The following is a 56998-nucleotide window of genomic DNA, read 5'->3' as shown; positions in this document are numbered from 1 at the left end:
TATTGGCCAACGCCACCGCGAAATGGCCGGAAGGCGGGGAAGCTTCAACCGCCGGGGCATCGATTCGGGTGGGCGGCTCGACATCATCCCAGAAATCCCACAGCTCCAACTCAGAACCCTGGGAAAGAAGCATGGCCCGCTCGATCAGGTTCTCCATCTCCCGCACGTTTCCCGGCCAGTCATAGTCGGCGAGCCTGGCCCACACCGCGGCGGAAGGCTTCTTCTCCGGCTTGCCGTATTGCACCGCATATTTCCGGATGAAAAAATCGACCAGCAAACCGACATCCTCCCTCCGCTCGCGCAGGGGAGGCAGTTTGAGAGGGATCACGTTCAGGCGGTAGTAGAGATCCTGCCGGAAGGAGCCTTCCTTGACCGCCTGCTCCAGGTCTCGATTGGTGGTGGCCAGCACATGCACATCAATCTTGCAGGGAGCCCTGCCCCCCAGCCGGTCCACCTCTTCCTCCTGGAGAACCCGCAGGAGTTTGGCCTGGAGGTGCAAGGGGATCTCGCCGATCTCGTCCAGCAGCAAGGTGCCTGTGTCGGCCAGCTCGAATTTGCCTTTTTTGGTAACGATGGCCCCGGTGAAGGCCCCTTTCTCATGGCCGAACAGCTCGCTCTCCAAGAGTCCTTCCGGCAGGGCGGCACAGTTCAAGGCCACGAACGGCCCGTTTCGCCGGTCGCTTTCATTATGGATAAACCGGGCGAAGACCTCCTTGCCCGTGCCGGATTCACCGAGGATGAGCACGGTGGCCTTGCTGGAGGCCACGCTTTTAGCCCGGGCCATGAGCTGCAACAGCTTTGGGCTTTTCCCGATAATAGGTTTTTCAAGGGACGCCACCTCCCCTGTCTTGTGCCCCACCGGCTTGGCGCTTGGTTGCGGCAACTTGCTCCCAAGGGCGAAGACCCTGGCCACCGTCTCCTCGATGACCTCCACGGGAAAGGGCTTGAGCAGATAATCGAATGCCCCCTGCTTCATGGCCTCCACCGCCGTATCCACCGTGGCGAAACCCGTCATGATCACCACCGGCAGTTCGGGACGCAGCGCCTTTACCTGCCGCAAGAGCTCAAGCCCGTCCATGCCCGGCATCTTTATATCCGTAACCACCAAATCCGGCGGATGCTTGGCGATCATCTCCAGGGCCATCTGGCCATTTTCCGCGACCGCGACATCGTGCCCATTACGGCTCAGCGCCTCAAAAAGGGCAACCCGCATGTTCTGCTCATCATCCACAATCAGTATGGTATGCGTCTGTTCAGACATCGGCTCTGGTATCTTTATTTACGGCTGATTTCTTGTACCGTCCCGGGTTCCGCCGGCAACAGCACCCTGAAGGTTGCCCCCCGCCCCGGTTCGCTTTCCACCTCGATCAAGCCGTGATGCGCCTCGGCAATGGCATGGCTGATGGCCAGCCCCAAGCCGCGATTCCTGCCCTTGGTCGAGAAAAACGGATCAAAAATTTTCCGCAGGTTTTCCGGGGCAATCCCCTCCCCGCTATCCTGCACCCGGATCTCCACCAGACCGCCGTGCTCGCTGTCCGGCGGCAGCGTCCGCAGATTCAAGGAGATTGTCCCGCCCACCGGCATGCTCTCAATGGCATTCAGGCCGAGATTGAGCAGAAGCTGCGCCAGCAGGGCTTGATCCCCAAGGAGAAAGGCCTGTTTCGCCTCAATCCGGGCCTCCATGAGTATACCATGCTCTCCGGCCATTTCACGGAGAGTTTCCATGCTTTTTCCGAGCACCGCAACCATATCCAGCTCGGTCATCCGCGGGAGCGGAAATCTGGAGAAGGTCATGAAATTATCCAGCAGATGATGCATGGTTCGCACCGCCCCAAGCATCCTGCCGGCAACCCTTTCGTTGTCGGGGTCTCCGGCCAGCTCCCGCTTGAGAATCGAGGCATACAGCTCAAGGCTGCCCAAGGGGTTCTTCAATTCCTGCCCCATGGCTTCGGCCATCTCCTGCATGGCGGCAAACCGTTTGCTCCGGTCGTGATGCACCTCTATCAGCGCCGGAAAGGTCACATCCTCCAGGGAAAGAAAGAATCCGGCCACATGCAGAAACGGGCTTTGCAAATCGTTGCGACTGATGAGAAGGCAGCGCTTTTCCTCCCCGCCTGGAGAAGCCGACACCTCGCAGAGCAGCCGCCCCCCGGACAGAGTTAACGCCGCAAGCTCATGGGTCAGGCCGAATCTTTGGGCAAGGAGTCCCCAGCAGGTTCTGTTCTGGAGGGAGGCCCCGGCAAGGCCGAGAAGCTGGGACCCCTTCCGGTTTACCGCCAGCAGATTTCCCTGCCGGTCAGCAAGCAAAATCCCGCCCGGCAGGCTTTCGATCATGGCAAAAAAGAATTCCCGCAAATGCTCCGGGGTGTCAAAGGTCGCCTGCGCCATCATGTGCTCCGGCCTAAACGGTATCGCACCGTCTTCGCGTTCACCGGGCAACCCTTCTCGGTTTTTTCCCCAGATCGATTTCGATCTGGTTCAGGGTACTTTTCGCCTTTTTTCTCAGCAGCTCGTCCGGACCGGCCTGCGCCTTCTGGAGATGCCCACGCCCCTTTTCCATTTCCCTGGCCTTGCGAAACAGATCCCCCAGTTGCAGATGAATCTGCTGGGCCGCCTTGGTTTCCTTGGGCATGTCTCCGTTAACGCCGGAGAGGTAGGCGGCAATGGCTGCCTTGACCTTTTCTTGCCCGAGCAACCCGTCGCCGAACTCCCTGTACCAGCCTTGCAGAGACTCCGCCCCCAGCCATTGCCTCTTCCGGGCGCGCGCAAGAAAATCAATCCCCTCGGCATACTGGCCGAGGCTGGCCAGCATCCGCAGACGCGCCTCCGCATACACCTTTATTTTTGCCGGAACAGGCGCAGCCTCGGTTGCCTTGGTATAGTGCGCAAGGGCCTCCTTTTTCTTCCCCTGGAGCTCACTGAGCTTGCCGGCCAGGTAATCGAACTCCCCGAGATATTCCGTATCCTTATAGATGTTCTGCACATAGCAGAGCACCCTGTTGGCGGCGGCCAGGTTCTTCTGGAGAAGATAGACCTCGGTTCTGCGGCTATAGAGATCGGCCTTGTCCTCGTCGGACAGGGCCAAACCCTGGGCCCGGAAATAGACCACGGAGGCCTGATCAAGCAGGGACAACGACTCAAGGGCCTGCCCGACCAGATAGAGAAAGCGCCCGTTGTCCAAGGCGCGGACATGATGGTGTTCGGCAAGATACAACTGATAAAGCTTGTCGTATTCCTTCCGCGCCAGATACCCCTCCCCCAGATAGAGCAAAATTTTGCCGGAAAAATTTTCCTTTTTCCCGGCAGCTTGCCCCGGCTTGTCATGGTGCAGATAGCTTCGGCCGAGATCCGCCGCCGATCCCGTGTCTTCACGGGCCTGATAGCGGAGAAACAGGGCGCGGCGGGCATCCTGGGTAATGGGCTCGTCCGGATACGCCTTGATCACGGCCAGAAACGGCTTGTCCCCCTCGGGGTCCTTGAGGTCGGAGGCCTGTTGCCCCTTGATCGTTCTCCGCTCGGGGCTGTCCATATATTCAGCCCGCCTAAATCGTGCCAGCACGGCGATTCGATCTTCCCGGGTTTCATCGTCGAGAATACGCTCATAGAGTTTCAGGGCTGTAAGCCCATCCCCTCCCCGCAGATAACTCTCGCCCAACTCGAAAAAAATCTCCCCGCGGTCGGCAGGATTCTCGGCCAGATTCAGATAATGGAACAGCGATTTCCGGGCGTCCTCCTCATTGCCCACCCGCAGATAGACAAAACCAAGCTTGCGCAACAGTTCCGGATTCCGGTGATGATAGTCTGGATATTTTTCAAAAAGCGTGGCAAAGGTCTGCAAGGCCCCGACAGGATCCTTGTTGGCGGACATGAGCTCCCCCAACCCCATCAGGGCTTTGGCCTTGATCTCCTCCTGCCCGGATTCGGCGACCTGTTTATAGATATCCAAGGCTTCGGCCGCCCTGCCCACGGCAAAAAGGGTATCCGCCTGCGCCAAACGCACCTGGTCCAGCAGGGGAGATTCTGGATAACGCTTGAGGAAGAGCTTGAAGTAGATGAGCGCCTCGCGGTAAAACCGCATGCGGTAATGGGCGTAGCCGACCTCGAAATACGCTTCGGCCGCTCGTGCGGACTTTGGAAAATCGGCGCCGTACCTCCGGAAAACATCACGAACCCTGCTCCACTGGGGGGTGGCGCTTTTTTCCGTCATCTGTTTGAGGTTTTGCGCCGCCAGCCAGAGCGCCTCCTCGGCCCGCTCCGCTTCACGGAATTTTTCATAGTACCGCAGATACGCCGAAGCCGCCTTTTCCTGATCCCCACCCTTTACCGCATCCTCAGCCTCCTGCCAGACCTGAGCCGGAGTCTCGACGGGCACTGCCTGCGCTGGCGGCGCCGGAGGCGGGGCAACCTCCTTGGCCCACGCCTGTTGAGGCTGAATTCCGCCGCAGACAAGGGTGGCGCAAAAAAGCATGGAGAGCGGCAGGACATGAAGAGCATGGGAGAACTGGATGTTTTTCATGATTTCTTTCACGGGAGTCGAGGGCAAGCGCTGTTGTCGCTCACCAGTCCAGGCGCCGGACAAAAAGGGACGCACCCTTTTCCTACGCCTCGGCAGAAGAGGAAACCAACTTGAATCGTTTCATCTTCTCAATAAGGGTAGTCCGGTTCACATTCAACAGCTTGGCGGCCCTGTTCTTGACCCAGTCGGTCTGCTCAAGGGCTTGCAGGATCAAGCGTTTCTCAAAATCAGACAACACCTCATTTAAGAAAAAGCCCTGCTCGGGAAGCGCTTCGAGCCGCTCAACCGGAGCGGCCCCGGCCTCAAGCAACCGTTCCGGCAGATCAGCCACGGAAAGCACATCACCGCCGGCGAGGATCACCATGCGCTCCAGCATGTTTTCAAGCTCCCGGACATTGCCCGGCCATGCGTAGCGCGCAAGCCTGGCCATGACCTCGTCGGACACCCCTTTGATTTTTTTCTTCCGAAGCCGGTTGAACCTGGCCACGAAATGTTCGACCAGCAGGGGAATATCCTGGCGCCGCTCCCGCAGGGGGGGCGCTTCGATGGGAATTACATTGAGGCGGTAATAGAGATCTTCCCGGAAACGTCCGGCCTCGACCTCCTGCTCAAGATCCCTGTTGGTCGCGGCAACCACCCGGAAATCCGAGCTGATGGTCTTGGTGCCGCCGATCCGCTCAAATTCTTTTTCCTGGAGAACACGCAGCAGTTTCACCTGGAGCATGGGACTCATCTCCGAGATCTCATCGAGAAAAACCGTGCCCCCGTTGGCCAGTTCAAAGCGCCCAAGCCGGGTCCGGATCGCGTGGGTAAACGCCCCTTTTTCATGGCCGAACAACTCGCTTTCCAGCAACTCTCCAGGGATGGCCCCGCAATTTACCGGGACAAAAGGACCGGTGCCGCGCACCCCCTCATAATGGAGGGCCTGGGCGATGAGTTCTTTGCCGGTGCCGGATTCGCCCCGCACCAAAACGGTGGTTTCCGCATCGCAGACTTTATTGATCAGGGAAAAGACATGCCGCATGGCGCTGCTGGTACCGATAATGGCGGCGCAGCCTTTCTGGATTTTTGCCTGGGACTGAGCGGCCGGAGGAAGCAGGCGGCTTACCCCGGCCTTATCAAGGGCTTCGTCAAGGCGACTTTCGCTCACCGGCGCTTCAAGATAATCGACAGCTCCTGCCTGCAAGGCGGCAACCGCGTCATTGACCGACGGCGTGCTTGCCGCCACGAGAATCGCCGCCTGGGAGGCCAGCTCCTGGAGTTCGGCAAGGAAAACACCATGGGGCTGAAGCGAAGAGACCGCCAAAAGAATCGCCTGGCACTGATTTGCCTCAAGCCAGCGCCGGGCTTCCGCCTCGGAGCGGAGAATGATCAGGGGCAGCGCTTTTCCCTGAAGAGCCTTGGCCAGCTCGGAAGAACGGCCGGAAGAGTCAAGAAGCAGGAGGAGCAGGGGATTGTGCGTCATACCACCTTCATGAATTTATCGTTTTCTTTTAATAAATTTCAGAGCTTATGTTCTTTTGTATACATTATTCAGAAAAAAAGTGTCAATTTTTTTTCACATGCTATATTTTATCAATAATTATTGAATTGTTATGTATTATTATGGCCTAGCCGTCATCCGGAGGGTCTCCCCCGTCGGATCAAAAAAGGTTTTTCACATGCCGAGAGACGCAAGCACTGACAAACCCCTGGTCGAACTGGTGAACGTCGCCAAGATCTACCCTCCCGACATTGTCGCCCTGGAAGACGTTTCCCTGCGGATTTACAAGGGAGAAATCTTTTTTCTCACCGGCATGAGCGGCGCGGGAAAAACAACCCTGATCAAGCTGATCTGCCGCCTTGAAACTCCCACCCGGGGCCTCATTGAGGTGGCCGGCCGCGACCTTTCCCGGATCAGCCCCGCAGGCATCCAGCGCATGCGTCAAAAAATCGGCATCGCCTATCAGGATTTCCGGCTGCTGGAGAAACAAACCGTTCTCCAGAACATTGCCATGGCCATGGAGGTGACGTACGCAAGCACCAAGGCGATCCACGCCAGGGTCGATGAGCTGCTGGCCCTGCTCAACCTCTCCGACAAACGGGACAAACTCACGGGCGAACTCTCCCGCGGAGAACAGCAACGAGTGGCCCTGGCCCGGGCCGCTGCCAACGGACCGAGCCTGCTGCTGGCCGACGAACCGACCGGCAACCTTGACCCAGCCGCGACGGAGCTGGTCATCAATCTCTTTCGCCACCTGAACGAAAAAAATGGCTCGACCATCGTTGTCGCCACCCATGACAAGTCGATCTACGCGGAAACCGAGCACCGGGTTATGGATCTCCGCAAGGGGCATCTGTCAGCCCACCCCAACCGTGCGCCGCGGCAAATCGAACTTTTTGAAGCGTAACCGCCGCGAGAATCCAGCCTTACGGACGAAACCGCTTTCCCTTCCAAGGAGCACCAGACGATGCATTTTCTGGCCTACATTGTGCGCCAAACAGGAAAAAACCTCCGGCAAACCTGGGGAACGCAGGTCATGACCCTGCTGACCGTGACCCTCTCCGTGCTGCTCTTTGCCTTTTTCTTTCTTATTTACACCAACATGCTCCGGGCCAGCGCCCGATTGGGCGACGATCTCCGCCTCATTGTCTATCTGGACCAGGAGATTCCCGAACAGAAACGGCCGGAAATCGAAAAAAAGATCCGCGATTTCGGCCCGGTGGAAAAAATTATTTTTGTCTCCCGCACCGAGGCATTTTCCCGGCTCAGCGCCCAACTCGATAAAGAAAAGGATGTTCTCAACGACCTTGGCCCCGATTTTCTGCCGCCTTCCATCGAGGTGTACCCCCTCAAGAACCTCCAAGACCTCACCAAAATCAGCCAGTTTTCCGACTTCCTCCTGACCTTGCCCCACGCGGCCAAAGTCCAGTCCGGCAGCGACTGGCTCCGTCGTTTCGGCGATTTCACCAACCTTCTTCAGGTCGTCGTCCTGTTAAGCGGGGTCCTGCTCATTATCAGCATGACCTTTATCATTTCATACACCCTTCGCCTCACCGTGGTATCCAGGCAGGGCGAGCTTGAGATCCTCAGGCTGCTTGGCGCCACCAGCGCCTATATCCGCCTGCCGCTCCTGCTCGAAGGCATGCTGCAGGGGTTTTTAGGCTCAAGCCTGGGGCTTGGAGCGCTGTACCTCCTCTATCAATGGATTGCCAGCCGTTTCAGCGGCCCGGGATTTCTCAACCTTTTCGACTTCGCTTTCTTCCCCCCGGAGCTCACCGCCGCGATCCTGCTGGCCAGCGTCGTTCTTTGCACGGGCGGCAGTCTTTTTTCAATCCGCAGATTTATCCGCATCTGACGCATGACTTCCATTTTTCGCCGCCCATACTTCTCCCTCTGCGTGCTGCTCCTTGCCATTTGCCTGGGCGGCCAGCGCCCATGTTTCGCCGCGGAACCGGCTCCGGTAAACGCCAAGATCCTTGAGGAACAAAAAAGGATCCAGCGCCTGAAGAAAGGCATCGAAGACCAAAAATCCCGGGTGCAGACCACCAATAAAAAAGAAAACTCCCTTCTCACCGAGCTTGAGCGCTTAAATGGCCACATCCAAAGCGAAGGCGACAAGTTGAGCCATCTCAAGAAAGATCTGAACAAACACGAGGAGCAGATCGCACAAAAACAGAGCGAAGCCGCCCAGGCCATAACCGCCAAGGAGCAGGCAAAGGTTCATATCAAAAAACGCCTCAATTCCTTTTACCGGATGGGTGAGATCGGCATGATGAATGTCCTCTTTTCCACCAGCAAACTGCCGGATCTTCTTGCCTTTCGCGAGTATTTCGATGCGTTGCTCAAGCGCGACCAGGAAGTCATCCGCCAATACCGGGAAAAAGTCGAGACCCTGGAAAAAACGCGGCTCGGCCTGCAGCAGGAAAAACAGGCTCTGCTTGAAACCATCACCAAGGTCAAGGGACAGGAAGAACAACTGGCCACCACCCGCAATGAGCGCATGCGGTTGCTGCAAAAGGTAAAAACCGAGAAAAAACTGTACCAACTGGCGCTGCAAGAACTCGAAGGCGCCGCGGACAGGCTGACCAACACCCTTGAGCTGCTCAAGGCCGAAGCAGCCAAAGAGGCCCGCCAGAAGGAAGTTCGCGCCAAGGAATCCGGCCAGAAAACCGTCCGGAAGCCAACCCCTTCGAACACCAAAGGCTTTGCCACCCAGAAAGGCCGTCTCCCCCCGCCGGTACCGGGCACGGTGACAACGCTGTTCGGCAAGAGCGTCCAGAAAAAATTCGGCATCACCACCTTTGCCAACGGCATCGACATCAAGACAGCGCCTGGCACCGAAATCACCGCCATCTACGACGGCAAGGTAATCTACGCCAAATTCCTGCGCGGCTACGGCAACCTGCTCATCATTGACCACGGCCAGCAATATCTCAGCCTTGTTTCCCGGGCGGCGAAATTCTTCAAGGAAGAGGGCGACACGGTTACCAAGGGTGAAGTGGTTGGGGTCATGAGCGACCAGGAAGGATTGCTTGGCGAGGGGCTGCATTTCGAGATCCGCCACGGGACCAAGCCGGAAAATCCCCTGCAGTGGATAAACAACGGCAAACTGACCATCAAGGCAACCTCCAAAACACCACGGTGATATTCGCCTAACAATCAAGATAAATCATTGTTTTCCGGCATAAAACCTGCTAACATACAAGTTCGTGTCACCATCGCACATAACAATCAAACACCACTTTGGAATTTTCCGGTTAAGGACCACCCATGAAAAGCTCGACAAAACGGTCAGTTATCAAAAACATTGCGGTCTCCCTCTGTGTCCTGGCCGGTTCTCTGCTGGCCTGGAATTACTCAACAGTCACCGCCACAACCCAGGACACTTACGAAAGCCTTGAGGCCTTTTCCAAGATACTCAGCCTGGTTCAAGAAAATTATGTCGAGGAAGTGGACAGCCAGAAAGCCATTGAAGGGGCGATCAAGGGCATGCTCACCACCCTGGATCCCCATTCTTCGTATATGAAGCCCGAAGACTTTAAAGAATTGCAGGTCGAAACCCAAGGCAGCTTCACCGGCATCGGCATTGAAATAACGATGAAGGACAACATCCTCACGGTTGTCTCTCCCATCGAAGGAACCCCGGCCTTTGCCAAAGGGCTCAAGGCGGGAGACAAGATCGTCAAGATCGGCGAGGAACCGACCCAGGACATGAGTCTCATGGAGGCGGTAAAGCGGCTGCGCGGCCCCAAAGGCTCGGAAGTGACCATCTCCATTCATCGCAAGGGCTGGCCCGACCTCAAGGAAATCACGCTAATCCGCGACATCATTCCCATCCACAGCGTAAAATCGAAACTGCTGGAGCCGGGATACCCTTACATCCGCATCATCAACTTCCAGGCGCAGACCACGACTGATTTCAAAAAGGCGCTCTCCGACCTGGAAAAGCAAGGAAAGATAAAAGGGCTTATCGTGGATCTTCGCAATAACCCGGGCGGCCTTCTTGACCAGTCCGTGAAGATTGCCGACATCTTCATCGACGAGGGCGTGATTGTTTCCACCAAGGGAAGGATCAAGGAGCAAAACTCCATGTTCTACGCCCGCGACAACAACGCCAAGTATAAATTTCCCGTGGTGGTGCTGGTGAACGAAGGCAGCGCCAGCGCCTCGGAGATCGTGGCCGGCGCCTTGCAGGATCACAAAAAAGCGGTAATCATCGGCGCCCAGACCTTTGGCAAGGGCTCGGTACAGACCATCATCCCCATGGACAGCGGGGCAGGTCTTCGATTGACCACGGCCAGATACTATACCCCCAGCGGCCGCTCCATTCAGGCAACGGGTATTACTCCGGATATCATTGTCCCTTCTCCCGCATCGCTTACCGTCGAACAGGATGAAAAAGATGATGAGCAGGAGAAAAAACCGAAATACCTGCGGGAAAAAGATCTGAAGCATCACATCGGCAATGGCCTGAATGACGATGTCACCCAGAAAGAGGAGAAGCCCAAACCCGAGGAAAAGCCGAAAACCAAGGTGAAAACCCCGGTAAGCAAGGAAAAGCAAGAGGCTGAGGACATAAGCAAGGATCAGCAGTTAAGCACCGCGCTCACGCTGCTCAAAGGCTTGAACGTTTTCGGCAAGAAGTAAAGACGAAGAAACCAGATGACTCAGCCTTGATGGCTGACCATTGACCATAAAAAAAGGAGAGGCTCAGCCCTCTCCTTTTTTTATTAGCGACGCAGCCGCCTTGCCTGCGGAAATGGTCCGGTCATTTTCCACAACGGCTTGCCGCGGCAACCAACGCATAGTAATCACGCCCCTCCAGGTCGTTGATCACCACGGCCGGGAATTTTTCCACCTCGAACCGGAACAGGGCTTCCGGCCCCGCATCAGCAAAGGCAACCAGTTCGGCTTTTTTGATACATTTGGACAAAAACGCCCCGGCCCCGCCAATGGCAGCAAGATAGACCGCGCCATGCTCAAGCATGGCCTGACGCACCTCGGCACAACGGGCGCCCTTGCCCATGGTCGCAGCTAACCCCAAAGCGAGCAGGCGCGGAGTGTAGCTGTCCATCCGATAGCTGGTGGTGGGCCCGGCCGCGCCGATTACCCGCCCCGGCCGGGCCGGACTCGGACCAACATAGTAAAGAAGCTGACCGGCAAGATCCACCGGCAAATCCTTTCCCTCATCCAGCAGGGCGCAGAGCCGGCGATGGGTCTGATCCCGGCCGGTGTACAGCGTCCCGCTCAGGCTTACCAATTGGCCGGCCTTAAGCGAGGCCAGGACCTCGGGGGTAAAGGGCAGAGCGACCTCGAGGAGATTCTCAAAAAAAGCAGATTCCGTTTTCACAAGACAATTTCCTTATGCCGATGGGCATGGCACTGGATATTGATTCCCACCGGCAGACTGGCGATATGGCAGGGAAAAACCTCCATATGCACGGCCAGGGCCGTGGTGATCCCGCCAAAACCGTGAACCCCCTGGCCCTGATCATTGATCTCCCGCAACAGCCGCTCTTCAAGCACAGCCACATCCTCGCGCCCACTTTTTTCGCCAACCGGCCGCAGCAGGGCCTTTTTTGCCAGCAGGGCCGCCTTTTCAAAAGAACCGCCCAAACCAACCCCGACAATCATCGGCGGACAGGGGTTCGAGCCCGCAGCCAACACCCGGTCGATCACATGGCGAACCACCCCTTCCGTTCCGGCGGCAGGCGGCAGCATAACCAGACTGCTCATGTTCTCGCTGCCGCACCCCTTGGGCAGAAAACGGATGGTAATCCGGTCGCCCGGAGCCAATTCGATATGGACCACGGCCGGGGTATTGGTCCCGGTATTCTTGCGGGTCAGGGGGTCGCACACCGATTTGCGCAGATACCCCTCTTCATAACCAAGCCGTACCCCCTCCTGCAACGCCTCCTGCAGGTCGCCGCGAATGTGGACTTCCTGGCCGAGCTCAAGGAAAAGGATGCCGGTGCCGGTGTCCTGGCACACCGGAATCCGATCCCGGCTGGCGATATTTGCGTTGGCGACGAGAACCTCCAGGATATTCCCGGCAAGTTCCCCGGTTTCCCGGTCCCGCGCGGCAAGCAGGGCCTCCAGAATATCAGGCTCCAGGTCATGGGCTGCGGCAATGGCCAGGTCGCGGACGGCCTGGCGGATCTCGCTGCTGTTAATCTCGCGCATGGTTCAGAAAACACTCAACGTTGGGGATGGCTAAGCAAAAATCGTCAGATGCTGGTACACGAGCCTGCGACGCCATCAGGGATTGAGCCTGCGGTTGCGCAGGGCCAAGCTTTGTTGCTTGAAAGTATGCTGGATGATCTTTTCCCGGTCTTCATCAAGCAGGAAAACAAACTCCAGGGCGACCCGAAATTTGCAGCCGGACTCTTCTTCCTCCGGGGCCGGATCACAGGCAATGACCTTGCCGAAGGAATACACATAGATGTAGGCCGGAAGCAGAACGACATGGATCTCCACGATCTCGTCCAACCGTAAAGGAGAATCCGTGTAAAAAGCAATGCCGTTGGCGCTGATATTGGCCTTGCGCATGACCAGGGCATCCAGGGGGCTCTCTCCCCCTTTTACCTGCTTCAGCATCATGTTCATCTTGTTGTCCAGATGCTGCAAAAAATCAGCCAGATCCGCATCCCGCTCCCGCAGTTTGGCCAAAGCGCTCTGGGCGCCGATGAACATCTGGATATCGGTAAGGCCTTCCTGATTGTAAGGCGAGATTCCCTGCTGAAAATCCCTGGAAACAGCCTGTATTTTTTCCGCGGAAACCGGATGAACCGCCAACATCACCCTGTCCGTGACCCGAACCGATTGCCTACGATTTAAAGAATCCGTCATATTCGCACCCCACCCCGTCAAATAGTAACTCTAAAAACAGGCCGAAAATATCGGCAAAAAACCAGGTCATCCCTGGCCCTGGTTGAGCAAATCCGCCACCTCACCCTGCATGACAAAGCTGTGTTCCGCGTCCGGATACGCGCCAGACTTGACCTCGTCGCGGAACGCGGCGATACCCCCCGCGATCTGGGGGGCCAGATCCGCGTACCGCTTCACGAAACTGGGCACGAATTTCTCGAACATGCCCAAGAGATCGTGGCTCACCAGCACCTGGCCGTCGCACTGCGGTCCGGCGCCGATGCCGATGGTGGGGATACCGATGCTTGCGGTGATGACCCCGGCCAGCTTGTCGGGGATGCACTCCAGCACCAGGGCGAAGGCCCCGGCCTCAGCCAGCCCCTTGGCCTCGGCCAACAAACGCCCGGCCGATTCTCCGTCCTTCCCCTGCACCTTGTAACCGCCCAGCGCTCCGGCGGTCTGCGGGGTCAGGCCGATATGGCCCATCACCGGGATTCCGGCCCGCACCATGGCGGCCACGGTCTCGCAGATCTCCAGGCCGCCCTCGACCTTTACCGCGTCGCAACCCGCTTCCTTAAGGAAACGGCCACCATTGGCAATGGCCGAACCGACATCGACTTGGTAGGAGAGAAAGGGCATGTCGCTCACCAGCAGGGCCCGTTCCACCCCGTGCTTTACCGCCCGGGAATGATGCAGCATCTCCTCCATGGTCACCGGCACCGTGGACTCGTAGCCAAGGACCACCATGCCCAGGGAATCACCGACCAGGACGATTTCGACCCCATTGCGATCCAAAAAACGGCCAAATCCGGCATCATAGGCCGTCAGCATGACGATTTTATCAGCCGCGCTCTTCATGTCGATGATATCACGAACTGTTATTTTTTTTCCGATCATACGTTCCCCTTCTTTGTTTCCCGTCCCTGCCCCTAAAAAGGCAGCGTGGCTGCTTCGCCGCTACACGGATCCGCATCCTGTCTGCGGGTAAAAGGCCTGCCGAAATGGGCATACGCCGCCTGGGTCGCCATTCTGCCCCTGGGGGTGCGCATCAAGAGGCCCATTTGAATGAGAAAGGGCTCGTAGACATCCTCCAAGGTGGTCTTCTCCTCGCAGGCCATGGTGGCCAGGGTTTCCAACCCGATGGGACCGCCCTGGAACTTGTCGATGATGGTGAGCAAAATACGCCGGTCCATCTCGTCGAGCCCTTCCTGGTCCACGCCCAGCATGGTCAACGCCTCGTCCGCCACCTTGGCCGTGATGCTGCCCTGGGCCTTGACCTCGGCGAAATCCCGCAGCCGTTTGAGCAGCCGGTTGGCTATTCTGGGGGTGCCCCGGGAACGGCGGCCGATCTCCAGAGCGCCGCCCTCATCCATGGGCACCCCCAGCAGGGAAGCCGAGCGTTTGACAATGGTCACCAGCTCGTCCGGGGTATAAAAATCAAGACGCAGCACCATGCCGAAGCGGTCCCGCAACGGCGGGGTCAACAGGCCGGTGCGGGTTGTCGCCCCCACCAGGGTAAAGCGCGGCAGGTCCATCTTGACGCTGCGCGCGCCGGGCCCCTGGCCGATGACCAGATCCAACTGATAATCCTCCATGGCCGGGTAAAGAATCTCCTCCACCACATGGTTGAGGCGGTGGATCTCGTCGATGAAGAGCACATCGCCTTCCTGGAGACTGGTGAGGATGGCGGCCAGATCGCCGGGCCGCTCGATCACCGGACCGGAGGTAACCCGGATGTTGGCGCCCATCTCGTTGGCAATGACGTAGGCGAGGGTGGTCTTACCCAGACCTGGGAAGCCATGGAAGAGCACATGGTCCAAGGCCTCGCCCCTGGCCTGCGCGGCCTTGATCGCGATGGAGAGATTGCTTTTGAGCTGCTCCTGACCGATGTACTGGTCAAGCAGTTTGGGCCGCAGCGCATGATCAACCGGCTCGATCTGCTCGGCCACCGGGGAAACCAATCGTTCTTCGTGATTCACACCAGGACCCTCAAGGTTTGCCGGAGCAATTCTTCAAGCCGCAGGGCAGCAAAGCCCTCTGCCCCGGCCTGCTGCCGCACCAAAGCCAGCGCCTCCCTGGCCCGGGCTGCGGGATAGCCGAGATTGAGCAAGGCGGAAATCGCATCATGCACCCGCTCGTCCTCTCCCGGCAGGGTAAGGGCGGGAGAAGAGGCGGACAGGGCCTCGGGCACGAACTGCACCTTGTCTTTCAATTCCAGGCAGAGCCGCTCCGCGGTTTTCTTGCCCACCCCGGGCAGCCGGGTGAGGCGGGCAAGATCGTCGTGCAGGATGGCGCGGGCCAAATCCGCCGGCGAGATTCCGGCCAGGATATGCATGGCCAGCTTGGGCCCAATCCCGGAAACGGTGTTCAGCAACTGGAACATCTCCTTTTCCATGGGCTCGAGAAAGCCAAAGAGGTTGAAGGCGTCCTCGCGCACCACCGTCTGGATGTGGAGAAAAACCTCCTCCCCCACCCCCGGCAACCGTGCCTGCCCGCTCTGGGGGAAGAAAACCTCGTACCCCACCCCGCCCACGTCGATGATGAGGGATTCGGGTAGTTTTTTAAACAGCATTCCTCGCAGGCAGGCAATCATGTCGCGCTCGTAAAAAAGAAAAAGGTCAGCGGATGGGCTTGGCCCATCCGCGCAGGTCCGTAACACAGGATAAAACAGTTCCCAAAAAATAACCGTTGTAATCGCAGTTTTTTTGCGATTTCAACAATCATAATGGGGTCTATTATGGAAGAATTTTGACAAGAAGAGAAGCAAAAAGCCTGTGAGCTACATAACCAGTCAGCAAAACGGACCGATTCGCTTAATCAATTTTCACAGGTAAACGTTCACCAGCGCCACAGATGCGCGAAAGAGGTCTGCGAAGTGTGCTATTGCACATGAGCAGGCCGATGACAAAGCAGATGGGGTGCTGGTGGACGTTTACCTATGGTTGGCCCGGCAGATGGCCACGGCCAGGGCGTCGGCCGCGTCCTGGCTGGGCGAGGCGACAAGCTTGAGCAGAACCCGGACCATGTGCTGCACCTGCTCTTTCGGGGCCTGGCCATATCCGGCCACCGCTTGTTTCACCACGGTGGGGCTGTACTCCTCCAGAAGCAACCCATGCTGCCTGGCGGCCAGGATCAACACCCCCCTGGCATGACCGAGCTTTAAGGCCGAGCGGGGATTGATGGCGGTGAAGATATCCTCTATCCCTGCCAGTTGCGGTTTGTAAGCAGCAATAACCTCGCGGATGCCGTCGTAGATCTCTTCAAGCCGCTCGGGAAACGGCTTTTTTTCCGAGGTCCGGATCACTCCGCAGGTGACAAAGGTCAAGGCGTGGCCCTGGCAATCGATCACCCCGTAGCCGGTGGCGCGCGAACCGGGATCGATCCCGAGGATGCGGACGGGTTGGCCCCCTGCCTTGGCTTTGCCCGGGATCATATGCTAGGAAATCTTTTCCATCAGTTCATCGGGGATATCGAAGTTGGCATGCACCTTCTGCACGTCGTCGAAATCCTCCAGGTTATCAATGAGCTTCATCAATGAAATGGCAGTCTTCTCCTCGGCCACCTCAACGGTGTTCTTGGGAACCATGGAGATGGAGGCCTCGACAAAAGCGACACCCGCCTTTTCCAGCGCCTCCCGCACCGTGTTGAAATCCTCGGGCGCGGTCAGCACCTCGAAGATATCGCCATCCTCGATCACATCCTCGGCTCCGGCCTCCAGGGCCAGTTCCAGCAGCTTTTCTTCGTCCATCGCTCCCTTTTCCACAACGATGGAGCCTTTCTTGTCAAACATGTAGGAAACGCAGCCGGTCTCGCCCATGTTGCCGCCGGACTTGCCGAAGAAGAAGCGCACCTCGCCCACGGTCCGGTTCCGGTTGTCGGTGAGGCAATCAACAAGCACCGCCACCCCGCCGGGACCGTAGCCTTCGTAGGTGATCTCCTCGTAGTTTGCCCCTTCCAACCCGCCGATACCCTTCTTGATGGCCCGGTCGATATTATCCTTGGGCATGTTCACGGCCCGAGCCGAGATAATGCCAGCGCGCAGACGAGGATTGGCCTCGGGATCGCCGCCGCCCATGCGGGCAGCCACGGCAATTTCCTTGGCAAGCTTGGTGAACATCTTGCCGCGCTTGGCGTCCTGCGCGCCTTTGCGATGTTTGGTATTAGCCCATTTTGAATGTCCGGACATAATTTTTCTCCTGAAAATTAAAAATTAAAAGTGAAAAATGAAAAGTGGGATGTGACCCTGGTCAGCAGAGAACACCATGGATGTCCCTTCCAGACTCCATAAGCTGCTCACTCTGCATTTTTCATTCTTCACTCTGCATTTTCTTAAATCCCATCCCCAGCACAAAGACCTCGCGGCTTTCCGGACGGGAGCTTTTCGGCTTCACTATCTTAGTCAGATTGAAATGGGGGCGGACCTCATCCACAAAAGCCTTGAAATCCTCGCCCTCAAACACCTTGCAATAAAAATTGCCGCCCACACGCAACATCTCCAGGGCAATCTCCAGCACCCGCCGGGAAAGATCCAGCGAATGCTGCTGATCCGCCCATTTGTTACCGGTGGTGCGCGGGGCCATGTCGCTTAGGATCACCGCGAACTCCGGACAGATATCGCGCACCTTATCCAGCACCTCGACGGAAGTGATGTCGCCGTGCAGAAAGGTGAACTTACCGCTGTGGCCCTTGGTGTTGATCTGCCCGAAGTTGAGATCAACCCCAACCACCAGCCCCTGCGGGCCAACGGCCTGGGCCGCGTACATGGACCAACTGCCGGGTTGACAGCCCAAGTCGAGCACCGAGTCGCCCTTTTTCAGCAGCCCGTGCTTGAGTTGGGCCTCCTCCAGCTTATACACCGAGCGGGCGGGATAGCCTTCCTTCTTGGCCTTTTTGAAGTAATGATCCTGAACTTCTTTCACAGGCCCGTCACCTTGATTGGGATCTACACCATTTTAGTGGTGCGCCGCAAAAAACATCGTTGAAAAGCGGTTATATTTAGCCTGTTTGTCGCTTCTTGACAAGCATAATCCCCAGGCGGTCGAGGATGACCGTTTGCGGACTTGGCACGGGAAGATGCGCCGCGCAGCAGGTGTTGCAGCAATACGGTCCCCCTTCTTTCCCTTGGGTTGACGATCAGCCAGGGAATATGGGATACTCCTTTGGAATGTTTGGGTGGCATAAATGCCCCGGCCGATTGTAACCCGAATTATCCGTCCAGCCAAATACCCCTGTACGAAAAGGCAAAAATGACACATTACAACAGAATGCGCTTGATCCCCCTGCTGCTCCTCGCCCTTCTCCTTTGCCTCCTGCCCTTTCCACCAACACTTGCCATGGCAGAGGAAAAAAACCTCCTGGATATCTGGAGCGAGATCACTCCCCCGCCGGTGGTGGCGGTACAACCGGTGCACCTTGACCCTACAAGCAGCGCCCTGCTGATTCTCGACATCGAGGAATGGACCTGCAATGCCGAGCGCCGGCCCCGCTGCCCGGATTCGGTCCCCCGGATCAAGGATTTTCTCGAACAGGCAAAGGCCAAGGGCGTGGGAGTGGTCTACAGCCTTACCTCCAAGGGCAGCCCGCAGACCATCCTTCCCGGCGTGCAGCCGGTGGGGGATGCGCCCATCGTCCAGTCCGGGGTGGACAAATTTTATAATACAAAGCTGGAAAAGATTCTGCGCGATCGGGCGATCAAAACCGTGGTCATCGTCGGCACAGCGGCGGAAGGCGCGGTGCTGCATACCGCCACCGGCGCAGCCCTGCGCGGCCTGCAAGTGGTGGTGGCGCTCGACGGCATGACCTCCGCCACCCTCTATGCCGAGCAGTACACGGCCTGGCACCTGCTCAATGCCCCCGGCACCAAGGGCAAGGTCACGCTCACCCTGTTCAAGTTGATCGACTTCCAAAGATAAAAAATGACAACTCCCACAAAAGATGTCGTCATTGTCGGCGGCGGCTTTGCCGGCCTCAATGCCGCAAAGATGCTCGGCAACCAGGCAGGTGTCCGGGTCACACTGGTGGACCGCCACAACCATCATCTCTTCCAGCCCCTGCTCTACCAAGTGGCAATGGCTGCCCTGAGTCCGGCGGAGATTGCGGCGCCGATCCGGCACATCCTCGCCAAATACCGCAATATCACGGTGCTGCAGGACGAGGTTACAGCCATCGATCTGGTCGCTCGCCAGATGGTCGCCAAGGAGTGCACACTGCCCTATGATTACCTGCTCCTCGCTTGCGGCGCCCGCCACTCCTATTTCGGCCATGAGGAGTGGGAGGAGTTTGCCCCGGGGCTCAAAACCATCGAGCAGGCCACCGAGATTCGACGGCGGGTGCTCACCGCCTTCGAGGCGGCTGAGCGCACGGCAAATCCGAGCGAACAACGTCGGCACCTCACCTTCGTCATCGTCGGCGGCGGCCCCACCGGCGTGGAACTGGCCGGCGCCATCGGCGAGATGAGTCGCTACACCCTGGCGCAGGACTTCCGCAACATCAACCCCAAGCTGGCTCGCATCATCCTCATCGAGGCCGGGCCGCGCATCCTGCCCTCCTTCGGAGATGCCCTGGCAGGCGAAGCGACGCGCGACCTGGAGCAGCTCGGCGTGCAGGTCTGGACCTCCAGCCCGGTTACCGGCATGGACCGCGACGGCGTTCAGGTCGGACGGGAGCGAGTGGAGGCGTCCACCATTCTCTGGGCCGCCGGTGTCACGGCTGCGAGCCTCGGCCGGCAACTTGGGGTGGCAACCGATCGGCTGGGCCGCATCGTGGTGGAACCAGACCTCAGCCTTCCGAATCATCCCGAGGTCTTTGCGGCAGGCGACCAGGCTTGCTTTACCCACGGCCGCTCCACTCCGCTGCCGGGACTTGCTCCGGTGGCGCTCCAACAGGGTCGCGCCATTGCCGAAAACATTCTCCGCGAAATCGCAGGGTTTACGCGGCAGCCGTTCCAATATCACGACAAGGGCCAACTCGCCACCATCGGCCGCAGCAAAGCGATCGTCGAGATCGGCCGCCTCCGTTTCGGCGGTTTTTTTGCCTGGGCCACCTGGCTTGTTGTCCACATCTACTATCTGATCGGTTTTGAAAACCGTCTTTCCGTGACCATGCGCTGGGCCTGGTCATTTTTCAACTTCCGGCGCGGGGCTCGGCTTATCGTCAACAAGGAATGGCGCTTTTATCCCCCGGCAAACGGCAAAAAACGGCCAGGGCCATGAAAAATGTGGCCAGGGCCTGACGTTATTATGAGCAACTTTTGAAAAACATCGTACAGTTAAAAAATGCACCTGCCGGATTGGCTCAAATTGCCATCGGCACGGCTTCCCCCTGAAATATTTGAAGAGGTCTCACCCCATGCATGCACGCAAGAGAATGACATTTCGCCTCGGTCTGGCGCTCGCCGCTTCCCTGCTCCTGTGGAACCTCCCGCAGGCCGGAGCTTTTTCGCCCAACGGTGACGGATCGGGAATGGTGGGGAATAGCAGCCCGACGGCGCAAAAGGTCTCGGGCAAGGTGGTTGAAACCATGAACAGCGGCGGGTATACCTATGCCCTGGTGGACAAGAACGGCGTCACAACCTGGGTGGCCCTGCCTCAGAGCGCGATCTCGGTGGGCAGTGATATCGCTTGCCAGCCGGGCATGGCGATGAGCAATTTCAAAAGCGCCTCGCTGAATCGGTCATTCGACAGCATTGTTTTTTCGCCGGGGCTTGCATCCGCCGGAGCCGCTGTTGCCGCGCCCCCCGCCGCCGTTGCCGCTCCGGTTACGGCAATCACGGTGAGCAAGGCCGGGGGGGCCAATGCGCAAACCATCGGCGAGATTTTTGAAAAAAAAGATTCCCTGGAGAATAAGCCGGTGGTGGTACAAGCCAAGGTGGTCAAGGTCAACCGCGGCATCCTGGGCAAGAACTGGCTGCATCTGCAAGACGGCACCGGCAACCAGGCGGCCGGAACCAACGATCTGGTAGTCACCACCGATTCGCTGCCTGAAGTCGGGGAGGTGGTCACCATCACAGGAAATCTTTCCCGCAACCGTGACTTCGGCGCGGGATACCGCTACGGCGTTATTATCGAGAATGCCGAGGTGACCGGCCGCAAGTGAGGCCTGTTCAGGCTGCCGGGAGAAATCGCGCGGACCACGGGTGTTGCCGGTTTTCTCCGGCAGCACCTTGTCCACATCAAGCCGCGATGAAAAACATACTCCGAGTTCTGCTCGCGGATCCTTTCAAACATCCCCTGTCGTTGCCTTCTACGCCTTCCACCTGATCAGGAACAGCTTGTATTCTTCTCCCCGGCAGTAAAACCGCAGGCCGCGAAATCAGGGTCCGTGAGGGGAGAGGAATCAATCCGCGTTGAGATTTTTCACATAGCGCTCGTAGCTGCCGAGATAAAATTCCGCCAAGGTCTGAAAGGCGGTAATGATCAAAGGGCCGTAGATGATGCCGAGAAGGCCGAAGGCGCTCAATCCTCCGATCATGCCGAGAAAAGCCAGCAGAATATGCATCCTGACCCGATCGCCCACCATCTTCGCCTTCATGAAGTACTCAATGATGATCGTGATAACCCCATACAGAGCCGTGAGGATAATTGCGCCGGCCATATTGCCCTTAAAAGCGAGGACCAGGGCGGCGGGCACCAGCACCAGGCCGATGCCGACGATGGGCAGAAAAGCCAGCACCGCCATGATCAGCCCCCAAAGCACCGGCGGCCCCAAGGAAAACACGGCAAAGATGATGCCGCCCAGCACCCCCTGGATTATCGAGCAGATCCCGTTGCCGATCAGCACCGCGCCAGTGATTTCGTCGAACTTGGCGAACAGGCGCCGGCCCTGAACCTCGGGCAGGGGAGAGAGCCGCAGAATATAGCTGAGCAACCGGTCCTGCTCGATCAACAGGAAGAAGATGGTGAGAAGCATCAGCGAGAAGTTGAAAAGAAACATCATGATATTGCCGGCCCAGTTGCCCGCATGGCTGTAAAAGAAAAGCCCGACCGACCGGACCAAGTCGGCGAACGCCCGGGTGACGTCTTCCGCTTCCAGGGAAAAACCCAGGATGGCGGCGATCTCCTGCAGGCCAAAAAACAGCGCGCTTTCTTGAAAGGCGCGGAGCTTGAGGGCGAGATTGACACCCGACCCCCGGCCCCATTCATACAGATGCTGGGCCTCCTGGACCAAAGCGGTGGTAAAAAAGACCAGAGGAATGAAAACCAGCAGCATCACCAGGACGCAGGTCAAAAACGAGGCGAAAAAATCCGAGAGTTTGCGGTTGAGCAGCTTGTAGGTCGGCAGAAAAACGCTGGTCAGCAGGTAGGAGAGGATCAGGATCGACAAAAAAGGCCGGAACAACCACCCGACCAAGAGGATCGAGGCAAGGAAGAGAATCAGAAAATAACGCAGCACCATCGGCGATGGCGAGTTTTCTTGCATGGGTTTATCCTGTTATGTGATAAGCCGTCACCGGGGTGGTCGCCGGGCTGACCCGGCCTGGGTCCGGATGATGACCGCCCATTTACTCTACCTAATGATGCCGTGATCTGCCAAGTGAAATACGCTGCTTCAATCAGGGAAAAATTGCCTTGCCCGTTGGGAATGTTTATAATCAACATCTCCTGACTCCGCTTGTTCAAATCAATCTGGGGGATGAAAAAAAGCATGCTCCGTTTCCTGCTTCTGTATCTTTCCATCTATCCTCTCGCCCACTACTATGCCTTGCGCAAGATCGGCTTGGCCTTTCAGCCCGGCAAAAAGACCACGCGCGGCATAGCCCTGTTCATGGCGATCATGATCGCAGCGCCGATTATGGTCCGGGTGGCCGAACGGGCGGGAATTGAGACAGGAGCCCGATTCTGGGCCTATGCCAGCTTCAGTTGGATGGGATTGCTTTTTCTCTTCCTGACCTTTTCCGTAGCGATTGATACGGCCCGCTTTGCCGTGCAGTCAATGGAAAAAATCCTGAACCAAAGGCTTTTCCACTCAACTCTGTCGCCGCGCCGGATCTTTGCCATACAGGCGATGCTGGTGGTTGCGATTTACGGCTACGGGATTTTCGAGGCAAAGGACATCCGCCTGCAACGGATCGAAATCGCCAGTCCCAAGATTACTCAGATCCCAGGCAAGATACGCATTGCCCAGATTTCGGATGTGCATCTTGGCCTTATCGTGCGGGAGGACAGGCTCAGCCGGATCCTCGCCCGAATACAGGAAGCGCAGCCCGATATTCTGGTTTCGACAGGCGACCTGCTTGACGGCCAGCTCAACCACCTCGGCGCGGAGGCTGCATTGCTGGCGGCAATCAGGCCGCCCTTGGGCAAATTTGCCATTACCGGCAACCATGAATTTTACGCCGGGTTGCAGGATGCCCTGGACTTTACCGAAAAATCGGGCTTCACCCTGCTGCACGATCAGGCAGTAGTGGCCGGAGGCATCACGTTCGTCGGGGTGGACGATCCGACCGTCACACTCTTTGACAAAAAACCGGCCAAGCCGGAAGGCGATCTTCTTTCCGCCCAACCCAGAGAAAATTTCACCATCCTGCTCAAACACCGCCCGGATCTTAACCCGGCAAGCCTGGGTCTTTTCGATCTCCAGCTTTCCGGCCACACCCACAAGGGCCAGATTTTTCCCTTCAACCTGCTCACCTGGTTCCTGTATCCCCACACAGCCGGCCGGCTCACGCGCCTTACCAGCGGCTTTCTCTACCCGAGTCCCGGCACCGGCACTTGGGGGCCGCCCATCCGCTTCCTGGCTCCGCCGGAGGTGACCATCATCGACCTGGTGCCTGTAAAATAAGCGCCCAGGCTCTTCGCGCTTGCCCGGAGACTTCTCAGTCAAGCACATACTGATTCTTGCAGGTGGACATTGTCCTGAACCCAATCGATTGAGCGCACAAAATTTTTCACATATGCAACCCGCAAAGCAGTATCCTCGTCGATTTCCCCCTCCAGCGTAAAATTTTGCAAAAACGGCTCCAGCCGACGGGCTGCAAGCTTCGCCGAGGCAAGGATCTCCAGCTTTACGAACTCACAATGCGCTACGCCGGAGGGAACCATCATCAACTCGGGGCAGGGAAAAGAGCGGAACCAGTTGACTCCCAGCCCCCTTTTTCCCTAGAGTAAGGAGAGCATCCGTTTTTTCTTACCAACTCGCCTCGTTGGCGCGCACCTGGACTTGCCGCTTTGGCAGGCCGCAAGGAAGAACCCGCCTGAAAACCATTGAGGGAGAAAGCTCTTGCCACGTCCCATCCCCCCAAAAAACCAGCTCAAGCAGTTCGAGGCCATCCGCCGGGCATTGAAAAAGACCGTTCTCGACCAGGACGATGCCGTCGACGAGGTGGTGGACGCCTTCATCCACATGGCATTCCGCCCGCCCAAGGAGGCGCCGCCCAAGGCGATTTTCACCTTCCTCGGCCCCCCGGGCGTGGGCAAAATCTATCTGGCCCGGGTGCTTTGCTCCATGCTCAAGGAGTATGAGGGCTTCAAACATTTTGACCTCGAACGCTACAGCGAAGCGGAAAACGCTGACCAGCTCCTCGCTCCCCAGGTGGTGGGCGAGGAAATCAAGGAAGGCGAACTGATCCGCTTTCTCCGCGCCACCCCCCGCGCCATCATCCTCTTTGAATCCATCGAAATGGCGAGCAACCAGATGCAGATGGCGCTGCTCGACCTGATCAGCAAAGAGGACCCGGACAGCGGCATCAACTGCCGGGAGGTGATCTTCATCTTCACCTCCACCCTGGGCAGCGTGCTGTACCAGAGCAAGGAGTTCCTGGCCACCTTCCGGCGCAGCAAGGCCAGGGCCCAGGGACTGATCATGGAAACAATCGCCAAGGAAAAGAAGGTGGCAGGCGAGGTGATTCAGGAGGCGATCACCCCGAAGCTCCTGGCCACCCTGGCCCAAAACTACATCATCCTTTTCAACCGGCTGGGCATCAAGGCCATGGTCCGCATCGGCACCGATTCCCTGTTGCGGTTGGGTGGCCATTTCAGGGAAAAGGGTATTGCGCTTGAATTCCCGGAACTCACGGATCTGGTCACCCTTCTGGTGCTCGCCCTTGGCCCGGCGATTACCGCCAAAAAGGTGAAGCAGAAGCTGCCCGACGAGGTGCTTTTCAAGATCACCCGGTGTCTGCGACACTTGCCAGTCGCCCCGGCCCGGATTGCCTTCAAGGTAACGAAAAAGGCCGAGGCCTCGCTGCGCAAGCTCTCGGAGGCAGGCGAGCAGCTCCTGCCCCAGATCTACAAGAACAACCAAACCGTGGAGCTGACCTGGAAGGAATACCAGCGGAGAGACCGCCTCATTTTCAGCCTGAGCCGGGCGGAAATTCGGGCGCTGCCCGCGAGCAAGGGGCTGTTGCGCGGCGAACGCCCGGCCATCGAATTTTCCGAGATTGGCTTTGAAAACATTGCCGGCAACCGCCAGACCAAAACCACTCTGAAGCAGATCATCAACACCCTGAGAAAACCCGAGCTGGTGAAAAAATTCTCCATCAGCATGCCCAAGGGCATGTTGCTCCACGGACCGCCGGGGGTGGGAAAAACCTTGCTGGGCAAAGCCTTTGCCCGGGAGGCCGGCCGGCCCTATATCTATGTTTCCCGCACCGAGCTGTTTGACTCCGAATACCTCAGGCTGGTCTATCTCAAGGCGCGGGAATACGCACCCAGCATCGTTTTTTTGGACGGCATCGACATCAAGGCTTTGCTGGAAGGGGTGCTGACCAGCGTGCCCTCCGACCAGATCGCTCTTGAGATCGACGCCCTTTCCGACGATCCGGAGGAATCGGTGTTCACCGTGATCACGGCGGTGAGCCGCGAGGAGGTCCCGCCACTGCTCATCGAACCTGACCGCATCGACACCTTTGTCGAGGCGCCGGAGCTGGACCGGGAAGCGCGGCGCTTCTTCATCGAACAGATCCTGAAAAAGCCCAACAACGGCAAGATCGATGTGGACAAGGTGGTGCGCTACATTTCGGGAATGAACGGCTACGAGCTGCAGCGCATCGGCAAGGAGGCCTCGCTCCACGCCATCCGCCACGGACTGAAGTGCATCACCGAGGAGATCCTCATCGAGCAGATCAACATCATCAAGTACGGCTCGAAACTGGAAAAAACCCAGATCCGCAACCTGGAGGAAGACCTGCGCCTGACCGCCTTCCACGAGGCCGGGCATGCGGTGCTCTCCTATCTGCTGCTGCCAAACACCAAAATCGAGCAGGTGACCATTGCCCCGCGCTTGCGGGTTTTGGGCTTCATCTCGTACAGCATCGAGGATTTCCCCAGCAACCTCTCGAAAGAAGAGGTATTCAACAACATCTGCGTGCTCATGGCCGGCAGAACGGCGAGCATGAAAAAATTCGGGGCCAAGGGCATGGACACCGGCGCGGCCGGCGATCTTGAGGAGGCGACGCACCAGGCCTACACCGCCATCGCCAATTTAGGCATGGATGAGGAGCTGGGATTTGTCCACACCGACACCCTGAGCCGCAACGTGAACAAAGAGTTTTTCCGGGAGGTGGTGGAGCGCCAGGTTCGCCTCTGGATCGACAAGGCCACGCGAAAAGCCGGGGAACTGGTGGAAGCCAACTGGCGGCAGATCGACACCCTGGCCAGTATTCTGATCCGGCAGGAGATCGTCGACGGCGGCGAGCTGGAAAGGATCATGCAGAAGAAAAAGGAAACTCGATCGCTTACCCCTTAACCACCGCCAGGGGGCGCAATTCCACCAACACCTCCACCAGATCGAGCTGATTGTCGATAACCTCGTCGATGTCCTTGTAGGCGCCGGCCGCTTCTTCCAGATCGCTGACCGAGCGGATGGCATGGATAATCCCCTGCTCGTCCAAGCGCTTTTTTTCCTGAGCCAGATCCAACTGCCGCTGGGCCTGCTTGCGGCCCATCTTTCTGCCCGCGCCGTGGGCGCACGACTCGAAGCTCTCCTTGTTGCCCTTGCCCCGCACGATATAGCTGGGCGTGCCCTGGGAGCCCGGGACAATGCCGATCTCCCCTGCCTGGGCCCGGGTCGCACCCTTGCGATGGACTATGACATTTTTACCGAAATGCTCCTCCATGGCGGCGTAATTATGGGCGATATTGATCATCGGCTCAAAGGTTACCGGCTGCACCACGGAGAGGATAGCATCCTTGACCCGCTCCATCATCATCTTCCGGTTGGCATAGGCGAACTCGACGCAGAAGCGCATTTCATGCAAATAGATCTGCCCGGCCGGGCTGTTGATGGGCAAAAAGGCCAATTGCCAGTTCGGCGGAATCTTGGAGCCCCACTTCCTGTTCAGCTCCATGGCCAAGCGATTGTAATAGTTGGCAACCTTAAAGCCGAGATTGCGGCTGCCGGAATGCACCATCAGCCAGACATGGCCGTCATTGCCCTTCTGGATTTCGATGAAATGGTTGCCGCCGCCCAGGGTGCCAAGCTGGGTGAGGGCGCTGCTGTATTCCCGGGCGATAACCGTCAGTTCCTCCAAGGGTATCTCGGACTTGGGCATGAGCCTGCGGTCCTGCGCCGTGTTATGGTGCTTGAAGCCAAGGGGGATGGTCCGTCTGATCTCGGCCAGGACTGCTTTCAATTTTTCCGTGGACAGGGTGGTAAGGGAGGTGCGCACGGCGCACATGCCGCAGCCGATGTCAACGCCAACCGCATTGGGGATGACCATCTCTTCCGAGGCCATGACCCCGCCGATGGGCATGCCATACCCTTGATGGGCATCGGGCATCACGGCGACATGCCTGAAAACAAAGGGCAGATTGGCAAGATTTTTGACCTGGGCCAAGGCTCCGGAGTCCATGTCGTCGAGCCAGAGCTTGATCGCGGTTTTTTCGGAAGTAATCACCTTTTTCATTGTTCCGCCCTACTGTGTTGGCCGCAACACGATGGCAGGACCAATTCGCCTTGCCTAACACGCCCTCTGTTTCTCCTCATACTGTAATATTCAGACCGGACATCCGCAAAGCGAAATAAACGAGCCGACCGGAAGAAGACGATATCGTCTTTAGATCACTCGACTATTCGTTTTTTCCGGATCGTGCCGCGGCGAAAAACCATTTCGCTTGGCCACAGGCCAAGGTGCAACGCCCTTGACCAAGAGAAGGGCAACAATTATACTAAACTAAATTCTCGAAGTCTTTTCCCCGAGAGAGGTATCTCCATGCTCGACCAGGATGAACAATCCCTGCATTCTCGGTTTACCGATTTTGAAAAGTTCTGCCGGAAAAAGGGTCTTAAAATGACCCACCAGCGGCTGGAAATCTATCGCGAGCTGCTCACCTCCAAGGATCATCCCACCGTCGAAGCTCTTTTTTTGCGAGTGCGGAAACGCATCCCCACCATCTCACTGGATACCGTCTACCGGACCCTTGCCTTGCTGGAAGAAGCCGGAATGACAAACCGCATCCAGACCTCCGAAGGGCTCACCCGGTTTGAATCGGACTACGGGGCCCATCATCATCTGATCTGTAAAAAATGCCAGACAATCGAAGATTTCACCTGGAAATCGTTTGACACCATGCTCCTGCCCCCGGAATTGGAAGCATGGGGCGCTATCCAGACGAGGAATATCGTGGCCGAGGGAATCTGCACAGCATGCCTCAAAAAAGAAAAAAAACACTAAAGTCGTTTTTTTGTTGCCTTCAATAAGAATAATTCTTAAATAGTACAAGATCATAATAATGCTTCTTGTATCTCAGCCATTAAGGGAATTATCAAATTGATCAACTCGGTATCTTATTAATAAGGAAGTCCAATGTATCAAGATGGCGCGCGGGAATTTTGACGCGCGGGTTATGCCGCAAAAGAACGTAGCCAAGCCCCTGCAACCCCTTTGTTAGCTTTGCACCCTTCAACCTCACAGGAGAACGAAGATGAGCGAAAACAGCAAGTGCCCGGTAACAGGCAAAACCAGCAAACAAATAGCCGGCGGCGGCATGTCCACCCGGGACTGGTGGCCGAACCAGTTGAACCTTCATATTCTGCACCAGCATTCCGCCAAATCCAATCCCCTGGGTGAGGATTTCAACTACGCGGAAGAATTCAAGAAGCTCGATCTGGCCGCCGTAAAAAAAGATCTGTACGGGCTGATGACCGACTCGCAGGAGTGGTGGCCGGCCGACTGGGGCCATTACGGCGGGCTCTTCATCCGGATGGCATGGCACAGCGCCGGGACCTACCGCATGGGCGACGGCCGCGGCGGAGGCGGTTCGGGTAACCAGCGCTTTGCGCCCCTCAACAGTTGGCCGGACAACGTGAACCTGGACAAGGCGCGCCGTCTGCTCTGGCCGATCAAGCAGAAATACGGCAACAAGATCTCCTGGGCCGACCTGATGATCCTCGCCGGCAACTGCGCCCTTGAGTCCATGGGCTTCAAGACCTTCGGTTTCGGCGGCGGCCGCGAGGACATCTGGGAGCCGGAAGAGGACGTCTACTGGGGTTCCGAAGAGGAATGGCTGGCTACCAGCGACAAACCCAAGAGCCGTTACAGCGGCGACCGGGATCTGGAAAACCCCCTGGCGGCCGTGCAGATGGGCCTGATCTACGTGAACCCGGAAGGGCCGGACGGCGAACCGAATGTGCTCGCCTCCGGCGGCGACGTTCGCACCACCTTCGCTCGCATGGCCATGAACGATGAAGAGACCGTGGCCCTCATCGCCGGCGGCCACACCTTTGGCAAATGTCACGGCGCTGGCCCGGCGTCGCATGTGGGTCCGGAACCAGAAGCCGCCTCCATCGAAGAGCAAGGACTCGGCTGGAAGAGCAGCTTTGGCAGCGGCAAAGGCGGAGATACGATCAGCAGCGGCATCGAGGGCGCGTGGACGTCGAATCCGACCCAATGGGATATGGGCTATTTCGATCTGCTGTTCGGCTATGATTGGAATTTGGTAAAAAGCCCCGCCGGTGCATACCAGTGGGTCCCGGTCAATCCGGATGAAAAGGATCTCGCGCCCGCTGCTCACGATCCGTCAAAGCGGGTTTCAACCATGATGACCACGGCGGACCTCTCTCTACGGATGGATCCGATCTACAAGCCAATCTCGAAACGGTTCCACGAAAATCCCGAGGAATTCGCGGATGCCTTTGCCCGGGCGTGGTTCAAACTAACCCACCGCGACATGGGCCCGCGTTCGCGCTATCTCGGCCCGGAGGTCCCGGCGGAGGAACTGATCTGGCAAGATCCGGTGCCCGCAGTCGATCATGAGCTGATCGACGCCAAGGACATCGCGGACCTCAAGGCCAAGATCCTTGCCTCGGGCCTGTCAGTCTCCCAACTGGTTTCCACCGCCTGGGCGTCGGCAGCCACGTTCCGAGATTCCGATAAGCGCGGCGGCGCCAACGGGGCACGCATTCGTCTTGCCCCGCAAAAGGATTGGAAGGTCAACCAGCCTGAGCAACTTGCGACTGTGCTGCAAGCCCTTGCGCAAACCCAGAAGGAGTTCAACAGCGCGCAGTCGGGCAAAAAAAAGGTTTCGCTTGCCGACTTGATCGTCCTGGGCGGCTGCGCGGCGGTCGAAGCGGCGGCCAAGGCTGGCGGGCACGCAGTGGAGGTGCCTTTCGTCCCGGGACGCACGGATGCGTTGCAGGAGCAAACCGATGTGAAGTCATTCGGTGTGCTTGAGCCGAAAGCAGACGGGTTCCGCAACTACCAGAAAACCAAATACGCTGTATCGGCGGAGGAGATGCTGGTTGACCGGGCGCAACTGCTGACCCTGACCGCTCCTGAGATGACGGTTCTTGTCGGCGGCATGCGCGTCTTGCATGCCAACTTCGGACAGACCCGGCACGGGGTCTTCACCAAGCGGCCGGAGACGCTCACCAATGACTTCTTCGTGAATCTGCTCGACATGGGCACAACCTGGAAGGCAACCCCGGCAGACCCAGAGGTGTTCGAGGGCCGTGATCGCGTGAGTGGCGAACTCAAGTGGACCGGTACCCGCGTGGATCTGGTTTTCGGCTCCAACTCGCAGTTGCGCGCCCTGGCCGAGGTCTATGCCCAGGACGATGCGAAGGAAAAGTTCGTGCGCGACTTCGTCGCAGCCTGGAACAAGGTCATGAACCTGGACCGCTTCGACCTTGTTTGATGGTGACATAACGATTTGCCCGGCTCCTGACCGGGAAAATAAAACAGCAAGCGTCAGAATGATATCCTGGCGCGGGCGCCGGAACAGCGGACGGAGTGCCCGCACCCCCCATTTGCTTAAACACAATTCAAGAAAAAGGAAAAACACCATGGCGAAACTACCAGGCTCACAGACTGAAAAGAACATCCTCACCGCCTTTGCCGGCGAATCCCAGGCGCGCAACCGCTACACCTACTTTGCCTCCAAGGCAAAAAAGGACGGTTTTGTGCAGATTGCCGACATCTTTGAGGAGACTGCCAATCAGGAAAAGGAGCATGCCAAGCGGCTCTTCAAGATGCTGCAGGGCGGCGAGGTGATGGTCAGCGCCGCTTTTCCCGCCGGGATGATCGGCCCCACCCTGGACAATCTGAAGGAAGCGGCGGCCGGCGAAAAGCATGAATACTCCATCATGTATCCCGGCTTTGCCACCGTGGCCAAGGACGAGGGCTTCATCGAAATCGCCGATATCTTCATGGCCATTGCCGTGGCCGAAAAACAACACGAAAAACGCTATCTGGAACTGGCCGCCAACATTCTGGGAGGACGGGTTTTCAAACGGGACACCCCGGTGGTCTGGCGCTGCCGGAACTGCGGCTATCTGCACCATGGCACCGAGGCGCTGGCCGAATGCCCCGCCTGCGCCCACGCCCAAGCGCACTTCGAACTGCTCGGCGAGAACTGGTAAAATCGTGAGGCCATCATGATCCCTTGGCAGTTGCTGGATAGCGCCCCGGTGCCCGGAGGCGCCGAAACGTTGCGCTTATATAGACGGGGCGCCGAGTTTTCCATCCGGGTGGATGGCGATGAACTGATGAACAGCCGGGTTCATGGCTCAGAGGATGCCTTGGCCGAACTTGCCTGTGCACGGCTTGCCAGGCTCCCCTCCCCCAGGGTCCTGATCGGCGGTCTGGGCATGGGCTATACCGCGGCGGCGGCATTGTCGCGGCTCAACGCCCAAGCCGAAGTGGTGGTGGCCGAACTGCTCCCGGCGGTGGTGGCCTGGAACAGGGGGGTTCTTGCCGGCCTGGCCGGGAACCCCCTGGATGACGGTCGGGTTTCGCTGCGGGTGATCGATGTCGCCATAATTTTAAAAACGGAACAGCAGGGGTACGATGCCATCCTGCTCGATGTGGATAACGGGCCCGAGGGATTGACCCGCTCCGGCAACGACTGGCTCTATACCAGGGGGGGCTTGATCGCCGCCCGTGCCGCTCTGAAGCCATCGGGCATCCTGGCCATCTGGTCCGCCACTTCCGATCCCGCCTTTTCCAAACTGCTGCGCCAGGCAGGATTCACGGTGGAAGAGGTCGCGGCCCGGGCGCGGGGACGCAAAGGCGGCAGCAGACATATGATCTGGCTTGCCCAACGCGAATAACAAGCGGATTGACCTGCGGCAACGACCAAGAGTCCTGTGCCCATGCGCGATCTCCACCAAAAAACCGAAACTCCGCCGCCGCATTGTTCCGCGGTAAACAACCGCCTGCGGCGGGCCGATCACCTGCATCCGCGAGCTGACGGCTGAACGAGAACGTTGGCTCGACCAGAACACGTTCCGGGATGGCGCGGCCCTCTGCCAGACGATTCCCTGCGCCCCCGCTATGCAGGAGATGAAAGTGCATCCTGTTATTTTGCTTGTCTTTTTCCACCGTGCCAAGCGATAATAAAGTTTACCTTCAAACACCTAACACAAGGAGGAGCTATTATGCAAAAATGGAAAATACTGTTGTGCCTGATGGGGCTCGGTCTTCTTGCTGCTTGCGGAACGAAACAGGCAAATCTCCCCCACGACGGCGGAGATCTTGCCGCCAAACTCGGGCAGGGCTATGTGCAGAAAGTGGATACGGCCCTGTTTATGCTGGACGCCTCTTCGACCATGTTCGACGGCTATGAAGGGGTACAAAAATTCAGCACGGCGCAAAATCTCCTTCTCCGCATGAACAGCGCCATTGCAGGCCTGAAACTGGATTCCGGCCTGATCGTCTTCGGCCCGTCAACCGGTCCGAACCTCCGGGACAGCAATCTCGTCTATGGCGTGAAAACCCACAACGCCGCTGACTTTGCCAAAACGGTCATGGCCACCAAAATAGGGGGGCTCACTCCCCTGGCCAAGCCCCTCACCGGCGGGATCGATGCTCTGAAAAACAGCAAGGGCCGTATTGCCGTGATTCTGGTCAGTGACGGCCTGGACACCAATACCGCAGACCCCGTCAAGGCTGCGGCGGAACTTAAAAATGCCTATGGCGACAGAATCTGCATCTACACTGTGCTGATCGGCAACAACCCGAAAGGCAAGGCAGCCCTGGAAGGCATAGCCAAGGCCGGCGGCTGCGGATTTGCCACCACCGCGGACACCCTGGCTTCCGGCAAGGAACTGACCAGTTTCCTGGAAAGGGTATTCCTGGAAAAGGGAGCCCAGGAAAAAGTCCCGGCAGCCAAACCAGTACCGGCAGAACCAGTACCGGCAGAACGCGTTGTCTTGCGCGGGATCAACTTTGATTTTGACAAGGCCGTCATCAAGCCGGAATTCATGCCGGTGCTGGATGTGGCCCAAAGCATTCTGAAGGAACAGCCGGATCTCAAAGTGGTGATCGAAGGTCACACCTGCTCCATGGGCACCGACGCATACAACCAGAAGCTTTCTGAGCGCCGGGCCAAGGCGGTCTACGATTACTTGGTGAAAAAAGGCGTCAATGCGGCTAAACTCAGCACAGTTGGCCTTGGCGAAACGCATCCCATGGCCGACAACAAAACGGAAAGCGGCCGGGAACTCAACCGGCGGGTTGAGTTCAAGCTTGTGCAATAACCGGACACTCAACAAGTAAGGGGCAGCCAACGAGGCTGCCCCTTCACGGAAAATATCCATGAAACACTTCTGCCTGCCAGGACGGCAACCGCTTTGGCTGATTTTTATTTTCACGGCCCTGCTGTTGCCGTTGTTTGTTCACAGCCCGGCCCTGGCCGGAGAAGTTGTGCCGCCTGCCATTCTGACAAGCTTCGAGGGCTTCAGCAGAAACTGGATGGCACGGCTTGAGCAGGTCAACCAGCAGAATCTCCAGGGCGTGAAACCCGAAGCTGCAGCCAACGACCGGGTGGTCGGCCGCTATATTTGTTATGGGCCGGACTGCATACGGGAAGTCCGCGGCACCGATTCCAAGGCCACACCCTATGTGGGAATTCTCCGCTATCCCCAGAAAGTGATGGAGAAAGAAGGGGATACCCTGCAAAAAATGAAGGAACACCCCGGCACCCAAGCCAGCGAAATCCAGGTCACGGAGATTTTTCGCTACACCAAAGGCCGCTGGGTGTATTGATTTTTTTTGGCTATGCTGCAACCCCCATCCGGAGCGAGGTTCCGGATGGGGGTTTTTTTATGCTCTTCCGGCAACAATTGTCGCATCCGCTCCCGGCTGGACAAATGCTCCGCCGGGGGGTATAGAAAAAAAATCATCCTGCCCGGATGACCGGCGGCTGCCGCCACGGCTTACCCCATATCCCGCAGGAGGACTTTCATGCCGCGCCTGATCTGTTACTGTTTTGGTTACACCGAAGAGGATCTGCGTCAGGATGTCGTGAAAAATGGCCGCTCGCTGATCATGGAGCGCATTGTAGCCGAGAAGAAAAATGGCTGCTGCCGGTGCGCGGAAAAAAACCCCGCCGGCCGCTGATGCCTGGCCGAGGTCCGCCAGGTGGTGGACGCAACACTGAAAAGCCTTCCTGCAAAGGAGAACCGCTGATGTATTTCCCGGTTGCCGGTATCGAGGTCAACCCGCTGGTGCCGCCGCTGGTCGCCTTTGCCATCTCCCTGTTCACCTCCATGGGCGGAGTGAGCGGGGCCTTCCTCCTGCTGCCCTTTCAGGTCAGCGTGCTCGGCTTCACCACTCCGGCGGTCAGCTCCACCAACCAATTGTTCAATATCGTGGCCATCCCCAGCGGCGTGTACCGTTACATCAAGGAAGGGCGCATGCTCTGGCCCCTTACCTGGATCGTGATCATCGGCACCCTGCCCGGCGTTCTGGTCGGGGCCATCGTCCGGATCAAATACCTGCCTGACCCGAAAAACTTCAAGCTCTTTGCCGGGTTGGTCCTGCTCTATATGGGCGGACGGCTGCTCAAGACTTTGGCCTTTACCCCCAAAAATGGAGACACGCCCACGACCGAAGAGCGTTTCCAGCAGCGGCACAAACAACAAGCCCAGGCTGCCGTAAGCGAAGCCGCCTCCTGCGAGCACCTGTCCTGCGTCACGGTCCGGCAATGGACCCCGACCCGGCTCGTTTACGATTTTTACGGGGAAACCTTCACGGTCAACGGTGTGGGCCTCATGGCCTTGAGCCTTGTTGTCGGTATGGTTGGCGGGGTGTATGGCATCGGCGGCGGGGCGATCATTGCTCCGTTTTTGGTCAGCTTCTTCGGCCTGCCGGTCTATACCGTGGCCGGGGCCGCATTGATGGGAACCTTTGTCACCTCGGTGGCCGGGGTGATCTTTTACCAACTGCTGGCGCCCCACTACCCGGGCATGGTCATTGCCCCGGATTGGCTCTTGGGCTTTCTCTTCGGAATCGGCGGCTTCGCCGGCATGTACTGCGGGGCGCGGCTGCAAAAATTCGTGCCCGCGGGGTTCATCAAATGGATTCTGGTGGTGTGCCTGCTGTTCACGGCAAGCACGTATATCCTGAACTTCCTCTTTTAAGCCACCCCAGGCGACCCCCTTTTTCCCCTCCCCCTTTACCAAAGGAGGGAAAATACAACGTGCTCCGCTCATCGTGAAGGCCGCAAACACCAGCGCCGCAAAGAGCAAACACGCTTAAACGAAAAGAACCAACCGGCTGAGCTGGCTTGAAATATCCGGCACGCCCCCCACAGGTCGCTTTTCCATCTCCTCAAGCAGACGAAGACTGGCAATGCCATGCCAGGAGGCGTCAAGGAACGGCGCGGCCTTGGGACTCCGTCCAAACCCGCCTCTGCCGGTCTGGCAACTGAGGAGAAACGCCCTGAGATTGCCCGGATCAAGGGGCCTTGCGCCCAGAAGGCTTAAACCCGCAAGAGCGGCGTGGCAGTTCTCGATGAACGAGGTGGTTCCCGGAAAAAACCCGAACCCGCCATCGCCGTTCTGCGAGCGCTGGAGCCACTCGGCCAGTTCCCCCGCACCTGCGGGCGGTTGGCCATCCATCTTTTTCACGAACAGATATCGGGCCACATCCCCCACCGCGCAAGGGGCAGGCAGCAGCAACGACCGTCCGGAGCCGCGAAAGCTCGACTCATCCCCAAGAATCTCCCGGGCTATCCGGCGCACATAATAGACACCGGCCAGGGAAGCATCCCGGTTCAGGGAGGCGGCAAGATGGGAGCGCAGCCGCGGAGCATCCAGGTCGAGCCCGCAGATCTGGCAGGTGAACAGCAGACGGAAGGTGGTGTCGATCCCCAGCCAGGGCACGGCCAGCATCCGGGCAAGGTATTCGGCCAGGGCGGGTTCGGATTGGGGAGTAGGTGTCTCTTCTCCCAGGACCAGGCGGATGGCCACCGCCTGAAAGGTGTCCTGGATGGTGGCGGGCAGCCGCGGGGTGGCGCCGTAGCCGCCCGTGGCCTTGCGCCGCTTGAGCACGAACTCCAGCAATGCGGCATGATCAACCTGGCGAAGCATTTCTTCCCTCCCCTCGGGCTGAACTCCTTAACGCATCACTTCGTTTCCTTGCTCCGATACGAGATCACCCGGACCTTTTCCAGGGTGACCATCCCCTCGCCGATCATGGCGTCCAGCTCCGGGAGAAAGGCGGCGATCCGCTCAGGACTGTCGACGATCTCGATGACCAGCGGCAGGTCTTCGGAAAGCCGCAGGATCTTGGCCGTGTGGATGCGGCTGTTCCTGCCGAACCCCATGATTCCCCGGGTGACCGTGGCCCCGGCCAGCCCGCGCTTCCGAGCCTCTTCGACAATGAGTTCGTACAGCGGCCGCTGGCCGAGCTTGGAGGTTTCGCCGATAAAGATGCGGAGCAGCTCCGCTTCCGAGGGGAGTTCCATGGCCATGTCTCCTTTTTGTGATTAGCAGGCAATCTCAATCAAGTTCTGTGCTTCATATGCAGTCAAAATCCCATTGGCCCGCAGCCGAGCACCGGAGAGGCTGCCGAAAAAGGGCTTTGCACTGTTTGAGGCGCAGCCGAGTTTGCAAAGCCCCGGCAGCATCGAGGAGTACCCCATGCGGGGCATAAACTCCGGGCCTCCCGCCAACGGCGGGACAAGGGACACAGGGTGCCCTTTCTTTGGTTCGTTTCTTTGGGCAAGCAAAGAAATGAACAGAAGAAAAAAGCATATCCCTCTGGCTTCTGCTAAGCAGATTTCTTACATCAATCGGCCCAACGCCATCCCCAGAAAAAACAGCACCAACCCCACCCCGTTCTGCAGCAGGATATTGCCCATCCCGTATACATACTCGCCGTCTGCGAAAAGATGTCCGCTTTCGGCGACAAAGGTGGAAAAAGTGGTAAAGGCGCCCATGAAGCCGGTGAGCAGGACAAGCCGCAGCTCGCCGCTGCCAACGAAACGCTCGCTGGTCAGGGTCCAGATCGCCCCAAAGAGCAGGCAGCCCAAACCATTCACCGAAGCAGTGCCCCAGGGAAAACCGCTCCCGGCCACCCGCTGCATCAGGCCGGACAGAGCGTACCGGGCCACGGTGCCGCAGGCCCCGGCCGCGGCGAGATAGATTATTTTCTGCCACATCTGCGCTGCTCCTGCCATTGGGCTGATCCGCCGTCTTTCTTCTTCACTCCGCTTCCTTCCACACGGCCAAGGCCTTCTGATACACCTCGGAGCGGGACAGGTCCAAATCCTTGGCAATATTCGCCACCGCGTCTTTCAGGCTGACCCCGTCCTGCCCCCGATACCAGCGCAGCAAATCCTCAAGATTATCCGGCCGCTGCGAGGCGGAGGCACGCACGCCTTCGATGAGCACCACGAATTCCCCCTTGATCGCCTCCCGGACCTTGTACCCGTCCAGAAGCTGCGCCAGCTCGCCGGAGCTAATTTCCTCATGCACCTTGGTCAGTTCCCTGCCGATCACCGCGCGCCGGTCGCCGAGCTCGGCCAGGCAATCGCCAAGGCTGGCGATGATCCGCCGGGGCGACTCATAAAAGACCAGAGGGTGGACATCGTTTTTGAGACCCCGCAGGAGTTTGCGCCGCTCCGTGCCCTTGGCCGGGAGAAAGCCCAGAAAAAGATGGGAGGGCTCGGTCAACCCGGCCACGCTGAGCAGAGTGGCCAGGGCGGAAACCCCGGGCACCGGCGCCACGACTATGTTGTGCGCCTGGGCGCTGTGCACCAGAATCCCGCCCGGATCGGAGATGCCCGGGGTTCCGGCATCGGAAACCAGGGCCACCTGCGCTCCGGAAAGCAGCCGGGCCACAATCTCCTGGGCGCGGCTCGCCTCTTTTTCCTTGTAATAGCTGATCAGCGGGGTGTGGATATCGAAATGGCTAAGGAGCTTTCTGGTGTGCCGGGTATCCTCGGCGGCAATCAGGTCCACCTCCCGGAGGATGCGCAGGGCCCGGAGGGTAATGTCCTCCAGATTGCCGATGGGGGTTGCCACCACAAACAGGGTGCCTGGCGTGGCAATGCTGGCCGCCTTGTTCTCTTTTCCGCTGGGCTGCCTCATGGCTGCATGGCCTCCGGAGGAACAAACAGGCTGAAGCTGGTGCGGCCGGGGCTGCTCTCGCAGGAGATCTCCCCCCCGCAGCGGGCAATGAGCTTTTTCGCCAGATACAAGCCAAGGCCGAGATGCCCTTCTTTGCAGGAATGAAACGGCTCGTAGAGATGCGCCGCAGCCTCGGTGCTCAGGCCGGGGCCGTTGTCCCGCACCCGCACGCCGATGCCCTCGCCTTCCCTGGCCGACTCGACCGTGATCTCCGCGTTATCCATCCCCTGCACGGCTTCCAGTCCGTTGGCCAGCAGAATATGCATGATCTGGTGCAGCTCAAGTTGAAAACGTTTCAGGGCGGGCACCTCGGCCAGGATCATGCTTTTTTGCACCTTGTGCTTAAAAGTTGCATTGGCGGACATAAACTCCACCTCGGTCTCGATCACGGAATTGATCGTATAGGGAACGCCGCCGGGCAACTGCTGAAACTCCGGCAGGATCAGGGTCCGCTGCAGGATCTGCTGACTCTGCCGCACCTTTTCCTGCATCTGGGAAAGCGACTCACTCCTCCGGGCAAGAAGATCATGCAGGGCATCCACCTCCGGCGATGGTCCGGCCTGGCGCATCTGTTCCAGCACCGCCATGGCCTTGTCCAGCATCATGCCGGCAAGATCCGTGTGCAGGGAAAAAACCTGGATGATCCCGCCGAGGTTATGGATGATCCCGCGAAACATCCGTCCCACCGCGGCATCCTGACTCTGCGCCAAATACGCCTCTTCCCAGTTCCCAATCTGCATAGCCCCTCCGCCTTGCAAGGATAGCGGACCCTACGGCCAGCCTCACTACAGCTTAACCGGAATGGGGGTAAAAAATCCAGGCTATTGTAGACGGCCGGGAAAACAAGAAAATCGGGGCATCACCCTCTGCTGGCCCCTGCGCGGGCAATGGTGTACAATACAATCGTTCACCCTCCGTATTGCCAGAACAGTGCGCCAGCCGGGAATCCTCTATGCTCCTGCTCGATGTCCCATTCCTGCCAGACCCGGATTATGTGGAATTTCTTGCCGAATTCCAGCCTTCGCTGTATTCCGTCCACTTCAGCCTTTTTCTGAAAAACATTCCGGACGGCCGCCATCGCTCCAGCACCGTTCCGGAGTTTGGAGATCTGGCTACGGCTCTCGCCCGGCTGCCCGGCCCCAAAAAATACGGCCTCCTCAACAGCCGCTTCCACCACCCCAGCCTCTATACCGACAAGACGGCTCTGCACACCATCATCCGGGCGCTGGACACCCTGCTTGCGGCAGACGTGCTCCACGGCATCACCATTGTCGATTTCTACCTCCTGCAGGCGCTCTCCGACACCAGCCCCGAGACCTGCTCCCAGCTTGAGGCATTGCCCGGAGTCAACTGCATGCTCGATTCCTTTGCCAAGGTGCGGGCTTGCCTTGAAGCCATTGCCGAAACCGGTTTCAAGCCCCCGACCAAAATCAATCTGGACCGTTCCCTGAACCGCAACCTGCCGGAACTGGCGGATATCTCCAAGCAGTGCCGCCGACACTACCCAAAAATCAAGCTGACCCTGCTGGCCAACGAGGGTTGCCTCGATCGCTGCCCCTTCAAGCTGGCCCACGACGCCCAAATCGCCTTTGCCAATACAGGGTGTATCGCCAACGAAACACATGCCACCAACCAGGAACTGGGCTGCATCCGGGAACTCGGTGCGCAGCCGGCAAAGCTGTTCAAGTCGCCCTTTATCCGGCCCGAGAATCTGCAGCATTATGAGGGAATGGTGGAGGTGATCAAGCTCTGTGGCAGAACCCTGGGACCCGCCTTTCTGCAACGGGTGGTGCGGGGTTATGCGGCCCGGCGATATGATGGCAACCTGCTGGATTTGATGGATACCATGGAATGGCTGGCCAAGCGGCTGCATGTGGCCAATAAAGAATTGCCTGCGGATTTTTTGACCAGGCTGAGCAGTTGCGACAAGAACTGCCGCGCCTGCTCATACTGCAGTGAGCTTCTGGACAAGAGTGCTACCCCCTTGCCTTTTCAGCTTGAGGACCTGCGGCAATGAAAAAATAGGGGAAGCTTTGGTAGGTTGGGTAGAGGAACGAAACCCAACAGTTACGAGTGTTGACCAAAACACCATCATGATCTGCTTGCCGACCAAAATCGTTGGGTTTCGCAAAGCTCTACCCAACCTACAGGGCTAAAATTCCTTTCCTCTAAGACGGGGCAGGTCTGCACCCGCCAACAGTTGATGGACAGCATCTATCCCGACGAGCGGATCGTGGCTGACCGAACCATCGACAGTCATATCAAAAAACTGCGCAAAAAGATCGCCTTGAGCAGCGCCAACTCAGAGTTCATCCATTCTGTGTATGGGGTGGGATACAAGTTTGAGCTGCGGGACGGGGCGGTGGGGCTATCGGGAAGAGAAGCGGAGGTTCTCTGAGCATTATTCTTTTTTATTCCGGGGACATAATACTAATTACGGTTTGTTCTTAAGAGGAATAGGTATTATGTCCCTGGATATTACGCGGGCAACCTGCTGGATTTGATGGATACCATGGAATGGCTGGCCAAACGGCTGCATGTGGCCAATGAAAAATTGCCTGCGGAGTTTCTGACCATACTTGCCGGTTGCGATAGGAATTGCCGCGCCTGCTCATACTGCCGCGAGCTACTGGACAAGAGTGCTACGCCTTTGGCTTTTCAGCTTGAGGATTTACGGCAATAAAAAAACAGGTGGGGTACGATAAAGGACTCCGTCCTATTCAGGAGAGCCAAGGGATGTCGCAAATATGGGGCATCTAACAAAAAGGAAAAATATCCCTATGTTTTCCCACGTTAACAAATTGACTTAAGCAGCCAACCTCAAAAGTGCATCAATTTCACAGGAAAATGCTAAAGAATAGTCTTTTCTGTCAAGAGCCAAGACGGCATTATGCAAACTTTTATCTACAATTTTTAGTCCCAAAATAGACTTTTTAAGGGCTTTAATTTGGGCAAAATCTTCTTTTTGAGTAGCGCAGTGTAACTTCAAAACCATGGATAAATATTGTGAATGGTAATCATATAATTCGGAAAGCTCTGACAAATTTCCATCGGCAGAAGCGACATCATCTTTTTTCAGATAATAAAGAGCCGCTGCCATTCTTAAAATGGTTTTTTCTTCACCTGAAGCAATGGCAGAGGGGAACTTATCTACAAGATTTTTTTTCGCCTCATCGTACCTGTCAAGTTTCAGAAGCAATAGGCCTCGGTAATAATGTTGCAACCAGCCTCGCCAAAATGGAGAAGAATCATTTTCGGGGAAGTCACGAAGCCCCTCTATTTCTCTACCAATTAAACCAAGAATTGCACCCCGTGCAAATCTAGCTTCTGAAGAAAAGGGATATTGCTGAACGATTTCATCCGCAAGCTTATATGCATCATCAAATTTTTCCATGGTTTTCAGCACATTACACAAACCTCTTTTATAAAAGAAAATTTCTTTATAGTTTATATTGCGTCGGCTCAATATGTCATTATAGATATGCGTTGCGACGTCAAGCAGACCTTTCCTCTTCGCTATCTCCGCAATTCCTGCCTGTGCACGAGAATCATCCCAATCATGACCTAATAAGCCGGCTTGTGACTGTTCTATTAGTGCGTTATAAGAAGCTTCTGCTTCATCTAGTCTGCCCATGCGTCGTAAGTTGTCTGCAATACCGTTAAGCACCTCAGGTTTATTATTCCAATCAGGTATGGACTTGTAAGTACTAATTGCTTTTACATATTTTCCTTGTTGTGAATAAACGTCGGCTTCGGATGACTTTGAAATTTCGTTACAGCAATACAGCTCTGCCTTACTTAAATATTCCAAGGCTATGTCGTAGTTTCCTGTTCTTTTCAAATAATCACCGTACTGAATGAGTGACCATGCATCGGAAGAGTCTATTGCGACTGCTTTATCTAAGCATAACACCTCGAAATCTAACCTGAACATTTCAGAACATTGCTTGGCAATATTGCAAAGTGATTTTACAACATATTCCTTATTTTTAGACGATGCGATTTGTTGATCAACAAGCTCTCCAAGAAACTTCTTTGCAATAAAATCGTTCCCTTGAGAAATAGCTTTCGTAATTGATGCAATTTGCTTCTTGACTCTCGTATAACTATCAAAATTTTCGAAAGGATTGGAGATATGTTTTTGTGTGGAATTACTTTCCGGCCATTCTATTTTGTAAATATTTTTTGTTTTTTGCTTTTTTATAGACTCTTGGGGGAAAAATCTTTGAGAGAACTCTTGTGCTAATGCATTTATTCCGAGCCGAGACTGAGGAGACGTAAAATGAAACGCCAAGAGGTTCCACTGATTAGTAAGGTCTCTCTTATTGATAGCTTTAAGCAGCTTTCCAATTCCACCTTTTTCCACTACGGCAATCCATACCGCCTCCTTTGGTTCCGAGAAGCAAAGGAATGCTGAGTCGGGCAACTCCAACCATATATTTGCAAATCTACGAAGTAATGGCTGAAGCTCTCTCAACTCATCAAGAAGAATCGCAGTTGTTGAAAAACCATTTGAGAGAGCTAGGGTAGCAAATGAAGAAATTTCACAATTATCCTTTAGAGGAGCGACAAGGAGGCGAGAAAGCACCTTGTCAGTTATATATGTCCGGACGAGAAGAATCTCTTCAACTTCTTGAAACACTCTTTCTGCCAGCACCTTATCAAGCCCATTGAGCACCACACGAACAAACGAAACAACTCTCGCTACCCAATACTCTTCAGTCGCGCTTTTCAAAAGAGCCTCTGAATTCGGCCCTTCGATTTCCTTCCAATCCTGTGCAGCGGAATACATAAACCGCGCTTTGTTCAAATCTTGCTCCGTCTCATCGATCAGGTTAAGAATAAGACTCTCTTTGGTTCCAATACCGGGAACGAGAAGAGCCCCTGCGCTAGGCGAAATCATCCCAATCATTTCAATTTTCCTTGAAGCTTCCCAAATGCATCGTTGGCAAGATCGAAATCCAAGCGTTCGGACCTTGTCATTTTTCTACCAACAGTTTCCACCATAGATTCGATGGCATTCCAGTTAAAGCCTTCGTAGATGTGCGCTTCGACAAACTCATCGTCTTCTCGGTTTGCGCCATCAGACTGACATATAATTGCCTGCCAGTCTGATGGCCCTTGTCCAGCGGAAAGAGCACTAGCTAGTTTCGCAAGCACCAGTTTTTGGCGATCACCCCAGCATGCGGAGAAACCTTCTGGTAGTTTATCGCCAGCAACCAGGCCATGATCTCGGATAAATTTATAGCTATTCTTTTCAAGAAATGACGTCCGTCTTTCAATAGCAACAGACTTAAGTCTACAGTGGACCTCTCCATAGGTTGAAAGGCCATGCTCAGTCAAGGATAATGCCCCATAAATAATTGAATTTGCATAGCTGCCAAACAACATGCCACCTATTGCAAAACGATGTCTATCGTCTTCCGCAGAGGCAGGCACTCGCATTTGAGCACCAACCAATTTTTCGTAATTAGCATATAAAGATTTGGGGTCTTCGAATAAGTTTCTAGCTATTCTTGCTGGGATAGAAATAACAACACCGGATTCATTTCGCAGCATTTCATCTAACGTGTCGAACTCCTTCAAACATCCGTTCGAAGTAGCATGTGATCTTGCTTTGTCAAACTTTTCGTTTAAGGCCTTCAAGTTCTCGTCGGTCAAACAGGCTCTAACATTTGGGGCACCGACATCACTACTACATGTAGGGCAGTACCGCACAGCATCAATGAGGGGAACCCCACAGACAGAACATACACCTTTACTCGTTAAGTATTGTGATGGCATCGGCGAAATATCTTTCAGTAATGAAGACTGGTTGCGCAGTGAATATGCAGTAGTTCAACTTGAAGACGCTATTTTTTGCGATCAAAATAAAAATTAGTTGGGCCAGCGACAGGCCAACTAATTCGAGAACGAGAAGGTTGGTCTAACATTTGATATTTGAAATCTACTGGCCAGCAGAACTTTACTCATTTTATAGATACAACACGGAACTATATCTCGCCAGCAAAACCGTGGTCATCCTAACTCCAATTCCGGAATGTAAAAATCGGGTCACTCCCCAATTTTTCGCCTCCAGCGGTCAATCGTAGAGTCAGAGCAGAGCCTCTCCCTTCAATCTCTCAGATCGCTTCCCATCACTGAACTACCCTAGCAAACCTGCCCCCCAACCACAACCCAAAAAAATATGGAGATCTATCCGCAGCACCCTGCAACGAAAACCGCCGCGCCTGTTTGAATCATTCCTTTTTCCGATAAATAACAAATAGTTGTTTCGTTATTACCTATTGGCCAACCCCTCCTCCCTGCTGGTACAAACATATCCTCACATTGCACCACACTCATAACCAACACGGAGGAATACCCATGCTCAAACGAATCGCACTGTCCCTGGCCTTTACCCTGCTGGCTGCCGCTCCCGCCCTGGCAACCAACTACATCGCCCCGGCAAATCTCAAGAAGATGCTGGATGCAAAACAGGAGGTAATTCTGGTGGATATCCAGCCCGCCGCCGACTTTGCAAAGCAGCATCTGCCCGGCTCCATCGAAACCAACGCCTTCCCCGCTAAAAGCGATGAGGAAAAGGGTCGCCTGAACAAGGCGCTGCCTGCCATCAATGGTAGCAAAGCGCAGGTAATCGTGCTCTGCCCCCGAGGCAAGAGCGGGGCAAAGAACAGCTACGAATATTTGCAGAGCAAGGGGGTGCCTGAGAATCGGCTGCAGATTTTGGAAGGGGGAATTGCGGACTGGCCCTATGCTGGGATGTTCGTCAAGGGGCGCTAGTAGACTGTTTCGCCAGGTACCGTTCGGCCTGAGCCTGTCGAAGGCCAGCAGTGGCACATGAACCTCGGTTCGACGGGCTCACCGCGAACGGTACCTGCAGGATTGACCGAAAAACGTGGGCACCCTTTGGGCTGCCCACGTTTTTTTTCAACTCCGCTTTTCACACTTTTTGGGCTGCAACTTGACGTAGACGAAGATGAGCAGGGCGGAAAGGATCAGCACCCCGATAATGGCCTGCTGCGAATATTTCATGATCAGCTCCTGATTGCTGCCGATGAAATAGCCGATCCAGGTGAGGACCGTCACCCAGATTCCCGCGCCGAGCAGGGTGTAGAGGGAGAACTTCAGGTGGTTCATCCCGGCCAGTCCGGCTGGAAGCGAAATGAGGTGGCGGACCACCGGCAGGAGGCGGCCGATGAAGGTCGAGATCTCGCCGTGCCTGAGGAAGAAACACTCGACCTTGGCAAACTTCTCCTCGGTGATCCAGACATACTTGCCATACTTTAAAAGAAGCGGCCTGCCCAGATAATGGGAGGCGAAGTAATTGAGATAGGCGCCGAAAAGGCTGCCGAAGGTGCCGCAGAGAATAACGGTCAGCATGTCCATTTTCCCTGCCTGCACAAGATACCCGGCCGGAGGCATGACCAGTTCGCTGGGCACCGGAATCACCGAACTCTCCATGGCCATCAAAATAAAAATCCCCGGATACCCCATGGCCCCGATGCTCTCCACGAGCCAGTTGATCATATCGTGCATGTGCCGCTCCTTGCTGTGTTACTGGCGCAAAATTGTATCCGCTTTCACGAAAAAAGACGACCAATTAACGCCCCCTTACCCCATGGGAGGGCAGCCGTTGACCGCCGTGCTTTTTTCCGGCTGATCGAGAGCCGCTGGAAAACAGCTCCCCGAACGCACCACTGCCTTGAGTCACCCGCCCCCTGCGCTGCCTGCCTTTTCAAGGCAACGGGGAAACCCGAAAAAACCGAGGATGTGAGCAACTGCTTTTTGTCACCTCACGGATGCGCGCACAGGTCGGCGGGCGGTTCGGGAACAAAAAAGGAAGTGGAACAGTGTTCGCAGGCGGACTCGTCGTCTTTCTTGTCGATGAGTTTCCAGGATTTCAGCAAAATAAGCTCTGCATGCGCTTTTTTGCAATTCTCGCAGACCCACAGTTCTTTGTCGTCTTTCATCTGATATCTAAAACGTTTCATCTCTACTCCGTATTTTTTGTATAGATTTTTTCCCTGAACCGGCATGGTAACAGGAATTGCGCTGATCGCCAACCGGCTTTTCGCCTACAGCCAATCATATTTTCGCCTCCGGTTTGCCAAAAAAAACGCGCTTCGTTTCCGTGCTTGACAGCAGCCCCCAATCATTTTATCATCTGAACAACTGTTCATATGCAAAGAGGAACCCCCATGCCCATTGACCGCTGCCAATGCCGGATTGTCCACGAACAGCAGGTGGAAAAAGCCCGAAAAAGCGCCCTGCCTCCGGCCGAGATCGACAAGCTCGCGCAATTCTTCAAGGCCTGTGCCGACCCGACCAGGCTGAGGATTCTTTTGGCTTTGCACCAGGAGGAGATGTGCGTCTGCGACCTGGCCGCCTTTCTCGGGGTAAGCGAATCAGCGGTAAGCCACCAGTTGCGCCTGCTTCGGCAGATGGCCCTGGTGGCCAACCGGCGCGAAGGGCCGGTGCTTTATTACCGGCTCACCGACGCACATGTCAGCCAGCTTGTCCTTGTGGCGCTGGATCACATCAGGGAGTAAAAAACCATGCATCTTCTGTACGAAATTCTCGCCGAATCTTGGGAGCTCCTCCTGGACGCCGCCCCTTACATCCTGTTCGGCATCCTGGTCGGCGGCCTGCTCAAAGTCTTTCTCTCCCCCGCCTATGTGGCCCGCCACCTGGGGCAAGGCCGCTACAGCTCGGTGTTCAAGGCGGCCCTGTTCGGGGTTCCCCTGCCCCTGTGCTCCTGCGGGGTGCTGCCCGCGGCGGCAACCCTGAAAAAACAGGGGGCCAACAACGGCGCCACCACCGCCTTTCTCATCTCCACTCCGGAGTCGGGTATCGACTCCATCAGCGTCAGCTATGCCCTGCTCGATCCGATCATGACCGCAGCCCGCCCCGTGGCCGCCTTTGTCTCCGCCCTCATTGCCGGGTCCATTGAAAACACCTTCAACCCGCCCAGACCCCAGTTGGCCATGGCCGCCGATCTTTCCTGCGCGGTGGACGGCTGTTGCAGCGGGGTGGACTGCCCGCCCGCGGAACATGCCAATCACCACACCCTGCTTGAAAAAATCCGGGCCGGAATGCGCTATGCCTTTGGCGAACTCTGGGGGGATCTGGCCGGCTGGTTTTTCATCGGCTTGCTGCTGGCCGGGCTGATCTCCGCCCTGGTGCCGGACGACTTGATCACCGCCTATCTTGGCGGCGGGCTTGCGGCCATGCTCCTGATGCTCGCCTTCGGCATCCCTCTGTATATCTGCGCCACCGCCTCCACCCCCATTGCCGCCGCCATGATCCTCAAGGGTGTCAGCCCCGGCGCCGCCCTGGTCTTCATGCTGGTGGGTCCGGCCACCAACATGGCCACCATCTCGGTGCTGGTGGGCCTGCTGGGACGCCGCGCCACCGGGGTATATCTGGCTTGCATCGCAATAACCGCCGTGCTCTTCGGCTTGGCCCTTGATGCGATCTACGCAACCCTGGGCATCTCCGCCAAGGCCATGGTCGGTCAGGCGGGCGAGCTTCTGCCCTATCCGGTCCAATTGGCTGCGGCCCTGCTGATTCTGGCGCTGTCAATCAAGCCGATGTATAGGATGATTCAGGGCTGGTTTACGAAAGGTGCGGGTGGGTCGGACAGCGGCTGCGGCTGCGACGGGGGCTGCGGGAGCAAATAAGGGACCGAGGCGACACTCTTTTTGCCCCCCCTGTGACAAAGGGGGATTGAGGGGGATTTAAAAACGCCTGAGTCAACGAGCCAGTTCGTAAAATCCCCCCTCGCCCCCCTTTGCTAAAGGGGGGAATAAAAAATCACCCCTTGACCACAAGGGTGACCTGGGTTTTCCTCAAGAACCTCACTTAAAGATGGGCAGCGAAACCCCTTCCCCGGGAACCCCATCGATGGGCAGGGTGATGACAAAGAGCGCCCCTTTGCCGCGGGCGCTCTTGGCCGTGATATCGCCGCCATGCCGCTTGACAATGCCGTAGCTCACGGACAGCCCCAAGCCAGTGCCTTCCACCGCCGGCTTGGTTGAGAAAAACGGCTCAAAGATCAAGGCCATGTCCTTCTGCCGGATGCCCTTGCCCGTATCCTGGATGAGAACCCGGACATTCTCGCCGCTCACCTCGGTGGTGATGGTGATGGTCCCCCCGGTTTGGGGGATGGCCTCTTCGGCGTTGCCGATCACGTTGAGCAGCACCTGCTTGATCTGGTCCGGCACCGCCTGAATTGTGGGGAGATCCCGGGCAAAACGCCGTTGCACCGTAATGTGCCTGTCGCTGAGCTTCTTTTTGCCGAGCAGCAGCAGCTCCTCGATGATCCGGTGCAGGTCAACCGAGGCGACCTTGCCGGTGGTGGGCCGGTTGAAGTCCTGCAGGGTGCTGATCAAATCCTTGACCCGCGCGCATTCGCCAATGGCCAGATCCAGCATCTCTGCGTCACCCTTCTCAAGGGGCACCGAGCGCAGCCCCAGCAGAAAATTGCGGATGCCGATGATCGGATTGCCGAATTCATGGGCAATGGAAGCGGCCAGCTTGCCCACCGCGCTGAATTTCTCGGCATGGAGCAACTGTTCGTAGGTGCGGCTCAGTTGGTTGGTCCGTTCCTCGACCCGCGCCTCCAGGGCGTCATTCATCCGCCGGACTTCCGCCTCCATCCGCTTGCGGTCCGTCACGTCCTGCAGGGTCTCGATGGCGCCGATGGTCTCCCCGGCCAGATTCTTGATCGGCGCGGCGGTGAAAAACAGCCACTTGCTCTCATGGCCGAAATCGAAAAAATCCTCCACCTCGTAGGCGCCCTTGACCAGAGAGGAAGGCCGGTACTTGCCGGTGTAAAACTTGGCGATATGCGCCTCGCTGACGGCATCCAGCACCAGATCGGCGAGAATGGGCCGCTGATACAGGTAAAAGGCCTTCCACTGGTTCTGGGTGCCAACCATATCCGCGGCAGCCAGCCCGGTCATCACGGCGCAGGCCTTATTCCAGTGGGTGATGGTATGATTTTCATCAATAACAAAGGTGGGGATGGAACTGGCCTGCAGGATCTGCGACAACCGCTCCCCGCTTTCGAGCAGATCCTCCTCGGCCTGCTGCCGTTCGATGATCTCCTGGGCCAGGATGGCGTTGTATTCCTGATAGCTGCTGGTGCGCGAGGCAATCTGCTTCTCCAGGGTGTCATAGGCCCGGCGCAAGTCAGCCTCCCTTCTCCGCTCCACGGTCACATCCCGGATCACCTCGGAAAACCCGGCCAGCCTGCCATTGTGATACACCGGACTAAAGGAGCGCTCAAAGGTGCAGACCCCGCCCTCCGGGCAGGTCCGGCTGAAATCCACGGTGAATTTCTTGCCAGAAAGCGCCCGCTGATACAGGTCGCTGGCCCAGGCCCGCTGGCTGTTGGGCAACACATACTGGTGGCGCGAGCCGGGACCCACGGTCAGGTTGAAGACCTCTTTCAGCAACCGGACATAGGCGGGGTTCACATAGACAAACCGCGCCTCGGTATCGACCAGGGCCATGCCTTCCGGCCTGCTTTCAAGGAGCGTGCTTGTATCAAGAACCGCTTGGGGAATCAGGGAGCCTGCCATGAACCTGCCGTGCCGAAAAGATGAAAAAAGGGAAAAACGTCTCCGGGCTAGCGTAAAGCAGAACCGCTAAGTTTTCCATGAAAAAAAGCGGCGGCTGGGCCGGGAAGTCCTTCGGCGCGGAAGGAGCGAAGGCCTCATTTACCGGATTTCGGCCGAAGCCTTTTTGAAATCCCTCTGCTTCCAGAGCATATAGATCGCCGGATAGATGAGCAGTTCGAGGATGGTTGAGGTGCCGATTCCTCCCACCATGGGCGCGGCGATCCGTTTCATCACATCGGCGCCGGTGCCGGTGCTGAACATGATGGGCACCAGCCCGAGCAGCGTGGTTCCCACCAGCATGAGCTTGGGACGAATCCTTTTCACCGCCCCGTACATGATCGCCTCTTGCAGATCATCGATGTTCCGCATTTTCCCCGCCTTTTTCCATTTGTCGCAGGCAAGGTCGAGATAGAGGAGCATGACCACCCCGGTCTCCGCGTCGATCCCGGCCAAGGCGATGATCCCCACCCAGACCGCGATGCTCATGTTGTAGCCCAAAATGTATAAAAGCCAGAAGGAGCCGACCAGGGAAAAGGGCACGGCCAAAAGGACAATCGCCGTCCTCACCCAGGACTTGGTGTTGAAAAAGATGAGCACGATGATGACCAGCAGGGTGAGCGGAATAACGAGCTTCAGCCTGTGGTGGGTCTTGACCAGATGCTCGTATTCCCCGCTCCACTCCAAGCGATATCCCTGGGGGATCTCCAACGAGGCGACCCGTTTTTTTGCTTCATCCACGAAACCGCCCACGTCCCGGCCGGAAAAATCGATGTACACATACGAGGCCAGGAGACCGGCCTCGCTCTTGATCATGGGCGGACCCTTGACGATCTGGATGTCTGCCAGTGCGCCCAGGGGAACCTGGAGAAGCTCGCCGGTGGGGGGGGAAGCCGGCTGGCCCGAAGACATGTTGCCCGGAGTCGGCGCGGCCATGGAGGCGGGTACCGGGACCAGCACCCTTTTCAACTGTTCCACGTCGCCCCGCAACTCCCGGGCATAGCGAACATTCACCGGATAGCGCTCCCTGCCCTCCACGGTCACGGTGAGGTTCATCCCGCCGATGGCCGACTGGACAACCTCCTGCACCGCATCCACGGACAAGCCGTAGCGGGCCACCTCCTCCCGGTTGATAGTGAAATCGAGAAAATAGCCGGTGGTCACCCGCTCGGCGTAGACGCTGCGGAGACCCGAGATTCCAGCCAGCCGCGCCTCGATGTCGGTGCCCAGCCGCTCCAGCTCTTCAAGACGCGGCCCCATGACCTTGATCCCCACCGGGGTTCGGATGCCGGTGGCGAGCATGTCGATCCGGGCCTTGATCGGCATGGTAAAGGAGTTGGCCACCCCGGGAATGGAAAGGGCGTCGTTCATCTCGTTTTTCAGACTTTCCACCGTCACGCCAGGCCGCCATTGCGATTCGGGCTTGAGGTTTATCACGGTTTCAAACATCTCAAGGGGCGCCGGGTCCGTAGCGGTTTCCGCCCTGCCGGCCTTGCCGAAGACCTGGGCCACCTCGGGAATCTCCTTGAGGATCTTGTCCTGGAGCTGCAAAAGCTTCGATACCTCCGAGATGGACGCGCCCGGCGAGGTTACCGGCATATAGAAGAGCGCGCCCTCATACAGCGGCGGCATGAATTCGGAGCCGAGCTTGAGGAAAGGATAGACGCTCACCACCATGACGATGAGCGCCCCAACGATGACCGACCGCTTGAAGCGGAGGACAAAGCGGACGATGGGCTCGTACAGCCGATGGAGAAAGAGGCTGACCGGATTTTTCTCCTCGGACATGATCTTGCCCCGGATGAACAGGGTCATCAAAACCGGGGTCAGGGTGATGGCGAGAAAGGCCGAGAAGAGCATGGCAAAGGTCTTGGTATAGGCCAGGGGCTTGAACAGCCGCCCGGCCTGCGCCTGCAGGGTGAAAACCGGCAAAAAGGCCACGGTGATCACCAGCAGGGAGAAGAACAGGGACGGCCCCACCTCCTTGGCCGCCTCGATGATCACCTCGGCCCGGCTGCCCTGGCGGCCACCGTGCTCCCACTCCTCCAGTTTTTTATGGGCGTTCTCCACCATGATGATCGAGGCGTCCACCATGGCCCCGATGGCGATGGCGATGCCGCTCAGGCTCATGATGTTGGCCGTGACCCCCAGATAGTACATGCAGATGAAGGAAACGATGATCGCCACGGGCAGGGTGAAGATAACCACCAGGGCGCTGGGCAAATGGAAGAGGAAGACCAGGCAGACCACACTCACCGCCAGGGAGATCTTGAGCAGCTCTTCGGTCAGGGTATCGATGGCCCGGTGGATAAGATCCGAGCGGTCATAGGTGGTGACGATCTTCACCCCTTCGGGCAGGCTGGGTTCGATGCTCTCGCGGATCTTTTCCTTGACCCGGTCAAGAACCGTGAGGACATTCTCGCCGAACCGGACCACCACGATGCCGCCGGCCACCTCACCTCGCCCGTCCAGTTCGGCAAGGCCGCGCCTGATCTCCGGGCCGAGCTGGATGGCGGCGACATCCTTGAGCAATACCGGGGTGCCCACGCCGTTGCCGCCCACCGCGATGTTTTCCAGATCAGCGAGCCCCTTGAGATATCCGCGGCCGCGCACCATATACTCGACCCCGGAAAACTCCAGCACCCTTCCCTCCACATCCTTGTTGCTCTGGCGGATCGCCTCCATGACCGCGGTGATGGGCAGGTTGTAGGCCTGGAGCCGGTTGGGATCGATGCTCACCTGATACTGGCGGACAAAGCCGCCGATGCTCGCCACCTGGGAGACCCCCGGCACGCTTTCCAGGGCCAGCTTGATGTTCCAGTCCTGGAGCGAACGGAGTTCGGCGAGGTTCTGCTGGCCGGTCTCGTCCACCAGGGCATAGGAAAAGCCCCAGCCCACGCTGGTGGCGTCCGGGCCCAGAACGGGGTTCACCCCGGCGGGAAGCTTGTCCTTCACCGCCTGGAGGTATTCCAACACCCGGCTTCTGGCCCAGTAGATGTCGGTTCCTTCCTGAAAAATGGCATAGACAAAAGAGGCGCCCAAAAAAGAGAAGCCCCGCACCACCTGCACCTTGGGCGCGGCAAGGAGGGTCGAGGTGATCGGATAGGTGATCTGGTCCTCGATGAGGTCCGGGCTGCGCCCTTCCCATTCGGTGAAGATGATGACCTGGGTGTCGCTCAGATCCGGAATCGCATCCAGCGGCGTGTTGCGGATTGCCCAGATCCCCCAGGACACAAGGGCGAACACCAGCAGGAAAACAAGAAACCGGTTGCGGGCGCTGAAATCGATGACGCGGGCGATCATTCCTTCACCACCCCCTTGAGACGCGCTTCGGAATCAATGAGGAAGGTGGCGGCCGAAGCCACTTTTTCCCCGGCCTGCAACCCGCTCAGGATCTCCGACATCCCCTCGGCCTTAACGCCGACGCTGACCTCGCGCGGCTCAAAGTAGCCCTCGCCCTTGTCCACATAAACGAGCTGCCGGACCCCGGTGTTGATCACTGCCCCGTCCGGCACCACGAGCCTGGTGCCCAGATCTATCTTCAGGGCCACATTGGCGAACATCTGGGGCTTCAGCGCTCCGTCCTGGTTGTGCAAGGTGAAACGAACCTTTGCCGTTCTGGTTTCCCCGGCAAGAATCGGCGACACATACTCGATGGCGGCGGCAAACGTCCTGCCCGGCAAGGAGGCCACGGTGATCTCCGCCTGTTGCCCGGTTTTGATCTGGGCAAGTTCGTGCTCGTAGATATCGGCCACCAGCCAGACCGTGGCTGTATCCACCAGGTCAAAAAGCTTCTCGCCGGGCTGCACCTTCATCCCCTGCACCACGGATTTCTGCACCACATATCCGCTCACCGGGCTGAATACGGCCAGGGTCCGCAAGGGAACCCCGGTCTCCTCAATCGTGCGGATCTGCGCCGCGGTGAGGTCAAAAAATCGCAACCGCTGGAGGGCGGCCTTCCGCATGGCTTCGGCATCCTGCGCCAGCATCCGGCTCAAGTCGGAGGAGTCCCCTGCTTCGGCAGGCTCTGCACCCGAGCGCGACCACTTGAGGATGTTGAGATATTCCTGCTGGCCGGCAACCAGCTCCGGACTGTAAATTTCGGCAAGCACTTCGCCTTTTTTCACATATCTGCCCGTGTAGTTGACCCGGAGGTGCTCGATCCAGCCCGCGATCTTGGTGTTGACCGTGGCGATCCTTCGTTCGTCATACTCGACGCGGCCCACGGTCCGGATGGTCCTGTCCAGGGATTTCACCGCAGCCGCGGTGGTTTTTACCCCGATGAGCCGCTGCCCCTCTTCGGGGATCTCGATGGTCGAAGGTTCTTCCGGAAAAGCCGCAGCGCTTTGCATTCCCTCGGAGTCCGGCTCTGCTGCCTGGGACAGGACAGGGGCCTCCGGCGGAGCCGCCTGTGCCGCGGGCTCCTGACCCTTTTCACGAAACACCCCGCCGCCCCTGTTGGTAAGCCCGAGAAAAAGGACGCCCGCGATGAAAAGAAAAAGGACCACCATGAGCATGCTGTTCTTCGTGTTCATTGCCGTTTTTCCTCCATGCGGGAATCGCTCGTCCCCAGTAAGGCCTCCAGCCTGGCCAGGGCCTTCTCCCTCTCCACCAGTTGCCCCCAATAGGAGGTCTCGATCTCGGTAATGGTTTTCAGCCGGGAGATCACGCTCAAGGCATCGGTCTTGCCCGTGGCGTACGAGGCCAGGGCCGACTGGAAGTCCTGATGGATCTTCGGGGTGAGGCCTTGACGGTAGAGTTCCATCAAGCGCTCCGTGGTTTGCAGCATGGCATGGTTCTCCCGGATGGCGGAAGAAAGCCGCAATCGCACGGTTTGCAGCTCATTTTTCGCCTCACTCAAGGAGGCCTCGGCTTCCTGCACCGCTGGTCGCTGTTTGCTGGTGTAATAGAGGGGAACGTTGATCGCGGTGGTCAGACTCCACATATCCATGTCATCGTAGGCCGGACCTTTCAGGCCATAATTGCCGGTAACGGTAATGTCCGGATAAAACTCCCTTTCCGCCGCCCGCACCTTGGCGCTGGAGGAGGCCACCATCTTTTCCCGGGCCTTGACCTCCGGAGAATTCTCGTAGGCCGCGGCAATCAGTTCGGGCAGGGCTTGGGGATATGGGGCAAAGGAGGGCGGGGCAGGTCTGTCCAGAGGCGCGGCCTGGTCCCTCCCCACCGTGGCGTTCAGCAACGCTTCCAGGGTTTGGATCCTCTGCCGCAGCATCGTTTCCCGTTCCAGCAGCATGTACTTCTCGGTCTGCGCCAGGAGGACATCCTGCTGCATGCCGCCCCCAGCGGCATACCGGGCCAGGGCGGCATCCTCGATCCTGCCGAAGAGAACGGTTTTCTCCCTGATCAGATCCAGGCTCTGATGGGCAAGGAACAGATCATAGTAGAGTTCCTTGATCGTGGCTATGGTCCGCAACCGCACCGCCTTGGCCGAGGCGGAAAGGCTTTCCGCCTCCCTGGTCGCAGCCTCGCCCTTCAAACCACGTTTGCCCGGAAAAAAGAAGAGCTGGGAGGCGGAGAAAAGGTACTGGGAATCGGCCGATTCATTGAAGGTGAACCGGCTGGTGCCTTCATTCTGGTAGCCGACCATGAGCATGGGGTCCGGCAGGCTCATCGACTGGGGGACCCGAAAGCCGGAAGCCGCCGCTTTTGCGCGGGCCGCCTGGATCCCGGGGCTGGCTTGCAGGGCCTCGTCAATGAGGCCCTGCAACTGCAACTCCCCGGCCCGAACCGCAACCGGCTGGAAAAACAGCAAAAACCCTGCGGCAAACAGGGCGAAAACCTTTTCCCTCACCCTGGAATCAGCTCCCATGCGCTTTCCTCCTTCGCCCGGAGGCTACTGCACATCCAGGCTGAACTTGGTGGACACGGTCTTGCCGGAGCGCAGGATTTTCACCACGATATTCCAGGGACCGGCCATGGAAAAATTCAATTTTCCCTGATAGGTATTCTTCTGCACGGCAAGAACCGATCCGTAATTCATCGGCGGCATTCCCGGCATGGCGGGCATGGAATACTCCACCTTCACCCCTGCATCGGTGATCTCCTTACCCGTTGGATCCTTCACGGTTACGGTGATCCCGTTCTCGCCCATCACCGCGGGATTTCTCTGCATTTTCATCACAACACTCAGGTCCCCCGCCTTTTTCTGGATTTCATACTCCTTGGCCCAAACAAGCCCACCACACAGCAAAAGAATGAGGGTAAACAGCGCTATTTTTTTCATCTTGCTTCTCCTCGTCTTGCGTATCCCACCCCGGATACATTGTGTAAAAAAATCAGGGAAAGACCTGACGCTGCCAAGCCGTCGCCCTGAGACGCTAAGCATGGGTAAAGCAAGGAACATGCCCAAAAAAAATTCATTGGAATATCAAGCAAGTAGCCGCAAAGGCTACACAGGGAAGAGCGGGGAATTAAAGAATACTCTCATTGAGCTGGAGAATATTCTTCACCCTCCCTCTCCAACACATACAGCGTATCAGATTTTTTGAAAAATTTGAAATCATGCCGGGAAATGGACGGGAAACGCGGAAAACAAAGGAGGAACAGCGGAATTCTGGCAAAAAAAAACCCTTCCTTTTAAGGGGAAGGGTTTTACAACAAAAAGTGAATCGGCGGCGACCTACTCTCCCACCAAGCTTCCCTGGCAGTACCATCGGCGCTGAGAGGCTTAACTTCCGTGTGCGGAATGGGAACGGG

The 56998-nt window shown here is 57.3% G+C and carries 53 protein-coding genes and 1 rRNA gene (1 of these 54 cut by a window edge); 23 read left to right on the top strand and 31 right to left on the bottom strand.

What is annotated here, in order from left to right; genetic code table 11:
• The 4 genes from MWR57_RS00860 to MWR57_RS00845 form a co-directional block, all read right to left on the bottom strand.
• Positions 1 to 1261 carry the 5' portion of a sigma-54-dependent transcriptional regulator gene (locus MWR57_RS00860; protein ID WP_423122888.1) on the bottom strand. It extends 179 nt beyond the left edge of the window, so only the first 1261 of its 1440 coding nucleotides appear in the window; it begins with the start codon at positions 1259 to 1261; its stop codon lies off the left edge, out of view.
• A gap of 14 nt (positions 1262 to 1275) precedes the next feature.
• Positions 1276 to 2391 carry a two-component system sensor histidine kinase NtrB gene (locus tag MWR57_RS00855; protein WP_423122887.1) on the bottom strand — a complete coding sequence of 372 codons (1116 nt, stop codon included), beginning with the start codon at positions 2389 to 2391 and terminating at the stop codon, positions 1276 to 1278.
• Positions 2392 to 2428: 37 nt separating this feature from the next.
• Complete coding sequence (locus MWR57_RS00850; protein ID WP_423122886.1) at positions 2429 to 4516, bottom strand: tetratricopeptide repeat protein; 2088 nt, start codon at positions 4514 to 4516, stop codon at positions 2429 to 2431.
• A gap of 82 nt (positions 4517 to 4598) precedes the next feature.
• Positions 4599 to 5981, bottom strand: coding sequence for a sigma-54-dependent transcriptional regulator (locus MWR57_RS00845; protein ID WP_423122885.1), 1383 nt, complete (start codon positions 5979 to 5981; stop codon positions 4599 to 4601).
• Between the two features lie 196 nt (positions 5982 to 6177).
• Here MWR57_RS00845 and MWR57_RS00840 point away from each other — a divergent pair, with 196 nt between their 5' ends.
• The 4 genes from MWR57_RS00840 (at position 6178) to MWR57_RS00825 (ending at position 10646) form a co-directional block, all read left to right on the top strand.
• Positions 6178 to 6906 carry a cell division ATP-binding protein FtsE gene (locus tag MWR57_RS00840; RefSeq protein ID WP_423122884.1) on the top strand — a complete coding sequence of 243 codons (729 nt, stop codon included), beginning with the start codon at positions 6178 to 6180 and terminating at the stop codon, positions 6904 to 6906.
• A gap of 60 nt (positions 6907 to 6966) precedes the next feature.
• Positions 6967 to 7854: a cell division protein FtsX gene (locus MWR57_RS00835; protein WP_423122883.1), complete on the top strand. Its 888-nt coding sequence runs from the start codon at positions 6967 to 6969 to the stop codon at positions 7852 to 7854.
• A 3-nt stretch (positions 7855 to 7857) separates the two neighbouring features.
• A complete protein-coding gene (locus tag MWR57_RS00830; RefSeq protein WP_423122882.1) occupies positions 7858 to 9144 on the top strand; it encodes a murein hydrolase activator EnvC family protein in 1287 nt (428 codons plus the stop codon).
• A 125-nt stretch (positions 9145 to 9269) separates the two neighbouring features.
• On the top strand, positions 9270 to 10646 hold the full coding sequence (locus MWR57_RS00825; protein WP_423122881.1) for a S41 family peptidase: 1377 nt from the start codon (positions 9270 to 9272) through the stop codon (positions 10644 to 10646).
• Between the two features lie 121 nt (positions 10647 to 10767).
• Here the strand turns inward: MWR57_RS00825 and MWR57_RS00820 are convergent, their stop codons facing one another.
• The 9 genes from MWR57_RS00820 to MWR57_RS00780 all read right to left on the bottom strand — a co-directional run bounded on the left by MWR57_RS00820 (position 10768) and on the right by MWR57_RS00780 (position 17785).
• Positions 10768 to 11349 (bottom strand): FumA C-terminus/TtdB family hydratase beta subunit, encoded by a 582-nt coding sequence (locus MWR57_RS00820; protein WP_423122880.1) that lies wholly within the window; start codon positions 11347 to 11349, stop codon positions 10768 to 10770.
• Positions 11346 to 12182 carry a fumarate hydratase gene (locus tag MWR57_RS00815; protein WP_423122879.1) on the bottom strand — a complete coding sequence of 279 codons (837 nt, stop codon included), beginning with the start codon at positions 12180 to 12182 and terminating at the stop codon, positions 11346 to 11348. The genes MWR57_RS00820 and MWR57_RS00815 overlap by 4 nt, the downstream gene beginning before the upstream one ends.
• Before the next feature lie 75 nt (positions 12183 to 12257).
• Entirely contained in the window at positions 12258 to 12848 is a 591-nt protein-coding gene (locus MWR57_RS00810) for a PilZ domain-containing protein (RefSeq protein ID WP_423122878.1), read from the bottom strand.
• 66 nt (positions 12849 to 12914) lie between these two features.
• Entirely contained in the window at positions 12915 to 13763 is an 849-nt protein-coding gene (panB, locus tag MWR57_RS00805; protein ID WP_423122877.1) for a 3-methyl-2-oxobutanoate hydroxymethyltransferase, read from the bottom strand.
• A 32-nt stretch (positions 13764 to 13795) separates the two neighbouring features.
• Positions 13796 to 14845 (bottom strand): Holliday junction branch migration DNA helicase RuvB, encoded by a 1050-nt coding sequence (gene ruvB / locus MWR57_RS00800; protein WP_423122876.1) that lies wholly within the window; start codon positions 14843 to 14845, stop codon positions 13796 to 13798.
• The gene (gene ruvA / locus MWR57_RS00795; protein ID WP_423122875.1) at positions 14842 to 15459 is read right to left on the bottom strand and encodes a Holliday junction branch migration protein RuvA; all 618 of its coding nucleotides are present in this window, start codon (positions 15457 to 15459) and stop codon (positions 14842 to 14844) included. Before ruvA ends, ruvB begins: the two co-directional genes overlap by 4 nt.
• Before the next feature lie 339 nt (positions 15460 to 15798).
• Positions 15799 to 16299, bottom strand: a complete 501-nt coding sequence (ruvC, locus tag MWR57_RS00790; RefSeq protein ID WP_423122874.1) for a crossover junction endodeoxyribonuclease RuvC — start codon at positions 16297 to 16299, stop codon at positions 15799 to 15801.
• 3 nt (positions 16300 to 16302) lie between these two features.
• The gene (locus MWR57_RS00785; protein ID WP_423122873.1) at positions 16303 to 17052 is read right to left on the bottom strand and encodes a YebC/PmpR family DNA-binding transcriptional regulator; all 750 of its coding nucleotides are present in this window, start codon (positions 17050 to 17052) and stop codon (positions 16303 to 16305) included.
• A gap of 121 nt (positions 17053 to 17173) precedes the next feature.
• Entirely contained in the window at positions 17174 to 17785 is a 612-nt protein-coding gene (locus tag MWR57_RS00780) for an RlmE family RNA methyltransferase (RefSeq protein ID WP_423122872.1), read from the bottom strand.
• A 327-nt stretch (positions 17786 to 18112) separates the two neighbouring features.
• Between MWR57_RS00780 and MWR57_RS00775 the strand changes: the two genes are divergently transcribed.
• From MWR57_RS00775 to MWR57_RS00765, 3 genes are all read left to right on the top strand, one after another.
• Complete coding sequence (locus MWR57_RS00775; RefSeq protein ID WP_423122871.1) at positions 18113 to 18778, top strand: isochorismatase family protein; 666 nt, start codon at positions 18113 to 18115, stop codon at positions 18776 to 18778.
• A 3-nt stretch (positions 18779 to 18781) separates the two neighbouring features.
• On the top strand, positions 18782 to 20077 hold the full coding sequence (locus MWR57_RS00770) for an NAD(P)/FAD-dependent oxidoreductase (protein WP_423122870.1): 1296 nt from the start codon (positions 18782 to 18784) through the stop codon (positions 20075 to 20077).
• A gap of 154 nt (positions 20078 to 20231) precedes the next feature.
• Positions 20232 to 20960, top strand: a complete 729-nt coding sequence (locus MWR57_RS00765; protein ID WP_423122869.1) for a hypothetical protein — start codon at positions 20232 to 20234, stop codon at positions 20958 to 20960.
• A gap of 240 nt (positions 20961 to 21200) precedes the next feature.
• On the opposite strand, the gene MWR57_RS00760 is transcribed toward MWR57_RS00765, so the two are convergent.
• Complete coding sequence (locus MWR57_RS00760; protein WP_423122868.1) at positions 21201 to 22283, bottom strand: AI-2E family transporter; 1083 nt, start codon at positions 22281 to 22283, stop codon at positions 21201 to 21203.
• Positions 22284 to 22508: 225 nt separating this feature from the next.
• On the opposite strand from MWR57_RS00760, the gene MWR57_RS00755 reads away from it, so the two are divergent.
• Positions 22509 to 23645: a metallophosphoesterase gene (locus MWR57_RS00755; RefSeq protein ID WP_423122867.1), complete on the top strand. Its 1137-nt coding sequence runs from the start codon at positions 22509 to 22511 to the stop codon at positions 23643 to 23645.
• Positions 23646 to 23683: 38 nt separating this feature from the next.
• On the opposite strand, the gene MWR57_RS00750 is transcribed toward MWR57_RS00755, so the two are convergent.
• Entirely contained in the window at positions 23684 to 23908 is a 225-nt protein-coding gene (locus MWR57_RS00750; RefSeq protein WP_423122866.1) for a hypothetical protein, read from the bottom strand.
• 175 nt (positions 23909 to 24083) lie between these two features.
• Here MWR57_RS00750 and MWR57_RS00745 point away from each other — a divergent pair, with 175 nt between their 5' ends.
• Positions 24084 to 26549 carry an AAA family ATPase gene (locus MWR57_RS00745; RefSeq protein WP_423122865.1) on the top strand — a complete coding sequence of 822 codons (2466 nt, stop codon included), beginning with the start codon at positions 24084 to 24086 and terminating at the stop codon, positions 26547 to 26549.
• Here MWR57_RS00745 and MWR57_RS00740 read toward each other — a convergent pair.
• A complete protein-coding gene (locus MWR57_RS00740) occupies positions 26539 to 27708 on the bottom strand; it encodes an RtcB family protein (protein WP_423122864.1) in 1170 nt (389 codons plus the stop codon). The genes MWR57_RS00745 and MWR57_RS00740 overlap by 11 nt on opposite strands.
• A gap of 306 nt (positions 27709 to 28014) precedes the next feature.
• On the opposite strand from MWR57_RS00740, the gene MWR57_RS00735 reads away from it, so the two are divergent.
• The 8 genes from MWR57_RS00735 to MWR57_RS00700 all read left to right on the top strand — a co-directional run bounded on the left by MWR57_RS00735 (position 28015) and on the right by MWR57_RS00700 (position 35663).
• Positions 28015 to 28476 (top strand): Fur family transcriptional regulator, encoded by a 462-nt coding sequence (locus MWR57_RS00735; RefSeq protein WP_423122863.1) that lies wholly within the window; start codon positions 28015 to 28017, stop codon positions 28474 to 28476.
• A gap of 250 nt (positions 28477 to 28726) precedes the next feature.
• Positions 28727 to 30937: a catalase/peroxidase HPI gene (gene katG / locus MWR57_RS00730; protein WP_423122862.1), complete on the top strand. Its 2211-nt coding sequence runs from the start codon at positions 28727 to 28729 to the stop codon at positions 30935 to 30937.
• Positions 30938 to 31085: 148 nt separating this feature from the next.
• The gene (rbr, locus tag MWR57_RS00725; protein ID WP_423122861.1) at positions 31086 to 31661 is read left to right on the top strand and encodes a rubrerythrin; all 576 of its coding nucleotides are present in this window, start codon (positions 31086 to 31088) and stop codon (positions 31659 to 31661) included.
• Between the two features lie 15 nt (positions 31662 to 31676).
• Complete coding sequence (locus tag MWR57_RS00720) at positions 31677 to 32351, top strand: polyamine aminopropyltransferase (protein WP_423122860.1); 675 nt, start codon at positions 31677 to 31679, stop codon at positions 32349 to 32351.
• 327 nt (positions 32352 to 32678) lie between these two features.
• Positions 32679 to 33779: an OmpA family protein gene (locus MWR57_RS00715; protein WP_423122859.1), complete on the top strand. Its 1101-nt coding sequence runs from the start codon at positions 32679 to 32681 to the stop codon at positions 33777 to 33779.
• A gap of 58 nt (positions 33780 to 33837) precedes the next feature.
• Positions 33838 to 34287 carry a hypothetical protein gene (locus tag MWR57_RS00710; RefSeq protein ID WP_423122858.1) on the top strand — a complete coding sequence of 150 codons (450 nt, stop codon included), beginning with the start codon at positions 33838 to 33840 and terminating at the stop codon, positions 34285 to 34287.
• 198 nt (positions 34288 to 34485) lie between these two features.
• Positions 34486 to 34641, top strand: a complete 156-nt coding sequence (locus MWR57_RS00705) for a bacterioferritin-associated ferredoxin (protein WP_423122857.1) — start codon at positions 34486 to 34488, stop codon at positions 34639 to 34641.
• Positions 34642 to 34709: 68 nt separating this feature from the next.
• Positions 34710 to 35663 carry a sulfite exporter TauE/SafE family protein gene (locus tag MWR57_RS00700; protein ID WP_423122856.1) on the top strand — a complete coding sequence of 318 codons (954 nt, stop codon included), beginning with the start codon at positions 34710 to 34712 and terminating at the stop codon, positions 35661 to 35663.
• A gap of 114 nt (positions 35664 to 35777) precedes the next feature.
• Here MWR57_RS00700 and MWR57_RS00695 read toward each other — a convergent pair whose 3' ends face one another.
• The 5 genes from MWR57_RS00695 to MWR57_RS00675 all read right to left on the bottom strand — a co-directional run bounded on the left by MWR57_RS00695 (position 35778) and on the right by MWR57_RS00675 (position 39397).
• Complete coding sequence (locus MWR57_RS00695) at positions 35778 to 36614, bottom strand: prenyltransferase/squalene oxidase repeat-containing protein (protein ID WP_423122855.1); 837 nt, start codon at positions 36612 to 36614, stop codon at positions 35778 to 35780.
• A gap of 35 nt (positions 36615 to 36649) precedes the next feature.
• Complete coding sequence (locus MWR57_RS00690) at positions 36650 to 36991, bottom strand: DUF190 domain-containing protein (protein ID WP_423122854.1); 342 nt, start codon at positions 36989 to 36991, stop codon at positions 36650 to 36652.
• Between the two features lie 318 nt (positions 36992 to 37309).
• Positions 37310 to 37687, bottom strand: coding sequence for a fluoride efflux transporter FluC (locus tag MWR57_RS00685; protein WP_423122853.1), 378 nt, complete (start codon positions 37685 to 37687; stop codon positions 37310 to 37312).
• 43 nt (positions 37688 to 37730) lie between these two features.
• Positions 37731 to 38618 carry a 16S rRNA (cytidine(1402)-2'-O)-methyltransferase gene (gene rsmI, locus MWR57_RS00680; protein WP_423122852.1) on the bottom strand — a complete coding sequence of 296 codons (888 nt, stop codon included), beginning with the start codon at positions 38616 to 38618 and terminating at the stop codon, positions 37731 to 37733.
• A complete protein-coding gene (locus MWR57_RS00675) occupies positions 38615 to 39397 on the bottom strand; it encodes an ATP-binding protein (RefSeq protein ID WP_423122851.1) in 783 nt (260 codons plus the stop codon). The genes rsmI and MWR57_RS00675 overlap by 4 nt, the downstream gene beginning before the upstream one ends.
• A gap of 212 nt (positions 39398 to 39609) precedes the next feature.
• Between MWR57_RS00675 and MWR57_RS00670 the strand changes: the two genes are divergently transcribed.
• The 3 genes from MWR57_RS00670 to MWR57_RS00660 all read left to right on the top strand — a co-directional run bounded on the left by MWR57_RS00670 (position 39610) and on the right by MWR57_RS00660 (position 41340).
• The gene (locus MWR57_RS00670) at positions 39610 to 40674 is read left to right on the top strand and encodes a hypothetical protein (RefSeq protein ID WP_423122850.1); all 1065 of its coding nucleotides are present in this window, start codon (positions 39610 to 39612) and stop codon (positions 40672 to 40674) included.
• An 81-nt stretch (positions 40675 to 40755) separates the two neighbouring features.
• The gene (locus MWR57_RS00665) at positions 40756 to 41055 is read left to right on the top strand and encodes a winged helix-turn-helix domain-containing protein (protein ID WP_423122908.1); all 300 of its coding nucleotides are present in this window, start codon (positions 40756 to 40758) and stop codon (positions 41053 to 41055) included.
• Between the two features lie 105 nt (positions 41056 to 41160).
• Positions 41161 to 41340: a hypothetical protein gene (locus tag MWR57_RS00660; protein ID WP_423122849.1), complete on the top strand. Its 180-nt coding sequence runs from the start codon at positions 41161 to 41163 to the stop codon at positions 41338 to 41340.
• A 123-nt stretch (positions 41341 to 41463) separates the two neighbouring features.
• Here the strand turns inward: MWR57_RS00660 and MWR57_RS00655 are convergent, their stop codons facing one another.
• Complete coding sequence (locus MWR57_RS00655) at positions 41464 to 43569, bottom strand: tetratricopeptide repeat protein (RefSeq protein WP_423122848.1); 2106 nt, start codon at positions 43567 to 43569, stop codon at positions 41464 to 41466.
• Complete coding sequence (locus tag MWR57_RS00650; protein ID WP_423122847.1) at positions 43566 to 44318, bottom strand: hypothetical protein; 753 nt, start codon at positions 44316 to 44318, stop codon at positions 43566 to 43568. The genes MWR57_RS00655 and MWR57_RS00650 overlap by 4 nt, the downstream gene beginning before the upstream one ends.
• 705 nt (positions 44319 to 45023) lie before the next feature.
• Here MWR57_RS00650 and MWR57_RS00645 point away from each other — a divergent pair.
• The gene (locus MWR57_RS00645) at positions 45024 to 45440 is read left to right on the top strand and encodes a rhodanese-like domain-containing protein (RefSeq protein WP_423122846.1); all 417 of its coding nucleotides are present in this window, start codon (positions 45024 to 45026) and stop codon (positions 45438 to 45440) included.
• A gap of 147 nt (positions 45441 to 45587) precedes the next feature.
• Here MWR57_RS00645 and MWR57_RS00640 read toward each other — a convergent pair whose 3' ends face one another.
• Both MWR57_RS00640 and MWR57_RS00635 read right to left on the bottom strand, forming a co-directional pair.
• The gene (locus MWR57_RS00640) at positions 45588 to 46196 is read right to left on the bottom strand and encodes a DedA family protein (protein ID WP_423122845.1); all 609 of its coding nucleotides are present in this window, start codon (positions 46194 to 46196) and stop codon (positions 45588 to 45590) included.
• 257 nt (positions 46197 to 46453) lie between these two features.
• On the bottom strand, positions 46454 to 46723 hold the full coding sequence (locus MWR57_RS00635; RefSeq protein WP_423122844.1) for a hypothetical protein: 270 nt from the start codon (positions 46721 to 46723) through the stop codon (positions 46454 to 46456).
• A 135-nt stretch (positions 46724 to 46858) separates the two neighbouring features.
• Between MWR57_RS00635 and MWR57_RS00630 the strand changes: the two genes are divergently transcribed.
• Together MWR57_RS00630 and MWR57_RS00625 are read left to right on the top strand one after the other, a co-directional pair.
• The gene (locus MWR57_RS00630) at positions 46859 to 47209 is read left to right on the top strand and encodes an ArsR/SmtB family transcription factor (RefSeq protein WP_423122843.1); all 351 of its coding nucleotides are present in this window, start codon (positions 46859 to 46861) and stop codon (positions 47207 to 47209) included.
• A 6-nt stretch (positions 47210 to 47215) separates the two neighbouring features.
• The gene (locus MWR57_RS00625) at positions 47216 to 48340 is read left to right on the top strand and encodes an SO_0444 family Cu/Zn efflux transporter (RefSeq protein ID WP_423122842.1); all 1125 of its coding nucleotides are present in this window, start codon (positions 47216 to 47218) and stop codon (positions 48338 to 48340) included.
• A 177-nt stretch (positions 48341 to 48517) separates the two neighbouring features.
• On the opposite strand, the gene MWR57_RS00620 is transcribed toward MWR57_RS00625, so the two are convergent.
• The 6 genes from MWR57_RS00620 to rrf all read right to left on the bottom strand — a co-directional run.
• On the bottom strand, positions 48518 to 50245 hold the full coding sequence (locus MWR57_RS00620) for an ATP-binding protein (RefSeq protein WP_423122841.1): 1728 nt from the start codon (positions 50243 to 50245) through the stop codon (positions 48518 to 48520).
• A gap of 138 nt (positions 50246 to 50383) precedes the next feature.
• Positions 50384 to 53584, bottom strand: coding sequence for an efflux RND transporter permease subunit (locus tag MWR57_RS00615; protein WP_423122840.1), 3201 nt, complete (start codon positions 53582 to 53584; stop codon positions 50384 to 50386).
• On the bottom strand, positions 53581 to 54816 hold the full coding sequence (locus tag MWR57_RS00610) for an efflux RND transporter periplasmic adaptor subunit (protein ID WP_423122839.1): 1236 nt from the start codon (positions 54814 to 54816) through the stop codon (positions 53581 to 53583). The genes MWR57_RS00615 and MWR57_RS00610 overlap by 4 nt, the downstream gene beginning before the upstream one ends.
• Entirely contained in the window at positions 54813 to 56111 is a 1299-nt protein-coding gene (locus MWR57_RS00605; protein WP_423122838.1) for a TolC family protein, read from the bottom strand. Before MWR57_RS00605 ends, MWR57_RS00610 begins: the two co-directional genes overlap by 4 nt.
• Before the next feature lie 24 nt (positions 56112 to 56135).
• Positions 56136 to 56525 (bottom strand): FixH family protein, encoded by a 390-nt coding sequence (locus MWR57_RS00600; RefSeq protein WP_423122837.1) that lies wholly within the window; start codon positions 56523 to 56525, stop codon positions 56136 to 56138.
• A 383-nt stretch (positions 56526 to 56908) separates the two neighbouring features.
• Positions 56909 to 56998: ribosomal RNA gene (gene rrf / locus MWR57_RS00595) — 5S ribosomal RNA — on the bottom strand; the annotation flags it as partial.

The organism is Hydrosulfovibrio ferrireducens (assembly GCF_046883345.1).
Lineage (GTDB): Bacteria > Desulfobacterota > Desulfobulbia > Desulfobulbales > Desulfurivibrionaceae > Thiovibrio > Thiovibrio ferrireducens.
The sequence above is the reverse complement of the archived record's forward strand: the minus strand, read 5'-3'. Positions and strand labels throughout refer to the sequence as shown.

Excerpts from the sequence above, each read along its gene's own strand:
- MWR57_RS00645 (WP_423122846.1), top strand. The coding sequence starts at position 45,024 with ATGCTCAAACGAATCGCACTGTCCCTGGCCTTTACCCTGCTGGCTGCC.
- rsmI (WP_423122852.1), bottom strand. The coding sequence starts at position 38,618 with ATGAGGCAGCCCAGCGGAAAAGAGAACAAGGCGGCCAGCATTGCCACG.
- MWR57_RS00660 (WP_423122849.1), top strand. The coding sequence starts at position 41,161 with ATGGATACCATGGAATGGCTGGCCAAACGGCTGCATGTGGCCAATGAA.
- MWR57_RS00615 (WP_423122840.1), bottom strand. The coding sequence starts at position 53,584 with ATGATCGCCCGCGTCATCGATTTCAGCGCCCGCAACCGGTTTCTTGTT.
- rbr (WP_423122861.1), top strand. The coding sequence starts at position 31,086 with ATGGCGAAACTACCAGGCTCACAGACTGAAAAGAACATCCTCACCGCC.
- MWR57_RS00765 (WP_423122869.1), top strand. The coding sequence starts at position 20,232 with ATGACATTTCGCCTCGGTCTGGCGCTCGCCGCTTCCCTGCTCCTGTGG.
- MWR57_RS00770 (WP_423122870.1), top strand. The coding sequence starts at position 18,782 with ATGACAACTCCCACAAAAGATGTCGTCATTGTCGGCGGCGGCTTTGCC.
- MWR57_RS00825 (WP_423122881.1), top strand. The coding sequence starts at position 9,270 with ATGAAAAGCTCGACAAAACGGTCAGTTATCAAAAACATTGCGGTCTCC.
- panB (WP_423122877.1), bottom strand. The coding sequence starts at position 13,763 with ATGATCGGAAAAAAAATAACAGTTCGTGATATCATCGACATGAAGAGC.
- MWR57_RS00675 (WP_423122851.1), bottom strand. The coding sequence starts at position 39,397 with ATGCAGATTGGGAACTGGGAAGAGGCGTATTTGGCGCAGAGTCAGGAT.
- MWR57_RS00620 (WP_423122841.1), bottom strand. The coding sequence starts at position 50,245 with ATGGCAGGCTCCCTGATTCCCCAAGCGGTTCTTGATACAAGCACGCTC.
- MWR57_RS00710 (WP_423122858.1), top strand. The coding sequence starts at position 33,838 with ATGAAACACTTCTGCCTGCCAGGACGGCAACCGCTTTGGCTGATTTTT.
- MWR57_RS00830 (WP_423122882.1), top strand. The coding sequence starts at position 7,858 with ATGACTTCCATTTTTCGCCGCCCATACTTCTCCCTCTGCGTGCTGCTC.
- MWR57_RS00640 (WP_423122845.1), bottom strand. The coding sequence starts at position 46,196 with ATGCACGATATGATCAACTGGCTCGTGGAGAGCATCGGGGCCATGGGG.
- MWR57_RS00720 (WP_423122860.1), top strand. The coding sequence starts at position 31,677 with ATGATCCCTTGGCAGTTGCTGGATAGCGCCCCGGTGCCCGGAGGCGCC.
- MWR57_RS00850 (WP_423122886.1), bottom strand. The coding sequence starts at position 4,516 with ATGAAAAACATCCAGTTCTCCCATGCTCTTCATGTCCTGCCGCTCTCC.
- ruvC (WP_423122874.1), bottom strand. The coding sequence starts at position 16,299 with ATGATCCCGGGCAAAGCCAAGGCAGGGGGCCAACCCGTCCGCATCCTC.
- MWR57_RS00775 (WP_423122871.1), top strand. The coding sequence starts at position 18,113 with ATGACACATTACAACAGAATGCGCTTGATCCCCCTGCTGCTCCTCGCC.
- MWR57_RS00750 (WP_423122866.1), bottom strand. The coding sequence starts at position 23,908 with ATGATGGTTCCCTCCGGCGTAGCGCATTGTGAGTTCGTAAAGCTGGAG.
- MWR57_RS00670 (WP_423122850.1), top strand. The coding sequence starts at position 39,610 with ATGCTCCTGCTCGATGTCCCATTCCTGCCAGACCCGGATTATGTGGAA.
- MWR57_RS00625 (WP_423122842.1), top strand. The coding sequence starts at position 47,216 with ATGCATCTTCTGTACGAAATTCTCGCCGAATCTTGGGAGCTCCTCCTG.
- MWR57_RS00735 (WP_423122863.1), top strand. The coding sequence starts at position 28,015 with ATGCTCGACCAGGATGAACAATCCCTGCATTCTCGGTTTACCGATTTT.
- MWR57_RS00610 (WP_423122839.1), bottom strand. The coding sequence starts at position 54,816 with ATGAACACGAAGAACAGCATGCTCATGGTGGTCCTTTTTCTTTTCATC.
- MWR57_RS00785 (WP_423122873.1), bottom strand. The coding sequence starts at position 17,052 with ATGTCCGGACATTCAAAATGGGCTAATACCAAACATCGCAAAGGCGCG.
- MWR57_RS00835 (WP_423122883.1), top strand. The coding sequence starts at position 6,967 with ATGCATTTTCTGGCCTACATTGTGCGCCAAACAGGAAAAAACCTCCGG.
- MWR57_RS00760 (WP_423122868.1), bottom strand. The coding sequence starts at position 22,283 with ATGCAAGAAAACTCGCCATCGCCGATGGTGCTGCGTTATTTTCTGATT.
- MWR57_RS00690 (WP_423122854.1), bottom strand. The coding sequence starts at position 36,991 with ATGGAACTCCCCTCGGAAGCGGAGCTGCTCCGCATCTTTATCGGCGAA.
- MWR57_RS00700 (WP_423122856.1), top strand. The coding sequence starts at position 34,710 with ATGTATTTCCCGGTTGCCGGTATCGAGGTCAACCCGCTGGTGCCGCCG.
- MWR57_RS00855 (WP_423122887.1), bottom strand. The coding sequence starts at position 2,391 with ATGATGGCGCAGGCGACCTTTGACACCCCGGAGCATTTGCGGGAATTC.
- MWR57_RS00705 (WP_423122857.1), top strand. The coding sequence starts at position 34,486 with ATGCCGCGCCTGATCTGTTACTGTTTTGGTTACACCGAAGAGGATCTG.
- MWR57_RS00605 (WP_423122838.1), bottom strand. The coding sequence starts at position 56,111 with ATGGGAGCTGATTCCAGGGTGAGGGAAAAGGTTTTCGCCCTGTTTGCC.
- MWR57_RS00600 (WP_423122837.1), bottom strand. The coding sequence starts at position 56,525 with ATGAAAAAAATAGCGCTGTTTACCCTCATTCTTTTGCTGTGTGGTGGG.
- ruvA (WP_423122875.1), bottom strand. The coding sequence starts at position 15,459 with ATGATTGCCTGCCTGCGAGGAATGCTGTTTAAAAAACTACCCGAATCC.
- MWR57_RS00630 (WP_423122843.1), top strand. The coding sequence starts at position 46,859 with ATGCCCATTGACCGCTGCCAATGCCGGATTGTCCACGAACAGCAGGTG.
- MWR57_RS00685 (WP_423122853.1), bottom strand. The coding sequence starts at position 37,687 with ATGTGGCAGAAAATAATCTATCTCGCCGCGGCCGGGGCCTGCGGCACC.
- MWR57_RS00740 (WP_423122864.1), bottom strand. The coding sequence starts at position 27,708 with ATGAAAAAGGTGATTACTTCCGAAAAAACCGCGATCAAGCTCTGGCTC.
- MWR57_RS00695 (WP_423122855.1), bottom strand. The coding sequence starts at position 36,614 with ATGCTTCGCCAGGTTGATCATGCCGCATTGCTGGAGTTCGTGCTCAAG.
- MWR57_RS00815 (WP_423122879.1), bottom strand. The coding sequence starts at position 12,182 with ATGCGCGAGATTAACAGCAGCGAGATCCGCCAGGCCGTCCGCGACCTG.
- MWR57_RS00840 (WP_423122884.1), top strand. The coding sequence starts at position 6,178 with ATGCCGAGAGACGCAAGCACTGACAAACCCCTGGTCGAACTGGTGAAC.
- katG (WP_423122862.1), top strand. The coding sequence starts at position 28,727 with ATGAGCGAAAACAGCAAGTGCCCGGTAACAGGCAAAACCAGCAAACAA.
- MWR57_RS00810 (WP_423122878.1), bottom strand. The coding sequence starts at position 12,848 with ATGACGGATTCTTTAAATCGTAGGCAATCGGTTCGGGTCACGGACAGG.
- MWR57_RS00755 (WP_423122867.1), top strand. The coding sequence starts at position 22,509 with ATGCTCCGTTTCCTGCTTCTGTATCTTTCCATCTATCCTCTCGCCCAC.
- MWR57_RS00845 (WP_423122885.1), bottom strand. The coding sequence starts at position 5,981 with ATGACGCACAATCCCCTGCTCCTCCTGCTTCTTGACTCTTCCGGCCGT.
- MWR57_RS00715 (WP_423122859.1), top strand. The coding sequence starts at position 32,679 with ATGCAAAAATGGAAAATACTGTTGTGCCTGATGGGGCTCGGTCTTCTT.
- MWR57_RS00655 (WP_423122848.1), bottom strand. The coding sequence starts at position 43,569 with ATGATTGGGATGATTTCGCCTAGCGCAGGGGCTCTTCTCGTTCCCGGT.